41 protein-coding genes (1 of these 41 running past the window's edge) are annotated in these 57,671 nt (G+C 40.9%); 24 read left to right on the forward strand and 17 right to left on the reverse strand.

What is annotated here, in order from left to right; all coding sequences use genetic code 11:
* Positions 1-480: 480 nt before the first annotated feature.
* Positions 481-1,227, forward strand: a complete 747-nt coding sequence (gene gpmA, locus M2135_RS03270; protein ID WP_280747167.1) for a 2,3-diphosphoglycerate-dependent phosphoglycerate mutase — start codon at positions 481-483, stop codon at positions 1,225-1,227.
* An 83-nt stretch (positions 1,228-1,310) separates the two neighbouring features.
* Here gpmA and M2135_RS03275 read toward each other — a convergent pair whose 3' ends face one another.
* The 4 genes from M2135_RS03275 to M2135_RS03290 form a co-directional block, all read right to left on the reverse strand.
* The gene (locus M2135_RS03275) at positions 1,311-2,684 is read right to left on the reverse strand and encodes an FAD/NAD(P)-binding oxidoreductase (protein WP_280747168.1); all 1,374 of its coding nucleotides are present in this window, start codon (positions 2,682-2,684) and stop codon (positions 1,311-1,313) included.
* A 726-nt stretch (positions 2,685-3,410) separates the two neighbouring features.
* Positions 3,411-4,646 (reverse strand): sodium ion-translocating decarboxylase subunit beta, encoded by a 1,236-nt coding sequence (locus M2135_RS03280; protein WP_280747169.1) that lies wholly within the window; start codon positions 4,644-4,646, stop codon positions 3,411-3,413.
* Positions 4,646-6,547: a biotin/lipoyl-containing protein gene (locus M2135_RS03285; protein ID WP_280747170.1), complete on the reverse strand. Its 1,902-nt coding sequence runs from the start codon at positions 6,545-6,547 to the stop codon at positions 4,646-4,648. The genes M2135_RS03280 and M2135_RS03285 overlap by 1 nt, the downstream gene beginning before the upstream one ends.
* A gap of 27 nt (positions 6,548-6,574) precedes the next feature.
* Positions 6,575-6,850 carry an OadG family protein gene (locus M2135_RS03290; RefSeq protein WP_280747171.1) on the reverse strand — a complete coding sequence of 92 codons (276 nt, stop codon included), beginning with the start codon at positions 6,848-6,850 and terminating at the stop codon, positions 6,575-6,577.
* 671 nt (positions 6,851-7,521) lie between these two features.
* Here M2135_RS03290 and M2135_RS03295 point away from each other — a divergent pair.
* Both M2135_RS03295 and M2135_RS03300 read left to right on the forward strand, forming a co-directional pair.
* Entirely contained in the window at positions 7,522-10,734 is a 3,213-nt protein-coding gene (locus M2135_RS03295; protein WP_280747172.1) for a SusC/RagA family TonB-linked outer membrane protein, read from the forward strand.
* Between the two features lie 82 nt (positions 10,735-10,816).
* The gene (locus M2135_RS03300) at positions 10,817-12,277 is read left to right on the forward strand and encodes a SusD/RagB family nutrient-binding outer membrane lipoprotein (protein ID WP_280747173.1); all 1,461 of its coding nucleotides are present in this window, start codon (positions 10,817-10,819) and stop codon (positions 12,275-12,277) included.
* A gap of 225 nt (positions 12,278-12,502) precedes the next feature.
* Here the strand turns inward: M2135_RS03300 and M2135_RS03305 are convergent, their stop codons facing one another.
* The 10 genes from M2135_RS03305 to frr all read right to left on the reverse strand — a co-directional run bounded on the left by M2135_RS03305 (position 12,503) and on the right by frr (position 22,646).
* Positions 12,503-13,180 (reverse strand): M15 family metallopeptidase, encoded by a 678-nt coding sequence (locus M2135_RS03305; protein ID WP_280747174.1) that lies wholly within the window; start codon positions 13,178-13,180, stop codon positions 12,503-12,505.
* Positions 13,173-14,018 carry a glutamate racemase gene (gene murI / locus M2135_RS03310; RefSeq protein WP_280747175.1) on the reverse strand — a complete coding sequence of 282 codons (846 nt, stop codon included), beginning with the start codon at positions 14,016-14,018 and terminating at the stop codon, positions 13,173-13,175. The genes M2135_RS03305 and murI overlap by 8 nt, the downstream gene beginning before the upstream one ends.
* 61 nt (positions 14,019-14,079) lie before the next feature.
* Positions 14,080-14,577 carry an OmpH family outer membrane protein gene (locus tag M2135_RS03315; protein ID WP_348537102.1) on the reverse strand — a complete coding sequence of 166 codons (498 nt, stop codon included), beginning with the start codon at positions 14,575-14,577 and terminating at the stop codon, positions 14,080-14,082.
* A gap of 66 nt (positions 14,578-14,643) precedes the next feature.
* Positions 14,644-15,159 carry an OmpH family outer membrane protein gene (locus M2135_RS03320; RefSeq protein WP_280747177.1) on the reverse strand — a complete coding sequence of 172 codons (516 nt, stop codon included), beginning with the start codon at positions 15,157-15,159 and terminating at the stop codon, positions 14,644-14,646.
* A 78-nt stretch (positions 15,160-15,237) separates the two neighbouring features.
* A complete protein-coding gene (locus tag M2135_RS03325; RefSeq protein ID WP_280747178.1) occupies positions 15,238-17,937 on the reverse strand; it encodes a POTRA domain-containing protein in 2,700 nt (899 codons plus the stop codon).
* Positions 17,938-17,950: 13 nt separating this feature from the next.
* Positions 17,951-18,694, reverse strand: coding sequence for an isoprenyl transferase (locus M2135_RS03330; RefSeq protein ID WP_280747179.1), 744 nt, complete (start codon positions 18,692-18,694; stop codon positions 17,951-17,953).
* A gap of 11 nt (positions 18,695-18,705) precedes the next feature.
* On the reverse strand, positions 18,706-19,410 hold the full coding sequence (locus M2135_RS03335; RefSeq protein WP_348537103.1) for a DUF6089 family protein: 705 nt from the start codon (positions 19,408-19,410) through the stop codon (positions 18,706-18,708).
* Positions 19,411-19,504: 94 nt separating this feature from the next.
* On the reverse strand, positions 19,505-20,896 hold the full coding sequence (locus tag M2135_RS03340; protein ID WP_280747181.1) for a DUF6242 domain-containing protein: 1,392 nt from the start codon (positions 20,894-20,896) through the stop codon (positions 19,505-19,507).
* 163 nt (positions 20,897-21,059) lie between these two features.
* Positions 21,060-21,992 (reverse strand): ribosome small subunit-dependent GTPase A, encoded by a 933-nt coding sequence (gene rsgA / locus M2135_RS03345; protein ID WP_280747182.1) that lies wholly within the window; start codon positions 21,990-21,992, stop codon positions 21,060-21,062.
* Positions 21,993-22,085: 93 nt separating this feature from the next.
* Positions 22,086-22,646 (reverse strand): ribosome recycling factor, encoded by a 561-nt coding sequence (frr, locus tag M2135_RS03350; protein WP_280747183.1) that lies wholly within the window; start codon positions 22,644-22,646, stop codon positions 22,086-22,088.
* 732 nt (positions 22,647-23,378) lie between these two features.
* Here frr and M2135_RS03355 point away from each other — a divergent pair.
* From M2135_RS03355 to M2135_RS03410, 12 genes are all read left to right on the forward strand, one after another.
* Positions 23,379-24,647 carry a hypothetical protein gene (locus tag M2135_RS03355; RefSeq protein ID WP_280747184.1) on the forward strand — a complete coding sequence of 423 codons (1,269 nt, stop codon included), beginning with the start codon at positions 23,379-23,381 and terminating at the stop codon, positions 24,645-24,647.
* 254 nt (positions 24,648-24,901) lie between these two features.
* On the forward strand, positions 24,902-25,753 hold the full coding sequence (locus M2135_RS03360; protein ID WP_280747185.1) for a hypothetical protein: 852 nt from the start codon (positions 24,902-24,904) through the stop codon (positions 25,751-25,753).
* A gap of 206 nt (positions 25,754-25,959) precedes the next feature.
* Positions 25,960-27,174: a hypothetical protein gene (locus M2135_RS03365; protein ID WP_280747186.1), complete on the forward strand. Its 1,215-nt coding sequence runs from the start codon at positions 25,960-25,962 to the stop codon at positions 27,172-27,174.
* Complete coding sequence (locus M2135_RS03370) at positions 27,119-29,890, forward strand: TonB-dependent receptor (protein ID WP_280747187.1); 2,772 nt, start codon at positions 27,119-27,121, stop codon at positions 29,888-29,890. The genes M2135_RS03365 and M2135_RS03370 overlap by 56 nt, the downstream gene beginning before the upstream one ends.
* A 35-nt stretch (positions 29,891-29,925) precedes the next feature.
* Complete coding sequence (locus tag M2135_RS03375; protein WP_280747188.1) at positions 29,926-31,170, forward strand: hypothetical protein; 1,245 nt, start codon at positions 29,926-29,928, stop codon at positions 31,168-31,170.
* A 158-nt stretch (positions 31,171-31,328) separates the two neighbouring features.
* Complete coding sequence (locus tag M2135_RS03380; RefSeq protein ID WP_280747189.1) at positions 31,329-32,144, forward strand: PstS family phosphate ABC transporter substrate-binding protein; 816 nt, start codon at positions 31,329-31,331, stop codon at positions 32,142-32,144.
* A complete protein-coding gene (pstC, locus tag M2135_RS03385; protein WP_280747190.1) occupies positions 32,141-33,349 on the forward strand; it encodes a phosphate ABC transporter permease subunit PstC in 1,209 nt (402 codons plus the stop codon). The genes M2135_RS03380 and pstC overlap by 4 nt, the downstream gene beginning before the upstream one ends.
* 2 nt (positions 33,350-33,351) lie before the next feature.
* Complete coding sequence (pstA, locus tag M2135_RS03390; protein WP_280747191.1) at positions 33,352-34,206, forward strand: phosphate ABC transporter permease PstA; 855 nt, start codon at positions 33,352-33,354, stop codon at positions 34,204-34,206.
* A 1-nt stretch (position 34,207) separates the two neighbouring features.
* A complete protein-coding gene (gene pstB, locus M2135_RS03395) occupies positions 34,208-34,954 on the forward strand; it encodes a phosphate ABC transporter ATP-binding protein PstB (RefSeq protein ID WP_280747192.1) in 747 nt (248 codons plus the stop codon).
* A gap of 17 nt (positions 34,955-34,971) precedes the next feature.
* Positions 34,972-35,637 carry a phosphate signaling complex protein PhoU gene (phoU, locus tag M2135_RS03400; protein WP_280747193.1) on the forward strand — a complete coding sequence of 222 codons (666 nt, stop codon included), beginning with the start codon at positions 34,972-34,974 and terminating at the stop codon, positions 35,635-35,637.
* Between the two features lie 55 nt (positions 35,638-35,692).
* A complete protein-coding gene (locus M2135_RS03405; RefSeq protein ID WP_280747194.1) occupies positions 35,693-36,376 on the forward strand; it encodes a response regulator transcription factor in 684 nt (227 codons plus the stop codon).
* The gene (locus M2135_RS03410) at positions 36,373-38,100 is read left to right on the forward strand and encodes an ATP-binding protein (protein ID WP_280747195.1); all 1,728 of its coding nucleotides are present in this window, start codon (positions 36,373-36,375) and stop codon (positions 38,098-38,100) included. Before M2135_RS03405 ends, M2135_RS03410 begins: the two co-directional genes overlap by 4 nt.
* Before the next feature lie 22 nt (positions 38,101-38,122).
* On the opposite strand, the gene glmS is transcribed toward M2135_RS03410, so the two are convergent.
* Positions 38,123-39,967, reverse strand: coding sequence for a glutamine--fructose-6-phosphate transaminase (isomerizing) (gene glmS, locus M2135_RS03415; protein ID WP_280747196.1), 1,845 nt, complete (start codon positions 39,965-39,967; stop codon positions 38,123-38,125).
* A 418-nt stretch (positions 39,968-40,385) separates the two neighbouring features.
* Here glmS and dapF point away from each other — a divergent pair, with 418 nt between their 5' ends.
* The 8 genes from dapF to gltB all read left to right on the forward strand — a co-directional run bounded on the left by dapF (position 40,386) and on the right by gltB (position 52,966).
* The gene (gene dapF, locus M2135_RS03420) at positions 40,386-41,228 is read left to right on the forward strand and encodes a diaminopimelate epimerase (protein WP_280747197.1); all 843 of its coding nucleotides are present in this window, start codon (positions 40,386-40,388) and stop codon (positions 41,226-41,228) included.
* 12 nt (positions 41,229-41,240) lie between these two features.
* Positions 41,241-42,452: an LL-diaminopimelate aminotransferase gene (locus tag M2135_RS03425; protein WP_280747198.1), complete on the forward strand. Its 1,212-nt coding sequence runs from the start codon at positions 41,241-41,243 to the stop codon at positions 42,450-42,452.
* Between the two features lie 202 nt (positions 42,453-42,654).
* Positions 42,655-43,359: a hypothetical protein gene (locus M2135_RS03430; RefSeq protein WP_280747199.1), complete on the forward strand. Its 705-nt coding sequence runs from the start codon at positions 42,655-42,657 to the stop codon at positions 43,357-43,359.
* A 25-nt stretch (positions 43,360-43,384) separates the two neighbouring features.
* Positions 43,385-43,741, forward strand: coding sequence for a P-II family nitrogen regulator (locus M2135_RS03435; RefSeq protein WP_280747200.1), 357 nt, complete (start codon positions 43,385-43,387; stop codon positions 43,739-43,741).
* Between the two features lie 185 nt (positions 43,742-43,926).
* Complete coding sequence (locus tag M2135_RS03440; RefSeq protein WP_280747334.1) at positions 43,927-45,138, forward strand: ammonium transporter; 1,212 nt, start codon at positions 43,927-43,929, stop codon at positions 45,136-45,138.
* 17 nt (positions 45,139-45,155) lie between these two features.
* Entirely contained in the window at positions 45,156-46,190 is a 1,035-nt protein-coding gene (gene asnA, locus M2135_RS03445; RefSeq protein ID WP_280747201.1) for an aspartate--ammonia ligase, read from the forward strand.
* A gap of 73 nt (positions 46,191-46,263) precedes the next feature.
* Positions 46,264-48,453: a glutamine synthetase III gene (locus M2135_RS03450; protein WP_280747202.1), complete on the forward strand. Its 2,190-nt coding sequence runs from the start codon at positions 46,264-46,266 to the stop codon at positions 48,451-48,453.
* 40 nt (positions 48,454-48,493) lie between these two features.
* The gene (gene gltB / locus M2135_RS03455; protein WP_280747203.1) at positions 48,494-52,966 is read left to right on the forward strand and encodes a glutamate synthase large subunit; all 4,473 of its coding nucleotides are present in this window, start codon (positions 48,494-48,496) and stop codon (positions 52,964-52,966) included.
* A gap of 192 nt (positions 52,967-53,158) precedes the next feature.
* Here the strand turns inward: gltB and M2135_RS03460 are convergent, their stop codons facing one another.
* Positions 53,159-54,055 (reverse strand): PepSY-like domain-containing protein, encoded by an 897-nt coding sequence (locus M2135_RS03460; RefSeq protein ID WP_280747204.1) that lies wholly within the window; start codon positions 54,053-54,055, stop codon positions 53,159-53,161.
* 348 nt (positions 54,056-54,403) lie between these two features.
* Positions 54,404-56,095, reverse strand: a complete 1,692-nt coding sequence (locus M2135_RS03465) for a hypothetical protein (protein ID WP_280747205.1) — start codon at positions 56,093-56,095, stop codon at positions 54,404-54,406.
* A gap of 759 nt (positions 56,096-56,854) precedes the next feature.
* Here M2135_RS03465 and M2135_RS03470 point away from each other — a divergent pair.
* Positions 56,855-57,671, forward strand: partial view of a thiol protease/hemagglutinin PrtT gene (locus M2135_RS03470; protein ID WP_280747206.1) — the start only. 1,025 nt of this gene lie beyond the right edge of the window; 817 of the gene's 1,842 nt are visible here — the first part of the coding sequence; it begins with the start codon at positions 56,855-56,857; its stop codon lies off the right edge, out of view.

A 57,671-nucleotide genomic window follows, 5' to 3' on the forward strand; every position in this document is an offset into this window, starting at 1 on the left:
TCTTACCTGTTTTATTTCAGCCAGAACGACAAAAACAAAATTGCAACCGTGAAAGAAAATGGGGATTGTATTTCTATTCTGACGTATTAAAAAAATTGAATATCCTTAGATCATATATCAACAAAAAGAAAAAGTGTTGTTTTAAGATGTAAATCTTATTGAAAAGTGATGATCAGGCCGCTCCGCGAGGAGGGGCCTGGTTTTTTTGGTATGTATATGTCTCTTAAGTATTTTCGATTACTAGATAAAACACTCAAAAAGCAGATTACCGACAACTTATTGCTCTGAAATTTGTTATATGAATATAAATACAAAACCTCTATGAAATTTAAATGGGTAGAGATAAAGCTGATAAAAGGGTAATGATCGGGTTACCCTTTTTTCATTAAATACCTACAAATGGCTATTGATGTATGCCAACAAATAGGCTTACTTTATCCGTTGTTTCTATACGTGTATTATTCAATAAAATAATGACCTATGAAAAGAATTGTTTTGCTTCGACATGGCGAGAGTACCTGGAATAAAGAGAATCGTTTTACCGGCTGGACAGATGTGGATCTTACGGAAAAAGGGATCGAGGAGGCTATACGTGCCGGCGCATTGATGAAAAAAGAGGGGTTTGCGTTTAGTAAAGCATACACTTCTTATCTGAAACGGGCGGTTAAAACATTAGACAATGTGTTGGATCAGTTGGATCAGGACTGGATCCCGGTAGAAAAAAACTGGCGGCTGAATGAGAAACATTATGGCGACTTACAAGGATTGAATAAAAGCGAGACTGCCGAAAAATATGGAGATGAACAAGTATTGGTCTGGCGCCGGAGTTTTGATGTCGCACCCCATCCGTTGGGAGAAGAGGATCCGAGGAATCCCCGTTTTGAGGCCAGGTATGCGGAGGTTTCGGATCACGAACTACCACGTACTGAATCTTTGAAAGATACGATAGAGCGGATATTGCCCTACTGGAAAGAAGTTATCTTCCCGAATCTACAGACGGCAGATGAATTGTTGGTGGTTGCCCACGGAAATAGTTTGCGGGGAATCATTAAACATTTAAAACAGATCCCTGATCAGGATATTGTCCACTTGAATTTACCGACGGCAGTCCCTTATGTGTTTGAATTTGATGAACGTTTTAATCTGATAAAAGATTATTTCCTGGGTGACCCGGATGAGATTAAAAAATTAATGGAAGCTGTCGCCAACCAAGGAAAGAAGAAGTGACAGTTAATAGACTAAAAAGAAAACCCAGGTGCGAATAGCGACCTGGGTTTTCTTTTATCGGTATAATGTCGTTTCAGTCCGGCTTATGCTCTTCCCCGTAACATTCCGTAGAAATACATCGGTTTGAGTATATAGACCTTTAATAACCAGGCCAGCCACTGTTCTTTTGAGGTATCCAATATTTGGAAAGGGAATGAAGTGTCCGGCTCTTTATTGTAGTCGAATTCACACAGGATGACATGTCCGTAATCGGTCACGATCGGGCAAGCGGCATACCCGTTGTATTTTTCCTGTGGGGCTTTCCCTTCCATTAAGGCAATCAGGTTTTTTGCTGCAACAGGAACCTGCATACGTATAGCCGCTGAGGTTTTACTGGTAGGCACCCCGGCAACATCACCCAAAGAGATTATATTGGAGTAAGTGGGATGAACCAAAGTCTCTTTATCGACCATCACCCACCCATCAATAGCCAGGCTGCCTTCCTGCCAACTCAGACCCGATTCGAATACAAAGTCGGGAGCAGACATCGGTGGTGTAAAATGCAGAAAATCATACTCACGGCTGAATGGCTCGATAATGAGTTCATCCCCTTTCGTTTCCCGTTTTTCAAAATAAGCCCGTTTGGCCAAGGTATCTACCCCTTTCAACCGGACGTTTAAATGGATAGGCACATTCCGTTCTTCGTAGATTTCCAATAAACGGGGGGTATAATAAGGGACATCGTACAGCTGTTTGGATGCGGTAAAGAAATCGAGCGAGACCTTTTCGCGTGTTTTTTGTTTGCGGGTATAATCCTCCGTCAACAGACAGATCTTCTTAGGTGCTCCACCACATTTATGTTTGGTGTAGGTATCTGTATAAAGTCCTTGTCCGCCTGTTTCCGAAAAAGCCTGTATCGCTTTCCATGTTTTCTGTGCACCCTCAAAGTCATAGATACAATGTGCGTTCCCTTCTCCCAACCGGTTATAATCGATCCCTTCGACTTTATGCCAGTTGATCTGCAATCCGGGGGTGAGTACCAAAAAATCGTAAGGAACGATCGTATTGTCGGAAGTCACCACCTTGTTGGCGGCCGGATCAAGCGCCTTTACGGTATCTTTGATCCATTTAACCCCTTTAGGGATATACGTTTTCTGTTCTTTCCATACTTCATCCGGCTGATAAACGCCTGAAGCGATGAGCGTAAATCCCGGTTGATAATATTGGCGATCGGAGGGATCTATTAAAGTAATGTCGGGATCATCCAGCCAGCGATTCAAACGAGCAGCCATACTCAGACCGGCCGCTCCGCCCCCGATAATCACAATACGCCCTTTTGCTTTACTTGAAAATGCTTTTGCTTCGTGAACTCCTGTGAAAGAAAGAATGCCTGCTGCCGACATGAGTTTAAAGAATTGTCTCCGGTTAATTTCTCCTCGTTCTAATTTGTTTACATACTGTTTCAGTTGATTGATCATGTTCTTTTGTTTAGTCTAAAGATTTTTGTCGTTCTTATTTATTCGGATGACAAATTTACATAAAAATGGTGATTTATGGGTGTGCTTTAACAAAAAAATTGGGATAAGGGGCTTGATTACAAACTGTCAATTTGAGCAACTTGTCAATTTACCCCCTCCGAGAATCGTCTATTTGAATCATAGCGTGAAGCAGTCAGAAAAAACGACAAGGATTTGACGTTTATTTTTTAATGACCACTTGATTTTCATTCGCTAATGTCTATTTTAGTGAGATGAAAAAAATGGCCATTCCGGGAAAAATCAGCCGGTTTCCGATCCCTTTTTTCGACTGTTTTAGGCTCTTAAAATAATGATGCTGATGATTTGTTTGAACTATTTAGATGTCTCTTCAAGGTTATCTGCATCATTTAAAAAATTACCTGGATAAAATGGGCGGGTGAACCAGAACAAAATGTACAAAAATGCCTGTCTTTTGCCCAAAAAGCCCGGAAATACTCTCTGGTTGACTAAAAACAGCCAAAGTGTGCGTTAGCTAAAAATGTGATTTTAGCCGTTTATGTTACAATACGATTGTTTTATTGAACAAAATGACAAAACCGAAACTCCTCGAATTTTCCGGTTTATTCGGATGTTTTTCAGATCAGACTTCATGTTGGAACAATAAAAAAACCGGAATATACATTATGTGTACATTCCGGTTTTGTATGAAATACTTTTATTTCTGTTTTATCCTAAGAAAGAAATCAGTACCCCTGCAGCAACTGCCGAGCCGATAACTCCTGAGATGTTACTGGCCATACAGTATTGAAGGACATGGTTCTTCGGATCGTGTTTAAGTGCAATTTCGTTGGCAACACGTGAAGCCATAGGGACTGCACTGAGGCCCGTTGCGCCAATCAGCGGATTGATTTTCTTTTTGGTAAACAGGTTCACCAGTTTTACCATAAAGATTCCTCCGGAGATAGATAATGCAAAGGCCAGGAACCCCCCGACGATGATGCCTATTGTTGTCCAGTTCAGGAATGCCTCAGCTGTCATGGTTGCGCCTACGCATAATCCTAAGAATACGGTAGCCGTATTCATAATACTGTTTGAAATTGTGTCGAATAAACGGAAAACGGAAGAACCGACCTCTTTAATCAGGTTCCCGAACATCAACATACCAATCAAAGGAACAGCACTCGGAACGAACAATGCAACAACGATTGTGACAGCTATCGGGAAAATAATTTTAAGCACCGTCATGTTCTTGATTTCAGTGTCAGAGGGGAATTTCTTTTCCTGATCTTTCATATTAATCATCAACTCCTTTTTAGAGCAGAACAGATTAACCACTAAAGGAACAATGACCGGCACTAACGCCATATACGAATAAGCAGCAATCGCGATAGGTCCTAACAGATGAGGAGCCAGTTTGATCGTGGTGAATATAGCCGTTGGTCCGTCAGCACCTCCGATAATACCCAGTGAAGCAGCTTCTTGCGGGGTGAATCCCATTAGAATAGCAGCGAGCAATACCGTAAAGATTCCTAATTGTGCTGCGGCTCCGAAAATCGATAAGCGAAGGTTACGCAACATCGGTCCGAAATCGGTTAAGGCACCTACTCCCATAAAGATGACAGGTGGCAAAAATCCGGTCTTGATCAGCATATAATAGAGGAAGTTCATAATCCCCATCTCATGTGCAATATCATGCAGCGGCATTTCCCAGATATTCCGGGTCACTCCATGTATGTTGATCAACCCATTCTCATCGGCTTGAATTACTCCCATCTCGCCTCCCGGAAAATTCGCAAGTAAAACTCCGAAAGCAATGGGGATCAATAACAACGGTTCGTATTGTTTCTTTATACCCAGATAAAGCAACAGCAGGGCAAGCACATACATGATCAAGAACTGCGGTTCAGCAATAATATTGCTGAACGCAGTCATATCATATAGTTTGGCAAATATATCTCCCATTATTGTATGGTCATTAATACGTCATCTTCAGATACCGAGTCTCCGGAAGCGGGTAATATCGCCGTGATTGTTCCGCTAAATTCTGAACGTACAGCGTTGTAGGTCTTCATCGCTTCGATATAACAAAGCAAATCACCTTCTTTTACCACGTCGCCCACTTTCAATGGGGTCTCAGAGGCATTTTTCACCATAAAGAATTTCCCTTCGAGTGGAGATAAGACCTCTTGTCCGGCTCCGGGTGCCGCTGCTGGAGCCGCTGCCGGTTGAGCGGGGGCTTGGGCTGGTGAAGCCGGAGCAGTTGTTGCTGCATCACCAAAAGCAACAGTAACACGATACGGTTGACCGTTTACATCTACATTCATCACCTGTGGCGTTGTCGGTAAGCCAATAACCGCAGGAGCAGAAGCAGCTTCTTGAACCGGCTGGCCGGCTTTCGCTTTTTCGGCTTTACGGGTGGCCACATCTGCAACGAATTCTACTTTTGCTTTTCCCGAACGATACGCTTCGTATTGAGCCGGGTGCATTGCATATTCAAACAGTTCTTCATCATCTTCACCTGTTTCCCACTGTTTTTCATTCATCAACTTGCGATATTTATCCAGTGCATCCGGATAGTTATCCTGTGGGTTACCTGTAAAGAATTCGCGACCTTCTGCTTTGGCCTTTTCAATAATTTCAGGGGCCAATGGGCCGGGCAGTCTTCCTGCTTTTCCTAATATCATATCCCAGATATCATCAGCAATCATACTCCAGCGCGCTTTTCCTTTTTCCATTTGCATCACATTCATTAAAGCCAGATTTTTCACATACTGACTGAATGGAGTAACCAATGGGGGATAACCAATGCGTGGCCATACATAAGCTACTTCGTCGAACAACTTGATCAATAATTGATCTTGCGACATCAACGGCTTATTATTTTTTATGTTATTTTTATTGATAGTCTCCAGATTCTTTTCCAAATCGGCCATCAAACTTCCCATCATACCGCCAGGTAGTCCCGGACCAATAAGCAAGGAGTTCATCAAACGATTTTTCGGACTGATATACAAGCCTAAGAAATCATCCATATCTTCCTGGATCATGGAACGTACCTTCATATAGGCTTCCATATTGATCTCCGGAACTTTATAACCAGCGTCTTTCAACATGGCCTGTACGGTGAGCAGGTCGGCATGACCGGTTCCCCAGGATAACGGTTCCATACCCACATCGATATAGTCGCAACCGGCATTACATACTTCCAGAATAGAAGCTACGTTGAAACCCGGTCCGGCATGACTGTGATATTGGATAGGTATCTCAGGATGTTTTTCTTTGATGTTTTTAACAATCTGACCCAATGAATACGGACGTCCGATACCTGCCATATCTTTGATACAGATTTCGTCGGCACCGAGTTCAATTAATTCCAAGGCCATCTTAGTATAATACTCTACTGTATGGATCGGAGAGTGGGTAATACTCAAGGCGCATTGCGAAATCATTCCTGCCGCCTTGGCATATTTGATCGACGGAGCAATGTTGCGGATATCATTCAATCCACAGAATGTACGTGCGATATCTGTTCCTTGTGCTTTTTTTACTTTATAGAATAATTGACGAACATCGTCGGGCACCGGACTCATGCGTAATCCATTGAGTGCACGGTCTAACATATGTGTTTGTATGCCTGCTTCGTGGAAAGGTTTTGTCCATTCGCGAACAGCTTTATTGGGATTTTCTCCAAAAAGTAAATTTACTTGCTCAAATCCCCCGCCGTTTGTCTCAACGCGAGCAAAACAACCCATCTCTATAATTGCGGGAGCAACCCTGGTTAGTTGGTCTACGCGTGGAACATATTTTCCGGCAGATTGCCACATGTCTCTATAGACCAAACTGAATTTGATTTCTCTTTTCATGTTATTAAATTAAATATATCTAATTGTTTATTTCTTTTCAATCTTTGTTACTTTCCCTTGTCCTCCTGTCAGAAAACTTACAGCAGAAATAATAGCGGCTGCCTCCTGGTGGGGTACTGTTCCGGCTGGCGCAATCGTTTTGGCTTGAACCGGCGCCTGTTTCTTCACAACAGCCTCTTCCGGTGCATATTTATTTACTGCAACAATAAGTCCTTTCCCAAGGTAAATAACTATTAAAAGAATTGCAAATACAGTAGTCATACCGACTACCATGAGTAAAAGTCCTGTCTCGATGTTTTCCATATATTACTTCAATTGTGAGGAGCTAAAACAGAATATACGTTTGAATTGGTACAATTTTAGCCAAATTAAAAACAGTCGCAAACTTACTTATTTCTACCTATTCATCCTAATGACTAGCTATTAAAAAAATAAAAAAAACGAAGAAGTTGTTAACAAAATATTTTTGTTTGAAAGGGAAAGACGGTGTTTTATGACAAATCTCAATCAAAAGCATCTGCAAAACAAAAAACTATCATATTTGCAGTTTTTTAACCCATTTTTTACTAATAAAGGCATTATCTTAAGTCGAATCACTCCGAAAATTGACCCGTTGCTTACACAATGTCACGTCTTATCAAGAAAACACTTTGCACAAATCAAGGCGTAAAAAAGAGCATTTTTCAAGGGAAGAAGTCGTAAAAGTGAAAAATATGTTTCAAAAATACATTGTTATATAAATTTTTCATTATTTTTGCAAACAAACAACAAATACTAAGTGATAAGACAAGCCGCATGAATTGTTGAAGTTGATCAGTGTAAATCTCAATTAACGCATTATTCTAAATCTTTTTCGCCACCTATATATAATAATGTCTGACTTAATTGAAACGGAGCCAAATTCGAAGCGTCATCACTTACTTCAAAGCTTAATATTAGTATTGTATAATTATTGTAAAACAAAAAATGTGTCTATGAAAAGGTTGACTTATCTTTTATTATGCTTTTTTATAAGCATAGGAGTCGCAACAGCCCAGACGACAAAAGTGACAGGTAGTGTTACTTCTGCCGATGATGGGGAACCTGTTATTGGAGCATCTATTGTAGTGAAAGGCACTACGGTAGGTACAGTTACAACATTCGATGGAACATTCTCTCTGGATGTCCCACAAAATGCCAGCACGTTAGTGATTTCCTATATCGGAATGATCGCGCAAGAATTGCCCGTCAGTCCGAATATGCGTGTCGTGTTACGTTCGGATACACAAGCGCTGGACGAAGTGGTGGTGACTGCTATGGGAATTTCCCGCGAAAAGAAATCATTAGGATATGCTTTGCAGGAAGTTAAATCAGACGAGATAACAAAGGCCGGACAAATGAATGTGGCAACATCTTTGTCGGGGAAAGTAGCCGGACTTCAAATCACCTCTCAAGGAGGTCAAGTTGGAGCTTCTGCAAATATAGTTATTCGTGGTAACTCTTCTTTTGGAAATAATGAACCTTTAATTGTTGTAGATGGAGTTCCTATTATCAATGATAATCCAACTGGAGCTACTGCAAACTTAGGATCTGGATTGAATGATATCAACCCGAACGATATCGAATCTATTTCTGTGTTGAAAGGGGGGTCAGCTGCCCTTTATGGTATGCGTGCTGGTAATGGAGTTATCTTGATCACAACAAAACAAGGAAGAAAGGACAAAGGAGTAGTTGTTTCTTATGATGGAGATTTTACCTTTGATAAAGTATATGGTCTGCCTAAGTTTCAAGATAAATATGGACAGGGATATTATGGTTCAGAATTTGATTGGAAAAATGGACGATATAGCGACTTAAGCTATCAAGATTTCGCATCACAACATGGTTATGGCTATGTGGATGGAAAAGGGAGTGGTGTAAATGATAATGCAGATGAATCATGGGGACCACGGTTAGATATTGGTTTGCAATTGCCTCAATTCAATAGTCCAGTTGTTGATGGAGTACGTCAAGCAACTCCATGGGTATCTAACCCGAACAATATCAAAGACTTTTTTGAAACAGGACATTCAACAAGTCATACTATAGGTGTTTCTTCTACATCTGAAAATGCAGTAACTCGTGCTTCTATTTCTTACCGAAATCAAGAAGGAACGACTCCAAATACTGATCAAACAAGATATGGAGCATCTATTAATTCGCAGTTTAAAATAAATAAGTATTTTGATTTTGATGTGTCTGCTAATTATATCCGTACAACCAGTGATAATTTACCTGGTACAGGATATAATGCCACCAACGCTCTTCAGTCACTGATGCAGTGGTTTGGTCGCCAGGTTAACATGAAAGACCTAAAAAGCAACTGGGATCAGAGAGATGCTTCTGGACAATATACACATTATAATTGGCAGGGAGAATATGCCTCAAATCCGTATTGGATTTTGAATAAAAACACAACTCAACTGAAACGCGATCGTGTATATGGAAAAGCATCTTTGTGGTATAAACCAACCGATTGGTTAAAATTTGAAGGACGTTTAGGTCTTGATCATAATAATAACAATCAGCTTTCAGTTAGATCATGGGATACTGACTATCCTCAAGGATATTTCCGTGATTTTAATCGTCGCACGACAGAGATTAATGCAGACTTCATTGCTTATTTTAATAAACAAGTAGAAGATTTCAACATCAACGCATTGGCTGGAGCTAATTACCGTGATTATGATTATCAAATCAGTGGAATAGGAGGAGATAATTTAACAGTTCCTGAATTATATACGGTTGCAAATGTTATTGGTATGCCATATACACATATGGATCATCAACTTCGCCGTTCTAATTCAGTTTATGCAAATGCCTCTATTGGTTGGAAAAATCAATTGTATGTTGACGTTAGTGTTCGTAATGACTGGGATTCAACTATTGAAGATTCGTTCTTCTATCCATCATTTAGTGGTAGCTGGATTCTTACTGAAACATTACCAAGCATAACCGATAGCGGTTGGTTAAATTTCATGAAAATACGTGGAGGTTGGGCGAAAATTGGTTCTGCCACAGTGCCTTACAGAAGCGGAAATTATTATGAGACTGAGACTTCTCCTAAATCTATGTTTGGAACAACGCTTTACAGAAATCCTACAGTTTATCCTCCTACAGGCTTACGTCCTGAAATGGTGAAAACTTGGGAAGTTGGTGTGGAAGCAAGCTTTATTCAAAACCGTTTGCGTTTAGATGCTGCTTACTACCAAAAAACAACTACTGATCAGATTATGGAAGCAAATATTGCCTCTCCAACAGGGTATACTTCAATGGTAATTAATGCTGGAGAAATCAGCAATAAAGGGCTGGAAGTTCAATTGACTGCAGACATATTCAAAAACCCGAAAGGATTTAATTGGACAGCGACATTGAACTGGTCGAAAGACAAGAGCAAAATTATAGAACTTTATACTGATCCTGTTACTGGACAGTCTTTGGAAGCGTATAGATTCTATTTCAATGGATTTAATGCCAGTACATATGCAATGAAAGGTGAAACTTGGGGAAGTATTGTAGGAACAGGTTATACCTATAATGATGATGGTTCTATTTTAGTTAAAGATGGTATGCCTGTCGCAAAATCATCACAGGTAGTAGGTGATGTGACTCCTGACTGGTTAGCTGGTTTGCATAATGAATTTACTTATAAAGAGTGGACAGTTGGTTTCTTACTTGACTTCCGTAAAGGAGGTGATATTTATTCACTCTCTCAAGGATTTGGTTCTTACACAGGTATTTATGATTATACTGCTGCAGGCGATATTCGTGAAAATGGTGTGATTGTAGGTAAAAATGTATTAACAGATAAAGTCTTTAAAGATGCAGATGGAAATATCAATGATGTAGTAGTAAATGCTGAAGACTTTTTCGGTAATTACTATTCAATTGTTGAAATGGCTGTTATGGACGGTTCTTACTTAAAATTGCGTGAAGCATATATTACATATACTTTCCCAAAATCTCTTTTGGCTAAGACTAAATATATTAGCGGAGCTCGTGTTTCTTTGATTGGAACAAATTTAGCTTTGTTGTGGACGCATAAGTCTAATCTGATCAATTTGGATCCGGAATCAACTCGTGCTTCAGGTAATGATGGTGTTGGTATGGAATCAAATTCCTATCCTCCTTCTCGTAGTATCGGACTTAAGGTAGGTCTTACATTCTAACTAATGTCTAATGATAAAGAAAGTATTACATATGAAAAAATATATATTTAAAGCAGTTGTAGCACTGACTATATGTACATCCGTGCTAATTTCAGGCTGTACCGATTCTTTTGATGATATCAACAAAGATCCGGACAGGCCTGCTGAAGTTCCGACTGAGAACTTGTTTGCTTGGTGCCTATGGCACATCTCTTACCGTTTTTATGATCGTTGGTATATGCTGGATGAGCCTGCCAGTTTTGCAGGTTATGTCGCTAAAATGAGTTATATCGACGAAGCAAGGTATCAATTCCGTCCAAATATCCAAGACAATAGTATTAACTATACATACCGTGCTTTAAATAACTTGCGAAACGTTCAACGGGATGGAGAAGAAAACAGTCTTAGCAATTTTACTTATGCTGCAAAAATCTTGGAAGTGAAGGTTATGCAAATGGCAACAGATCGCTGGCGTGACATCCCTTATTCTGATGCAGTTAAACTGCCGGAGGGGGTAGTTGCTCCGACATATGACAAGCAAGAAGATATCTATCCAGCTTTACTTGCACTTGCAAAAGAAGTTGCTGATGGTTTAGCTGAAGGTGGCGAAGGTGATATTAGTTCCGGAGATCTTTTATTTCATGGCGACATGAAAAAATGGCAAAAATTCTGTAACTCATTACGTCTGCGTATGGCTATTCGTATCTCAGAGGTTAGTCCGGCATTAGCTAAACAAACCGTAGAAGAGATTTTGGGTAACCCGGGTAAATATCCGGTTATGGAAACGAATAGTGACAATGCGTTTTTCTGGTGGGATGGAGATGACTCTAATGTATATGAACCTATAGGAAATGCTTACCGTACTCGTAAAACGGAATTTTGTGCACCTGATTTATTAGTTGATCATATGTTGGATCGTGAAGACCCACGTATTAGTGTCTATTTTACACCTACTCCAAGTAGTTCTATTGAAGGTGACCCAGATTATAATGATGGGAAACCTTTATATAGAGGATATATCATTGGTGCAGGATCGAATCCAGCTGCAAAGAATTATTCTGTTTGGGGATATAGATATGGTCAAGACTTAGGAGGTTTTTCTCCTTATATGCGTGCCGCTGAAGTTTACTTCCATATAGCAGAAGCTGCTATGTTAGGTTATAACACAGGAGGTATTTCTGCAGAGGATGCTTATACAAAAGCTCTCTCTCTTTCTTTAGAGGAAAATGAAGTTGATGCTGCTGATGCTGCGGCTTACATTGCTGGAGCAGGTAAATTTGCAGGAACAAAACAGCAGATCTGGTATGAGGAATGGGTAGCATTGTTTAAACAAGGTATGGAAGGTTGGTCATTATATCGTCGTACAGGCGTTCCAGAAAACCATTATATCGCTCCTGGACGTGCCACTAAATATTCCGAACACAATGTACCTCCTTTCCGTTCACCTTATCCGGATACAGAACGGAATTTGAACGGTGCAAACAATGCCCCATTTAATGCAGAAGTTGTAGATGATTTTTGGGGTAAACAAATGTGGTGGGATACTCGTACAGGCGTTTATTGATTGATTAGTCAAATAAAAGTATAAACAAGTACTGTATTACTTCTGAAACATTGAGGGTGTGTCAATATCTTAATCTTAGTATTGACGCACCCTCTTTTTATATTCGCCTATCTCGCAAACGATATTCGCCTCAATGAGGATTGATCAATAAAGATCTCATCCAACTAAATTGAGGTCTTAAATCAAAATATACGCAGCTTTATCAAGCGGCCTACTAGAATCAAACTATTCTATGACCGGATATTTCCGCTTGGCTTCTGCGCGTGAACAGGCATTAAAATGCCACCATTCATAGAGTATCGTTGTGAAACCAGCCTGTCGCATGATTTGACGAAGAAACCGGCGGTTATCATATTCGTGGGAGGTTATTTGGCCTGATTGCAGAAGTTCTTCTTCTTTATTGATATGTGCCTCGGGACCAAAATGATCGATAGCCGAACCCATAGGTAAAGCAACGCCATCTTTATCTACAATGGAGACATCGACAGCCATACCGTAATTATGAAGTCCCCCTCCGTTTGCTGGGTTACTGACATAATTCGTTTTACTGGTTCCTTTGACCAAATTCCACATCTGCTGTTGTACCGACATGGGGCGGGCAGCGTCATAGACAATAATTGAGTGATCAGGGAATTTTTCTTTTAATAGTTTTTGCGCTTTTAGAAGTTTTTCTGCTGCTTCCGGCCGCAGCCAGATCTTTGTTAAACCGGTATAAACCGCTTTTCCGAAGATATTATCCGGATAGGCATACATCATATGTAGGTGAATGGTCGGATCTTTCTGCAACACATCCACATATCCTCTCTCCTCTAAAATACGATCCCATTGTTGCCCGTACAGCTGATGTGAGAAAAGGAGAACTAAAACAACTAAACAATACCGCAATCGATTCATATTACGCATCAATGGTTATTTGTTCTACATGAATTGGCTCATCAAGAAAAACTGAAGCGGCATCCGAGAACTTCTCGGCTGATTCAGTCGTCAGAAAACGGCAACTGCCTGTATGGGTCAACCTGTTTTCCATTTCCGGGTGACGTAACAGATAATCTTTTAAACGATCTGCCACATATTCACCTTGTGATATTAATTTGACCTGTTCAGGTATATATTTTTTTATTTTATCCAGCAGTAAGGGGTAATGGGTACAAGCTAAAATCAAGGTGTCGATATCAGCATCTTGCGTAAAAAGCCGATCCAGGTGTTTACGGATAAAATAATCGGCGCCGGGTGAGTCGTATTCCCGGTTTTCCACTAATGGCACCCACATCGGACAAGCTTCCTCTGTCACCTGTATGTGCGGAAACATTTTTGCCACCTCAATGGTATACGATTCCGACGAAATCGTTCCGCTCGTTCCTAACACACCTATATGTTTGGATCGGCTGAGTTGATCCAATACTTCCACGGTCGGACGGATGACCCCCAAAACCCGGTTGAATGGATTGAGATGGGGGAGATCTCTCATTTGTATCGTGCGCAGCGCTTTGGCAGAAGCCGTATTACAGGCCAGGATTACTAACGGACATCCCTCTTGGAAAAGATGAAAAACGGCTTGTCGTGTAAATTTATAAACAACCTCAAACGAGCGATTCCCATATGGAGAACGAGCATTATCACCCAGATAGATATAATCGTATGCAGGCATTTGTTCACGAATTTTTTCAAAAACGGTTAATCCGCCATATCCCGAATCAAAGATACCGATAGGTGCCACTTTATGTTTGTTTCGCTTATCCATATATATAACAAAGGATGTCTTTATCTAAAGACATCCTTACATTTTATATATTTACTTTCGATTAAATACCAAGTTTTGTTTTTACAAATGAGGTTGCGTCAATTGCACTGCTAGGGTTGACATAAAGGAAAACTTGCGGATCAAAAATGTAAGTATATCCTTTTTCTTCACCTACCTGCTTGATGGCATTCATCACCTTCTGCTGAATCGGCTGCAATAATTCCTGTTGTTTTTTAGGAACTTCCTGTTGAGCTTGCTGATATAGATTCTGGATACGAGTTTCGATATCCTGCACTTCCTGCATTCTTCTCAAACGGATGTTTTCTGTCAAAGAATCCTGTTGAGCAATGAAGTCGGAATATTTCTTATTATACTCTTCCTGCATTCTTTCGAGTTCTTTCCGGTATTCTTCATTAAAATCCGTTAACTTTTTCTCCACTTCGTCCATTTCAGGCATCGCATTGTAGAGCTCAGAGACATTTACATATGCAAGCTTGATATCCTGAGCAAAAAGCCCTAATGGCAACATTGCAACCAATAAAATAATCAGTTTCTTCATCATTTATCTATTATTTGTTATAAAATTCGTTTTACTTTTCTGTCAAAAGTGCACAAATGTAAACAATTATTTTGAATATCCCAGTTTTGTAAGCACTTCATTACTAATGTCTATCCGGGGAGATGCAAAAATAATACTCATTGCCGAAGCGCGATCCAAGATCAATTGATACCCTTTATCGTCGGAAATCTCTTTGACAGCATTATAAATCTCATCCTGAATTGGCTTCATCAGACTTTCACGACGTTTATATAATTCTCCTTCCGGACCAAAGTATTGGCGCTTTACATCCTGCGCTTCCTGTTCTTTTTTGATGATCTCCTCTTCCCGTTTCGATTTCATCTCTGCAGACAAAAACACCAAGTCGCTTTGATAACTTTTATACATGGTCTGAGCCTCCTGTTGAATCGCCTCTACCTCATTTTGCCATCTTTGCGACAATTGGCTGAGTTGTTCATTGGTCATTTCATAAGCCGGAATATTTTTTAAAATATATTCCATGTCTATCAATGCAAACTTTTGCGCTGTTCCTGCAAAAGTGCATAATACCATCAGACTGCATAATGTGATAAATCTTTTCATACGCTTTATGTTTAAATTCTATCTTATGACTACAAATATAAGTCAGGGTTTAGTAGTATGACTCTAATTTACGTTAATTTAGAACTCCTGACCGATAATAAAGTGGAACTGACTACCGTGCCGTTTACCAGCGGTATAATCCGTTCCATAATTCGGCACATCGAAACCATAGGCCCAGTCAATCCCCATCAACCCGATCATCGGGAGGAATATACGTACACCGACACCAGCCGAACGTTTCAGGTCGAACGGATTGAATTCATTGACATTCTTCCAGGCGTTTCCGGCTTCAACAAAGGCTAAACCATATATTGTAGAAGAAGGTTCAAGTAAGAATGGGTAGCGCAACTCCATACTCAACCGTGAATAGGCATATCCATACGAACTGTATCCGCCATTACCTGCTATCGTTCCATTTTCATATCCTCTTAACCCGATTGTTTCGGTAGCATAGGTGCTGGAATATCCACTCATCCCGTCACCTCCCATATAGAAGGTTTCAAATGGAGAACGTTTATGTTGGTTATATGTACCCAGGAAACCATATTCCACACGGGTCATTAATACCGGAGTCCGTTTAACAGTCAATGGCGCCAACGGAGAGAATATCTTCGCTTTAAATTTCCATTTATGGTATTCGATCATCTTAAACTTCGCCGGATCCTGATCGCTCATAGAGGCGTAATCTTTTCCGTCCCATAACGAATAAGGAGGTGTAGCCGATACAGATACGGAGAATTGCGATCCACGACGCGTATACAACGGATTATCTACAGAATTACGTTGCAGCAACAACTCAAGGTTTATATTGTGTGACGTACCATTGCTCACCAAGAAGTAATCCCAGTCCTTCATATTGTACAACTGATAATTCAACGTAGCCATAAACTGGAAATAATCATCGGGCCAGTTCAATCGTTTTCCGTAACCGATAGCTACACCAAACATATTGATGTATTTATCCGGGTCGTAGGCTGCCTCATAGTTATAATACCCTCCGCCATAACTAGAGCCATAACCGGAGCCATAGCCGTAACCATAGCTACTGCCGTATGGATAACCTCCATATCCATAATAGCTGTTCCCGTAACCGGTATTACTCAAATAATTACCACTAATATCCGTTTGCCGGGAGAAATAAGCTGTTACCGATAATGTATTCGGTCGTTTTCCTCCAAACCAGGGATCCATGAATGAAATACTATATGCCTGATAGTAACGCCCATTGGTCTGTCCGCTTAATGTAAGCGTCTGTCCTTCTCCCTGTGGGATAATTCCTTTGTACGACTTCGGATTCAGGAAATTTTTCATTGAGAAGTTCGTAAACCGCAGACTTAATTTCCCAATCACTCCGGTTTGTCCCCAACCTGCCGAGAATTCAATCTGGTCGTTCGCTTTCGACGTGAGATTATAATGGATATCTACCGTTCCGCTTTCTGGATCAGGAATAGGTTGCGGTTCCATATTCTCAGGGTCGAAATGTCCCATCTGAGCAATTTCACGTATGGAACGGATCAGGTCTTCCCGGCTGAAGAGCATACCCGGTTTTGTGCGTAATTCCCGGCGAACCACATCTTCATACAGACGGTCATTCCCATTGATTACAACCTTATTAATTGTCGCTTGAGGGCCTTCCTGAATACGAATTTCCAGTGATATGGAGTCGTTTTCTACTTCTACCTCTACCGGATCAGCTCCAAAGAAGAGATATCCGTTATTGAAATAAAGATTGGATACCGATTCATCATCCGTACTCAACCGCTCGTTCAGTTTTTTCTGATTATAGATTTCTCCCGGTTTGATACTCAGAAGTGATTCCAACAATTCTGTCGGATACTTTGTGTTTCCGACAAAACGAATATCTTTCAGGTAATATTGTTCACCTTCATCTACTTTCAGAAAGATCTCAACCTTTTTCTCATTAAAATTAGCGACACTATCGAATACAAGCACAGCATCCCTGTAACCATATTCGTTATATTTACTGATAATATTTTGTAAGTCGTTTTCATATTCTTCAGTCGTAAACTTTTTTGTACTGAACATCTCCAGAATACTGGTCTTAAAGTCTCTTTTTAAACTAAATTTTTCATTGGTTTTTTTCATCGCTTTCTTAAGCGTCTGATCAGTTAAGGCTTCATTCCCATCAAAATGGATCTGATGGATCTTTGTCTTTTGGTTCTTATTGATATTGATATCGAGGATCACCTCGCCTTCATTGGTCAGATCGTCTTTTTCAACGATATCCACCTGTACGTTCTTAAATCCTTTTCCATCAAAATAACGTTGGATCACCTGTTTGGTTCGATCCTTCACATTCGGGGTTATCTGATAACCTTTCCGCAGGTTTAGTTTTGCGGTCAGATCTTCTCTTTCACCCTTTTTGACACCAAAATAGTTTACCTGAGAAATACGAGGGCGCTGTTTCAATTGAAACTCCAGCCAGACATCGTTTCCTTCTATTTTTGTAGCAAGTATTTTTACATCAGAAAACAATCCGTGTTTCCAGAATCGTTTAACTGCCGATGTGATTTCATCGCCCGGTATAGACACTTCGTCGCCTACCGACAGGCCGGAAAAACCAATCAACGTAAAATCTTCATAACTCTTATCAATGCCAGTTACCTTTATATCTGCAATTTTATATTTTTTGGGTAACGAATAAGATATGACCGGTACTTCAGCCGGTGTTTCAACATGTGTAGTGTCGTTCTCCTGTGCAAATACACCAATCGTATGAGCCAGAAGAAAAATAAACAGCACTATTTTTTTGTACATATAACAGCTATGTTTATAAAATTAATTGCTCGCTTGTCTTACCAAAACGGCGCTCCCGTTGCTGATAATACAATATAGCCTTATATAACTCCTCATCTCTAAAATCCGGCCAATAGGTATCGGTAAAATACAGTTCGGCATACGATAGTTGCCAAAGCAGGAAGTTACTGATACGCTTTTCTCCTCCTGTCCGGATCAACAGATCAGGATCAGGAAAACCTGTGGTCGTCAGGTGGTCCGAAACCATAGCTTCGGTTATATCGTTGGGGTTTAATTTTTTCTCTGTTAGTTCAACAGCTAAGGTTTTGATAGCTTCCACAATCTCCCAGCGCGACGAATAACTAAGCGCTAAAATCAGTGTAGTACCCGTATTGGCTGAAGTCTCATGGATACAGGCCATTAATGCCTGATAGGCGCTTTCCGGCAAACGGGATAGATCACCGATCGCTTTCAGACGCACATTTTTTTTCATCAGGTCAGGGGTTTCTCCCTGAATAGCCGTAACCAATAAGGTCATTAAGGCCTCTATCTCCTCTTCGGGACGTTTCCAGTTTTCCAGCGAGAAGGTATACATGGTCAAATACTTCAAGCCGATAACCGACGCCGCGTTAATGACTTTACGAACAGCGGCAACGCCTTCCTGATGACCATAACTTCGATCCTTCCCCTGGGATTTTGCCCAACGTCCGTTTCCATCCATGATCACTGCAACATGTTGCGGTAAGCGGTCTTTGTCTATCTGTTCTTCTAAAGTCATAGTATATAACTCTAATATCCTGTTATACTATTAATATTATTACATGCTTTGTTACAAGGGCCGAAATCCCAGGTAACAGAAAACATCAAACAGGAATACCAGTCATTATTCTTAAATGCATTTGTTCCGATCTCATAAGGGTCTTTCAATCGTTCATCGCCTTCCAGACCGTCTCCCAACAGCTTTCGAAACGAGAATTCACATCCCAGATTCAATCGGTTTTTAATTTTATATTTTACACCTGCCCCTATCGACAAATGTGGACTAACGAAAGAATCTCCACTTCCTGTTGCCATAGAAACTCCTGCTCCTAACAGCGCATAAGGGGTTATTCTTTTGCTTCCCATATATGAAAACTGGTCGCTATAAGGGAAAAAATTGAATTCACCTTGTGCGCCTATTTCTATCACGTTACGATCGAATGATACCTGTGCGTTCTCTGGGAATACATTGGTTAAGCCATCTGTATTGCCCGATACTTTTGCCCACATCAAGTCGGCTTTCAGCGCCCACCGAAGATTGGCATTATAACGAAAAACACCTCCAAGTGCCGGATTAAGCCCTTTAAACGGAGTCCCTTTATTCAGATCCCCCATATAAAAAGCGCCACCGCCCATTCCACCTATTTCATATTTATATTCCTGTGCTCGCAGCGCAGGAGTTATACCTACAATTAGGACGATAAAAAGTAAACGTTGAAAAAAAGTTGAAGTCATTTTCATATTGTTATTATGCGACACCTCTTTTTCTAACGTCAAAATCCTCATAAAATTATATCATTTCCTCCTCAATTCGTTCAGGAGGAAGTGTTTATTCTTCATTATCCGATTTAAATCCCAATCGATTAATTCGTCCGCGCCAGATCTCATTCAGTTCATCTGCTTCCCGACCGGTTTTACCACCAAAGATCATCAAATACTGGTCTTTATCTACCAGTAAAGACGAAAATCCTCTTGCCTGATAGGATTCCGGTAGCACAACTAACGTATCGACCACATCCCAAGTGACTCCACGATCGATCGAGGTATGGATTTCTTTTGTCGGTTTATTTTTATCGTTTATACCTCCGATCATAAATAGTTTATCATCGTAGGAGGTTAGCATTACACCCTCTTTTGTTTCAAAATAAGTTATCCTGTCGTCCGTGAGTTTTGCCCAGGAAACACCATCCATGGTGCTCCATGCGCTGTTGAGCAAACGTTCGTTTTGATCCCGTCCGGCTATAACCATCAGATAGTTATAATACATGGCCGAATAACCCTCTGACCCGAATCCGGTCAATGGAAAATCCGACGGTATCTCTTCACCGATCGTCCATTCCATAGATTTATTCATGGATGCAAAATAGAAGTGATCCGTATCTTCGACAATGGTTGCTAAAACAGCTGGTTGCCGCACTCCCTCTTTTACAGTACCCAACAGATATTTTACGCCAGGAGCACTTTCTACAACATCCCAATCCTGACCGTTCGCCGAACGATACAATATCCCGTCTGTAGAAGAGAGGTAATAAAACCCTTCATATTCCCTCAATTGGTTCAATACCAAACCTTCAGTAGGCAATCCGGTAAGCGGTAGTTCTTCCCATTTCGAAAGATCGGCAGCAGACGCCCAATGCAACTGGTATTGATCCGTACTCACCGGATCGATATACATGAAATAACCATCCGTTTCATTATAGGTACGCGAAACGACTTGTTGTTCTTTAAATGAAACACCATTTACAATCCCCTCAGCTTCCAAACGCCATTCCATAGAATCAGGAACAACCGTATGGATATTGACCCACGCCTTGTAGGTTTTAGAAGAGACACCGTCAAAAGCACGCATGTTAATTTTCAATGGCTTAGAAATGTCGATCGTATCGGTCGAACTGGTCCAGTAAACCGTATCTCCGTCTGCTTGAATGATTTCAACATTCTGAACCGCATACTTATTGAACGTTATCTCAGCAAAAAGATTACCTATTTTTGTTCCATACGGCAACGAGTCTTTGTTGTAGATCTCCCCGTACAACTGGTCAATGTAGAATTTAACAGAGTCTAATGAAGGACTGATTAATACAGAATCACTTTTTAGTACAAAAGCTGTAATCTGGCAATTTTTGGGAACCTCATATTCAACAATCTCGTCGCTCCCCAGACAAGATGATAAAAAGAATGCGATACATCCGCCAACAAATAATAATAATTTATTTCTCATCACATCACATAAGTTTGTCGCATATTAACGCACAAAAGTAGAAACATTTTTGGCTTTATCCCTAATTACAAGCAATATTTATAATATTTTAGGGTGATTAACAGCTTCATTTTCGCTGTTTTCGAGAAATACAACAAGAACAAATGATCATGATCCGGGCGGATCAATACTCTTCCCGGTATTTGCCCCCTGCTTTATCCTGCAGGATATTCAGATAACTTTTATAGCGGGATTCATTGATAACACCTTCCTGTACGGCTGTCTGCACGGCACATCCCGGCTCGCGACAATGGGTGCAATTATTAAAACGGCAATTGGAAGAGACCCGGAATATTTCCGGGAAATAGTGTGCAATTTCTGCGCCTTCCATCTCTATCGTACCGAAACCTTTGATTCCGGGAGTATCAATAATATAACCCCCGTCAGGCAATTCGATCATTTCAGAAAAGGTGGTCGTATGCATCCCTTTATTGTGATACTCTGAGATCAGGCCTGTTTTCAGATCAAGACCCGGAACCAATTGATTAATGATTGTTGATTTTCCAACTCCGGAATGGCCGGATAACAGGGTGATACGATCTTTTAATTCACTTCTCAGTGCGTCTAAACCCTCGCCTGTACGCGCACATAGATTTGAACAGGGATAACCGATCGATGTGTATAGTTTGGTTAATACATTCAGGCGTTCTTTATCTTTATCGTTATACCGGTCTGTCTTATTAAAAATAATTTTTACCGGAACCTGATACGCTTCTGCTGTGGCCAGGAAGCGATCGATAAAAATAGTCGTTGTAATAGGATAGTTAACCGTTATGATCAACATCGCCTGATCCAGGTTTGCAGCAATGATGTGCGACTGCTTGGAGAGGTTGGACGCACGACGGATAATGTAATTCTTACGTTCTTCTATCTCTGAAATAAAAGCTGTTCCTTCTTTGTTTAAATCGATAAGAACCCGGTCTCCAACAGCTACCGGATTGGTACTCCGAATATCCCTTAACCGGAAATTTCCTTTTATTTTACTTTCGACAAGCTGTCCGTCGTCTGTGCGGACAGTATACCAGCTTCCGGTATTTTTAACAACAAGACCCCTCATATAAAATTGATAATGGACAATGAACAATGGATAATGCAAGACTATACTACAGTCTATTCATTCTCCATTCTCCATTGTCAATTATCCATTGATTTAAACTGTCATTATCTCTTTCTCTTTAGCCGCATACAGTTCATCGATCTTTTTGATGTACTTATCGTGAATTTTCTGCACTTCAGCCTCAGCATCTTTCTCTACATCTTCCGGAACACCCTCTTTGATACTTTTTTTCAGTACCTCAATCGCTTCCCTGCGGGCATTTCGTACACTGATCTTGGCATTCTCTGCCTCTTGTTTGGATTGTTTGGCTAATTGCCGACGACGATCTTCGGTCAACGGAGGGATCCCTAACCGGATAATCTCTCCGTTATTTTCGGGCGTAATACCGACATCTGAATCTAATATCGCCTTTTCAATATCCTTGATCAACGGTTTTTCCCAAGGAGTGATAATGATGGTTTTCGCATCCGGCGTATTGATTGATGCCACATTGGTCAACGGTGTCATACTGCCGTAATAGGAGACTTTAATCCCGTCAAGAATTTTCGGATTTGCTTTTCCTGCACGGATACGCGATAATTGTTCGTCTAAATACTCAATCGCGTATGCCATTTTCTCTTCCGCAGTTTTTATAAACTGTTTCGTATCAACCATATAATTCGCTTTTTGTGTTGTTCTCTATTGATTAACAAAAGTAATAAAGTTTTTGAACAAAGCAAATTGTGAATTGATCTCGGCAAATCATTAAAATACAGGGCGATCAATTTACGGCCAATTAGTCCTGACATTTTAATATTAAAATAGAATTATTTATGACATAAATAAATGAAATAACACTTTCTGCTAACTCGCATTTTGTCTATTTTTAGTCAACCAGAGTGCTATTTTCAGCTTTTTAGACAAAAAACGGGGTGTTTTTGAGGAGATATACCGGGTGTTCCGGAAATTTATTTGCATGACAGCTACAAGTTATGCAGATAACATAGGAGAGTTATGCAGAAGATTTAAAAAATCATTACGATGAGTCTTAGAGGTGATCGAGAACATTTAAGAAGAGCGGTGTCGAAACCTGTTTTTTTCTCTAGAACCGTCATTTTTGCATACCGAAAAAACAGAGTATAAAACATGATATTCAAAGTATCATTCAAAAATAAGCCCTAAATCCGTGCGTTTTTTTCGAACAGACCTGTATGATCTCCCAAATAGATGAATGTCGAAGGGGGTAAAATGACAATTTGCTTTATTCTGCTGTCGGTTTACAAAATGATATTTTGAATTAAATGTACGCGTTGGAGTTTTTAATGCCTTTATAAAATATTTTACTAACTTTGTTTTATTGTTAATCTGTAACTCCATAATTTCTATAATTTTACCAATAGAACAAATATGAATACAACCATTCTACGATTCGCATGTTTTCTTTTTTTTATTTGCGGCCTTTGTGCCTCCTGTAGTAATAGTGACGATCCAGCGGTGGAGACTCCTAACGGAGGTGAAATCATCAATATCGAGGATAACCTAATGGTTTATGCCGATAACACTGTGACAACCTTACGATTCGAAGCCACCGGTAATTGGGAATTAGAACTCTTAAAAAACACCGATGGGGCGTTGCCCGACTGGGTGACGGTTGATAAAAAAAGAGGAGCAGCAGGTATGCACACGATCACATTTACACTTGCCCTCAATTACACGGGAAGAGATCGTTCTGCCCGGATGCAGCTTACTGCTGTGAACTCCCTGTATGAGACTTCACTATTACAAATGGGAAAAACAAAAGAAGGTATTGTTTTACAAGATCCAAACGAAGAGGACAATGAAGACAATGAGGACATTTTGCCCTTTATTACAGATAAAGGATTCCGACAATATTTATTAAGTACAGCTTATGTAAAAGATGGTCAGTTAACGCGGGCTAACGCAAAGAGGATCACGTCTATTAATTTAAACAACAATAAGTATCTTGAATCATTGGACGATATAATCTATTTCCCGAATCTGGAACTTCTCTTTTGCGCATATACCAATCTATCCTCCATTGATTTAAGCGGTTTAAGTAAACTTGAAAAATTAAGAATAGGGAACACAAAAATCACCGAATTAAATGTCAGTCATTTAACACAACTTCAAACCCTTTATTGCGACAATACGTCTATTTCGGAGTTAGATGTCAAGGGGTTGACGAATCTGGAATTGATTGATATTACTGACACTCAGGTTTCAATATTAGAGGTTGGAAATCTGACTAAACTACAAACATTGATGTGTTCCAATACCCCTATTTCCGAATTGGATGTAGCCCAGGCAGTGGATTTAACACTGTTGACCTGTTCAAATACGAATGTATCCAGGTTAGCGGTTGATCAGTTGTCTTATCTGCAATATTTTGAATGTGGCAATACACTTATTTCCGAATTGAATGTGAATAAACTGACCAAGTTGAAGCGACTTTTTTGCAATAATACTGCCGTGCAGGAACTGAACATTAGTAACTGTCGGGATCTGGAGCATTTTGACGCAACCGATTGTCCGAATCTAAAACAGGTGTATGTCTGGTGGGATGGAGGAACAACTAATATCCCGGTGCAATTCTATGACGATTGGGTCGGTTGCTTGTTCCGTGTTCCATCTACGACCCAGGTGATAAAGAAATAAAAATTGATCGTTTTTGCTTTGAAAAAGGCTGTGTCAAAATGTAAAATGATACAGCCTTTTTGGATGTGTTTTACTAACCATACAATCTCAAAACTCAAAAACATAATCATGCATTAAATTAATAATCAATCATATAGATAGTATAAGTTTTACAAATGTTTTTTTACAAAAGATTTCGCATCTATTTCTGTTGTTAATTGTTATATCTTTGCGTACCGTTTTTATTCAAATTATTTACTATTAAAATTCAAGTCATGAAGAAAAATTTTAGAGTTTTATTAATGCTTTTAGCGATCATTCCTTTCTTTACAAATTGCTCCGATAAAGATGAAGATGAAGTACGAATTGGCGCCGCAACAATCACATTTGATAATCCGACAATGACTATTACCGACGGAGAGTTGCCAGGTGCTATCACCGGTTCTATTACAGCTCCTTCAGGTGCAGAGATCGAGTCGATCCTTGTGACATCTGTTTATGTCAAAGATAATCAAACAAACAGCGCAGAAATTGCGACTGAAAAAAAATTAACTGAAGTAAGCGGATCAAAAAAAGGAAAGTATACCTTCCATTTCGACCAAACGACTGCTGGTATCAAAGAATACATCAATGAATTACAGTCGATAAAAATCGTAGCTGTTGTCAAAAATGGCGATACAGCAAGTAAAGAGATGACATTTAAACATGAAATAACAGAGCCAGAACCAGAAGTTGAGTATCTGTCTGAAGCTGAAGATTTCGAATGGAAAAGAATTGGTGGGGCTAATGCAACCGGATTGGAGCAATTTGGTTTGGCATGGACCTCTAATACGGCTACAGCGGCTATCATCAAAACAGACAACGAAACTAAGCTGGTTAAATTAAGTGCTGAAGACTGGAGTGAAATCGAAACAAAAGAACAACTGAAAGATGCCGTAGACAACGGGACGGATATCGAACAGTATTCTGGTGTCTCTGCTATTGATGCTTCAAAGACTTACGATGAAGTATTGGCTGTAGATGTAAAAGGTGAAGGTGTTTACTACCTGATCCATATCACGAAAAGTACTGTCGCATTAGAACTTTCAGGTACTACAATCACTATTACAGGAGAGTCTAAAAACTGATTCCTGAACAATTAAGAACAGGCAAGAAGGCATCTTTAAACGGATGCCTTCTTTTTTTTGACACTTATCTTAGAAACTGTTTTGAATTTTATCAAATAGTTTATTCTTACTTATTGTTGGGCTTCTTATTTTTTTCGTAACAAAATGGTTGGTATCTTGTAATTTCATGAAAATACTTTTGCATCGGAATCCTAAGAAAACGATGAATGAAGAAAAGTATTATTGCAGTATTAAGTTGGCTATGTTTATTAAGCCATGGAATCGCGCAAGAGCAACCTGAATCAATACAAAAGCTTCAACGGCTTAAAGTGTCCGGCTACATTCAAACCCAATATCAGAGGGGAGAAGAGCATGCATCGCTTAAAGTCGGATCGGCAAACGAAAATCTCAACGAATCATTTAACCGTATCGGTATTCGTCGTGGGCGCATCAAATTTGTTTATGAAAAAGGCATTACCTCTGGCGTTTTTCAGTTAGATCTAACAGAAAAAGGTCTCGGGTTCAAAGATGTTTATCTGAATATTAAGGATCCCTGGTTGAAGTCAAATTCACTCAAAGCTGGAGTCTTCGATCGTCCGTTCGGATATGAGATCGGTTATTCTTCTTCGCGCCGCGAATCGCCCGAACGTTCTACGATCTTTCAAACGCTTTTCCCTGATGAACGTGACTTGGGAGCGATGATCGCACTACAAGCGGGGAAAGATTCTCCATTAAACTTCATCAAGCTGGAAGCCGGATTATTTGCCGGAAACGGAATTAAACAGGAAATCGATAGCCGAAAAGATTTTATCGGGCACTTATCTGCCGATAAAAAGTGGAATAATCTGCAATTGAGCGGCGGCCTGTCTTACTATAACGGAAGTGTGTATCAGGGAACGGAGAATGTTTATTCCATGAACGGAAATTCCTTTATTCTTATTAATAGTGCCGATAATGTAGGGAAATTTGCTAAACGCGAATATATAGGCTTTGACCTGCAGTTTGATATAGAAAGTATATGGGGCATAACAGCAATAAGAACCGAATATCTTTTTGGCACACAACCCGGCAAAGATTCAGGAAGTAAAAGCCCTAATAGTTCTTCATTACCCAGATATGATACTTATATCCGTGATTTTGCCGGTGGGTATGTGATACTCATACAAGACTTAGGCAGACTGCCATTTACCGCAGTTTTGAAATACGATTGGTATGATCCCAACACAAAAATAGTAGACCATGAAATCGGACTTAACCATACGACAAAAGGTGATATCGCACAGAATACGCTTGGACTTGGGATGCTTTGGAATATAAATGCAAACCTTCGTTTACAGGCATACTATGAAATAAATAAAAATGAAAAAACGAAAAACATTTCAGGTTATGAAAAGGATCGAAAAGACGATGTGTTCACACTTAGGTTACAGTATAAATTTTAAGAAGACCCTTCTTTTATTATTCATTTTTCTATTCGCTTCTCAGAATGTTCTTTGGGCTCAAAATGGGATCTTGCAAGGAAAAACCATTGATGCACGAACACAGGAGACACTGATAGGGGTAACTGTGATGATAAAGGAAATTCCCAATAAAGGGACTACCAGCGACTTAGACGGAAATTATAATATGTCTTTGCCGGTGGGAGTATATACGGTGGTCGCTTCTTATATTTCGTATGCAACAATAGAAGTTACAAAAGTCGAAATTAAGGAAGGTGTTCCCGCCATACTTGATATAGATATGAAAGAGTCGGCGCAGGAACTTCAGGAGGTTATGGTTGTCGCACGAAAAGATATGGAAGCGGAGAAGACATTAATGGTAGAACGCCAGCAGGCAACTGTAGCCGTCGAAAATCTGGGTGCCAAGGAGATGTCTGTCAAAGGACTCTCCACAGTCGCTGATGGGATAAAAAAAGTAACAGGAATATCTATGGAAGGTAACAGCAAAGTCTATGTCCGAGGACTGGGCGACCGATACAGTATGACCTCACTCAATGGATTTCCTATTGCATCGCCCAATCCGGATAATAAACTGATTCCACTGACTTTATTCCCTACTTCAATCGTCAAGAATATATCCGTCAGTAAAGTATATCAGGCTTCTGTATCCGGTGACTATTCGGGTGCACATATCAATGTAGATACTAAAGAAAATATTGGTAAAGATTATTTTACATTCAGTATTTCGGCTGGAGGAAAGACAAATACTCTGTTCACTGATTTCTATTCCTCCGATAAAACAGGGGCAAGCATTCCGTTTTTAGGAATAAGCAATGGGCTCAGTTTAGACAGAAACATAAAAAATATGACTGCCGATGAATTTGAGAATTGGCAACGCACGAACAATCCTTTTCAGACCGGTTTTTCTATCGACAAAGGTAAGATCTATCCTTCCCTTGGATTGGATTTGGGTATAGGCAAAACATGGAATATTAGGAATCAGAAACTGAGTCTATTGCTAGCTGTAGGTTTCAAGAATGATTATACCTGGTATAAAGACGCTTATATCTCTACTGTCAACGCTCAGGGAATTATCCGTGATCAATACGACTACAATAAATATACGTATGAAACAACAACAACCCTATTAGGACAAATCGGGTATACACTCCGAAGAACTGACCGTTTATCTTATAACATTATGCTCATTAACAATACGGAAGACAGCTATACGCGTCGGGAAGGAACCGATGCGGAAGGGATTGATCTGGTTGGAAGCAATAGTGTGTATCATGCTTATTTTCTTTTTAATAACCAATTGACGGGGAAGCATGAACTGCTTCGCGATAAATTGTTTACCGACTGGCAGACATCCTATGGACATACCACAAGCCAGGAACCGGATCGCCGCCAGGTGATGTTCACTCGCAACGAGAACGGTTCTCTTTCTCTTTTCAAACTTAATCAGCAGGAAACGATGCGTTACTTTGGTGAGTTGTCTGAAGACGAGTGGAATGCAGACTTGAAACTGAAATACATGTTACCGGGTAGCGAAAAACGTCCCAATTTTGTACGTGTGGGTGCTGCCATACGAAATAAATCACGTGACTTCTATTCTACCAACTTCTATTACAATCTGAAAAATATCTCTCCCCAGATAAAAGACATATATGATACGGACAGTTATCTTAATTACGAGAATATCTCCAACGCAATGATAACCGTCAGCAAAAACTCTCTGCCGCGGAATAAATATTATGCGGGATCGGATGTCTATGCCGCTTTTGTTGATATGGAATATTATCCGGTTTCGAAGCTGCTGGTTTCTTTGGGTTTGCGTTATGAACACTTCAATCAGTGGGTCAGGTACTGGACAGATGCAGCCGAAGAGAAACGGGCAGAACTGACAACAAATGATTTATTCCCTGCATTGAACCTCAAATATAATATCAGGCCAAACAGCAATTTTCGTGTAGGAGCTTCCCGCACGGTTACCCGTCCCTCTTTTCTTGAAATGGCTCCTTTCGAATATAAGGAATCATACGGTGGGGCAGCTATCCGGGGATATGAAGAGATAAAAAACGGATATAACTATAATTTCGATCTCCGGTATGAACTTTTTCACGGATTCGGTGATATGTATTCTTTGGGCGTTTACTACAAACACCTTGAAACACCCATTGAGCGCGTTCAGCAATACTCCGGTTCACTCATTCAAAGTTTCCGGAATGTGGATAAAGGAACGGTGTTCGGGGCTGAGATGGAAGTGCGTAAGCAGTTGACAAAGAATCTGAAAGTCGATTTTAATGCTTCTTACATTTATACTCAGATTTCTTTACCTGAAAAGGGACTGTATACAGATAAAACAAGACAATTGCAGGGAGCTTCGCCCTATTTATTGAATCTCGATCTGAATTATTCACCCAAATTCAGTGAAGACCGGACATTGTCTCTTTCCGGTATTTACAACTTGCAAGGTTCTCGCATCAGTTCGGTGGGCATCAACGGGGTGAGTAACGTAATGGAAGAAACAGTACATTCTCTCGATTTTGTTGCTTCTTATCATTTTTCCGATGGGATGAAATTGCAATTACAAGCGAAGAATCTATTGAATCCGGAACACAAATTTACACAAAAGATAAAAGATGGTAAAAAAGAAACGATAGAGTATTACCGTAAAGGAATAGATGTCGGTATCAGCTTTTCCATCGATTTTTAATAATAGAAAAAAATCCATTTTTAAAGAGTATGATTATGAACAAGTATTTTAAGAGAATCAGTTATGCACTGATTATGACAAGTATGTTGAATGTGTTTGCCGCTTGCGATGATGACAATGAATCGGACGATATAACCGATCCGCAAGAATTCATGTTGAAAGGTGAACTAACTAGTGAGAAAATCTTGAAAAGCGGTAAGACCTATGAACTTATTGGTGGTTATCAGGTAAAAGCCGGTGGTGATCTTATCATCGAACCGGGTGTAACGATTAATGCAACCCGCAGTATCGACGGACAACCCGATTACATCATCATTGAACAAGGTGGGAAAATACACGCTGAAGGGACAAAAGAAAAACCGATTGTAATGACATCTACCCGCCAACAATCTGGCTCGTGGGGAGGTGTTCATATTTGTGGTAATGCTCCGATTAATCTCTCAGGAGGAACTGGTAAATCCGAAATCGGAGATGCAACCTTTGGAGGTGCAAACCCAACCGATAACTCCGGTATCATGCGTTATGTTCGTTTGGAATATACCGGTTTTGCATTTAGTGAAACCAAAGAGTCCAACGGATTGACCATGTATGGAGTCGGAAGTGGTACGAACATCGAGTATGTTCAAGTATATAAAGGATCCGACGATGGTTTCGAATGGTTTGGAGGAACTGTAAACGGAAAATACTTGGTTTCTACCCACAGTGAAGACGATTCTTTTGACTGGACAGACGGCTGGGTAGGGAAAGGACAATTCTGGGTTGCTATACAAGATCAGACTGCTCCGGGAGAAGATGGTACGGCAAATGGCGACTGCCTGATAGAAGCAGACAATCGTGAAGATAATTTTGGAAATACACCCCAATCATGTCCTACACTCGCAAACCTGACATTGGTGGGCAACAACGACAGCAATAAGCAAAAAAGAGGTATCCGTCTGCGTGCCGGAACTGCCGTAAATATCTATAATACGTTAGTTGTTGGCAAACCAAGCCCCGTAACTGTGGCCACAGCCGAAACCGAACAAAGTTTCCTGAACGGAACTTCTTCTATAGAATATCTATGGACCAACAAGACATTTTCTTATGAAAGCATATCCGACCTGGCATTAGATAGCAAAACAGGAAATGGTATCAATCAAACGATCAATTTCTCCAGTGGCTATCTAGGAACGGTAGAAGGTGGAAAAGATTTATCGGCCGACAAATTCTTTACCAAAGCGGAATATAAAGGAGCCGTTCCGGCAAATAATGACTGGACTGCGGGTTGGACAAGAAAATAAACAGTAGAATCTAATATGCTTTCATCATGTTGCTTCATATCGTATAGGGAGCACATGATGAAGCAAAATCTTAACAGAATCGTAACAATATAGTCGGTTGCCCGTAATTTTACCACCATACATTTGTTGTGTAATTCATTAGAAATCAAACTAGAAAAATGAAAAAGATAATTTTAACAACAGTTATTTTAATCGCTGCTTTATTCAGCGCGCAAGCGCAACGTATCAAAGGCTCTGACACTATGCTCCCCTTGTCGCAAAAAGCAGCTGAAGAGTTCATGAAAGTAATGCCGTCTTATGCGGTTACCGTAACCGGTGGCGGAAGCGGTGTCGGTATAACTGCTCTACTTGAAGGCACAACAGAGTTGGCTCAACTCTCCCGAAAAATCAAATTCGATGAAAAAAATAAACTGAAAGGAAAAGGGAAAACAGTAAAAGAAGTCATTGCCGCTTATGATGCGCTGGCTATAGTCGTACACCCCTCTAACAAAGTAACCAACCTCACCCGTGAACAATTGGAAAGCATATTTACCGGAAAAATTAAGAATTGGAAAGAAGTCGGAGGTGCTGATATGCCTATTGTCTCCTATTCTCGTGAAACCTCTTCCGGGACATATGAATTTTTCAAGGAAAGCGTGTTAAAAAAGAAGAACTACATGACCGGTATTATGAGTATGCTCGCAACGGGAGCCATTATCCAGTCAATAAGCCAGACGAAAGGCGCTATCGGTTATGTTGGATTGGCCTACCTGAATAAAGATGTGAAAGCAATTCATGTATCGTATGATGGAGGTAAAACATATATTGCACCAACAGTTGCTAATGCAAAGAACGAAACTTATCCGATTGTTCGCCCTTTGTACTACTATTACGATACAGCAACAGAAGGTAGAGTAAAACCTTTTATTGATTTTATACTATCCAGTAAAGGACAGAACATTGTTTCCGAAATAGGATTTATTACCGTAAAATGAAGCAGTTCAGACTTCTCATAGAGTGCATGGTGAAGGTAATGCTTACCTTTAGTGGAAGCATTACCAGCCTTGCTATTTTACTTATTATTATCTTTTTGTTCAAAGAAGGTTTGGGTTTATTTCATAGTCCTTCTGTGGAAAAAGGATATGTCCTTTGTGTTCAAGCATCCAATCCTATTGAAATACTGATTCCCGAACAAATCAAGAAAATATTCGATGGTGAAATAACAACATGGAATGAAGTGGGAGGCAGCGAAAAGGAAATCTCAGTATTTCGTTTCGATGATATATTTTCTATGTATCCGGAAGAAGAGTTCGGGAAAGATTATGAACTTCTTCCTGAAAAATTAGGCGAAGTCATTGCCCAAAATCCGGATATCATTGCTTATATACCGGAACAATATCTACCGATGGGAAACACTGCGGTTAAAATATTAATACCGGGAAATATCCGTATGACCGATTTTTTCAAAGGCAAGGAATGGTTGCCGACAGCTACGCCTTCTCCTCTATTTGGTGTATGCCCCCTTATTATGGGTACATTATGGGTGAGTTTCTTTGCAATACTGATTGCATTACCTTTAGGACTGGGGGTTGCTATCTATTTATCGGAACTGGCAGGAACACGTATGCGCAAATTACTTAAACCCACCATTGAACTATTGGCAGGGATTCCGTCGGTGGTATATGGATTCTTCGGATTGGTTGTATTGGTTCCCCTTATTCAGAAAACACTTCATCTTCCTGTAGGAGAAACGGCTTTTGCCGGTAGTCTGATACTGGCTATTATGGCATTACCAACGATCATTACCATTGCCGAAGATGCTATGAGACGAACGCCTAGAGCAATGCGCGAATCTAGTTTGGCACTGGGAGCTACCCATTGGCAAACGATATACAGGGTTATTGTTCCTTATGCTTCTTCCGGAATTATGGCAGCAGTAGTGTTGGGTATAGGAAGAGCTATTGGAGAAACAATGGCAGTATTGATGGTTACCGGAAATGCAGCTGTGATACCTCATTCCCTTTTTCAGCCTGTGAGAACCATTCCGGCAACTATTGCCGCCGAATTGGGCGAAGCACCAGCTGGTGGGGCACATTATCAATCATTATTCCTATTGGGATGTATTCTGTTCGTCATAACGATGCTCATCAGCGCATCGGCAGAAATTATTTCAAAGCGTCAACATAATAAAGGAATCTGATTATGAACAAAAAGACGAAGCAAAAAATAGCATTTATTATTTTCCGTATATTGGGATTGCTGGTTGTTATTATTCTTTTCTGGATACTCGGATTTATTTTATACAATGGTATTGGTGTTATTAACTGGGAATTTCTGACAACAGTTCCCAAAGAAGGAATGACAGCAGGTGGAATTTTTCCGGCTATCGTAGGGACTCTGTGTCTGATCGTCGGAAGCGTTATATTTGCTTTCCCTATTGGGGTGATGTCGGCCATTTTCATGAATGAATATGCCGGAAACGGCTGGATTGTTCGTTTTATCCGCATTATGACTAATAATCTGGGAAGTATTCCTTCTATTGTATTTGGTTTATTCGGTATGGTTTTGTTTGTAAATACACTGAAATTCGGAGATTCCATTCTGGCCGGTTCGTGTACACTCGGATTATTGGTTTTACCCCTGATCATTCGTACTACGGAAGAGGCATTGAAAGCCATACCCGACTCTTATCGGACAGGGAGTCTGGCTTTAGGAGCAAGCAAACTGCAAACAATCCATAGGGTGATATTACCAATGGCCTTCCCCAATATCATAACCGGACTGATTCTTTCCATCGGCAGGGTTTCAGGAGAAACTGCACCAATCCTGTTTACGGTAGCTGCTTATTTTCTACCCAAACTCCCTAATAGTATATTCGATCAGGTAATGGCTTTACCATACCACCTATACGTGATTGCAACAAGCGGAACAGATATAGAGGCTTCCCGTCCGATTGCTTACGGAACCGCTTTAGTGTTGATAGCCATTGTTTTGTTAATGAATTTACTTGCTACGGCTCTGAGGAGGTATTTCGGACAAAAAGTAAAAACAAACTAATATGATACAAGCAAAAGACATAAATTTTTATTACGGTGATTTCTATGCCTTAAAGAATATCAACATGGAAATTGAGGCAAACACGGTAACGGCTTTTATCGGCCCGTCAGGTTGTGGAAAATCTACATTCCTGCGCCTGTTTAACCGCATGAATGAGTTGATAGACGATACTCGGCTTACGGGTGAATGTCTGATTGACGGGCAAAACATTTACCATAAGTCAATACAAGTAGATGAACTGCGGAAAAAAGTCGGTATGGTATTTCAAAAACCCAATCCTTTTCCGAAATCCATTTTTGAAAACGTAGCTTATGGCTTGCGGGTAAATGATATCCGGGATAAATCATATATCACCCAGCGGGTAGAAGAATCACTAAAGGCTGCCGCCCTTTGGGACGAGGTGAAAGATAAACTGAAAAAATCAGCTTTTGAACTCTCCGGGGGACAACAGCAACGGCTTTGTATTGCGCGGGCGCTGGCTATATCTCCGTCTGTCCTATTGATGGATGAGCCTGCTTCGGCTCTCGATCCTATATCCACTTCCAAGATAGAGGAACTGATACATTCCCTTAAAAACGAGTATACAATTGTTATTGTTACCCATAATATGCAACAAGCAGCCCGTGTGAGTGATAAAACAGGCTTTTTTATGCTTGGCGAACTGATTGAATACGATGATACCAAGAAAATATTCTTAAAACCGGAAAAAGAGCAAACCCAAAACTATATTACCGGTAGATTCGGTTAATATTAAAATAAACAGAGATGAAACATACTGAAAAAGAGTTGCAAGAATTAAAAGAGGAAATAAGCCAAATGTGGAGGTTGGTTCTTTCACAACTGGAAAAAGCAAAACAATCTTTCCTGAATGGCGATATCGAACTGGCAAGGGAAATTGCCAGCCGTGAAAAGCGCGTCGATGCTTTTGAACTGAAAATAGACAGTGATTGTGAAAACTACATTGCTTTGTATAGTCCGGTAGCTATTGACCTGCGATTGGTACTTTCACTGATAAAAATCAGCAGTACCCTTGAACGTATCGGCGACTTTGCTGAAGGAGTTGCCCGGCATGTCATTGATGATGGCTGCAGCAAAATAAACCCGCAGATAATAGAAGAACTACAGTTGGAGAAGATGTTTGAAACCTTAATTTCCATGCTATCCGATAGTTTTGTCGCTCTTGAATCGGAAAACACAAAAGTTTCCGGTAAAATCCTTGCCAAAGATGATGAGATAGACACTTTATACCATAACTCTCTTGATATATTGACAAACTATTTAGAATCCGAACCTTCATTTATCCGTTGCGGATTGAAATTGATGCTTCTAATCCGCAAATTAGAACGTATAGGGGATCATTGCAGCAATATCGTAGAAGAAATTGTATTTTATGTGGATGCCAAGGTTTTAAAGCATGGGATAAAGAAATAAAGTATTTGCAATCCAAGTCATTTCGAATGATTATTTTTGTAAAAAATAAAGGCGTATGGAAAAACAAAAAATACTTGTTGTTGACGATGAAGCCAATATCTGCGAAATCTTATTTTATACACTCACAAACGATGGTTATGAAGTTGTTTGTGCTTGTTCCGCAGAGGAAGCTTTCGAGAAGCTTACGTCGGAATATTCGCTTATTCTTTTGGATGTGATGATGGGTGGAATGTCAGGGTACAAAATGGCAGAAACATTGCGTAATAATGGCAATCTAATACCGATTATTTTCCTTACGGCAAAAAATACAGAAAATGATATGCTAACAGGTTTCTCTGTTGGTGGAGATGACTATATTTCAAAACCTTTTTCACTCAAAGAAGTTTCAGCCCGTGTAAAAGCTATGCTGAAAAGGCAAATTACCGAAGTCAAGTCCATAAGCCGGTTTATCTATAAAGATTTTATAATTGATTTTGATACAAAAGATGTATTTGTCGGAGAAAAACTCGTTTCGCTGACGAGAACAGAGTTTGAGATTCTTGAATTTCTAGTCAAACATCAGGAACGTATCTTCTCCCGTGAAGAAATTATAGATCATATTTGGGAGAAAACTCCTTATGTCACTGAAAGAACAGTAGATGTTCATATTACACGTTTACGGAAAAAATTAGGTGACTATTCATCATTCATCTCTAATCGTTCGGGTTATGGATACCGGTTTAATATCTCCAATATATGAAAATAACCTATAAGCAAAGACTATCATTATACTTCTTCCTCATATTCGCATTGTTTACTATTGGGATAATTGTATTTGAACAATCACGCGAAACAAAATTTCGGACAGAAGCCTTGGAAGAGAAATTAGATGCCTATACCGGAATAATTCAGGCATCATTGGAAAAGTATGCCGACTCTCCACGACAAGCGATAGATAGCATATCCGCCCTTTTGCCTAAAAATCTTCGTATGACACTAATTGACCGACAGGGAATTGTGGTTTATGATAATGCAGTAGAAAACGATCTGTTATCTGAAAACCATGCCGAACGTCCTGAAATTGTTCAAGCAAAAGCCTACGTGAAAGGCTCTCATATCCGGACATCGGCTACGAACAATCAAAAGTATCTGTACTATGCCAAACGAAATAACAACTATTTCATTCGTGTGGCATTTCCCTATGACATTCATATCCAAAACCTCTTGAAGTCTGATAATTCATTTCTATACTATATACTCGTTTTATTTGTAATCACACTACTTCTCATTAATTATGTAGCTGACCGTTTTGGTAAGTCGATTAAAAAACTAAAGGAATTTGCTTTAAAGGGAAATGAACCCGAGAAGATACAAATTGAGTTCCCGGAAGATGAATTGGGCGAGGTCGGAAGAAAAATCATTGATAATTACAAGCAAATAAAGGAAAGAAAAAAAGAAATAACCCTTGAACGGGAGAAGCTACTGCAGCATGTTCATAGTTCGGGAGAAGGTTTATGCTTCTTCTCTTCCGATAAAAAGGTGAGTTTTTATAATGGACTATTTATACAATACCTGAATATCATTACAGATGAATCTGTATCAGACCCTGCAATCTTATTTGCAGATCCTTCGTTTGTAGACGTTTCAGAGTTCTTGTCAGGAATAGGACTAGATGATAATTATTATGAGACACAAATTAATAAGCAAGGAAAACAGTTCAATATACGGGTTAATATTTTTGAAGATCGCAGCTTTGAAATCATGATCAATGACATTACCAAACAAGAAAAAACACGTTTGTTAAAACAGGAAATGACTTCTAATATTGCACATGAGTTACGCACTCCTGTAACCTGTATTCGCGGCTATCTTGAAATCGCATTGGGACAACCCTTAGATGAGGGAAAAATACATAATTTCCTGACTAAAGCGCATGAGCAAACCATCGTACTTTCCGAATTAATTCAAGATATGAGCCTAATCACAAAGATAGAAGAAGCTCCGTCAACCTTTAAGCAGGAAGAAATTCATCTAGAAGAACTGCTTCATAGTTTAAAAGAAGATTTGAATGAACTTTTGTGTGAAAAAAATATTGATTTCCAATGGATGAATATGGCTAATGTAACTATTCAGGGAAATCGCAATCTGCTCTATTCCATATTTCGCAACCTTACGGATAATGCCATACGTTATGCGGGAAGAGATATTACGATCACAGTAAATAGGTACAACGAAGATAAAAACTGCTATCACTTCTCTTATTCTGATACCGGTATTGGCATTAGCGATGAACGCCATTTGAATCGTCTCTTCGAGCGTTTCTACAGAGTAAATGAAGGACGTACACGTGACACCGGAGGCTCCGGACTTGGACTATCCATCGTAAAAAATGCCATATTGTTTCATAAAGGAACTATTGTTGTAAAGAATAGAGCTGAAGGAGGATTGGAATTCTTGTTTAAGCTTTCTAAAACAGATATATAAGAGGGCTCATCAATTTCTCTTCTTATTCCACCGTAACTGATTTGGCCAAATTTCTTGGCATATCCACATCCCGACCCTTTTTTACGGCAATATGATAGGATAGCAATTGTAAAGGAATTATGGATAGTAGAGGGCTCAGGCATTCTGCTGTATTAGGGATTTCAATCACATAATCAGCTATATTTTTTACCTTATTATCCGATTGATTTACAATAGCCAGAATCCTTCCGTTACGCGCTTTGATTTCTTGAATATTACTGATCATTTTTTCATACGTACCATCGTGTGTGGCTATGACTATTACAGGCATATCCTGATCAATCAGGGCAATCGGCCCATGTTTCATTTCGGCAGCCGGATAACCCTCAGCGTGGATATATGATATTTCCTTCAGTTTCAAAGCTCCTTCCATCGCAATCGGGTAGGAATAACCTCGTCCCATATAAATGAAGTTATGGGCATAGGTGAATGTTTTTGATAAATCCTCTATGATAATATTCTGTTCTAGAATGGCTTCTATCTTTTCCGGAATTTGGTTCAACTCGGATAAAATGTGTTCATATTGTTCGTTTGGAATCGTATTTTTTTCTTTCCCTATGTTTATAGCCATCATGATCAGTACTAAAACCTGAGCTGTGAACGCTTTGGTGGATGCTACTCCGATTTCCACCCCTACGTGTGTATAAGATCCCGAATTCGTATTACGGGGAATGGAAGAACCAACCACATTACATATGCCATAAACAAAAGCACCGGCTTTCTTTGCCAATTCAATAGCAGCCAAAGTATCAGCAGTCTCTCCCGATTGGGAAATCGCTATTACGATATCATCCGGATAGATGACGGGATTCCGGTAACGGAATTCGGAAGAATATTCTACTTCTACTGGAATACGGCAAAACTCTTCCAGTAAATATTCGCCTATCAGTCCGGCGTGCCAGGAAGTTCCACAAGCAAGAATAATAATACGACGTGCTTTGAGAAAACGCTCTTTGTGATCAATAATGCCCGAAAGAGTCAGGTTGTTACAATCGATATTGACACGTCCACGCATACAATCGCGTAAAGTTTGGGGTTGTTCGAATATCTCTTTGAGCATGAAATGAGGATATTCGCCTTTCTCTAATTCACTTAAACTTACTTCCAACTGAATGGTTTGCGGCGTTTTCTCCACATTTGCCAGACTTAAAACTTGTGGTGCTTTATCTCGATGTATAACCGCAATCTCTTCATCTTCCAGATAAATAACCTTATCGGTGTGGTCGATAATGGGAGAGGCATCAGATGCGATAAAAAATTCGTCTTTACCGATTCCGACAACTAACGGACTGCTTTTCCGAGCTACGATGATAAATTCGGGATTTTGCCTTTCTATAATAGCAATAGCATAAGCGCCTACTACTTGTTTCAAAGCTAACCGAACCGCTGTTATTATATCAACGTTATTGCCGGTCTTTATGTATTCAATCAGTTGAACGAGTACTTCCGTATCGGTTTCGCTTTGAAACGTGTAGCCTTTTTGCATTAATCCTGTTTTTAGAACTGTATAGTTCTCGATGATTCCATTGTGAATTAGAGCCAGGCTTTCGGATTGTGAATAATGCGGATGCGCATTGGCCTGATTGGGTTCGCCGTGCGTTGCCCACCGGGTGTGGGCAATACCCGCATGCCCGGAAATATCTTTGCCTTCACAAAACAGTTCCAAGTCTGAAACTCGACCTTTGACCTTATAAATGTTTAATTCATTTTCTTGATTAAGCAGTGCGACGCCCGCACTGTCATATCCTCTATATTCCAAACGATGCAAACCTTTTGTCAAAATGGGAAATGCATTTTGTCTCCCGATATATCCTACAATTCCACACATGTTTTAAATTTTTATTTATACTCATCCCTGTTTTTAATCAGAATTTTATGCTTCCAATAGTAGAGATGTTTTTTTAGATTGTGTTGACCTGACTTTTTCTTTTTCCTTATTATAAGAGGATACAAATGTGGTAACAAAAATCTATAAATACAACATTGAAAACATTATTATGTCTTTTTTATGGCATAGAAAGTGTTATTTAGATGGGTTTGTGGCGGATTAAATGACATAATATTATAATCAACATCTTCCAAAGAGGCGATATGTTAAAAGGATATCAAATCGCAGATAGATCAGACATTATAACACTATATTTGTTAAATAATAATCTTTATGTCTTTTTTTCTTGTATATATAAAATATTATGCTCAATTTTGCGGCGGTATTAGTTTCTTTTTGACACAAAGGTTATTTAAAGATGAAATTTACGAAAATGCACGGTATCGGAAACGATTATGTTTACATCAATTGTTTCGAAGAAAGGGTTGATTTTCCAGAAAAACTAGCTGTTTTAGTTAGCGATCGCCACAAAGGAATTGGCTCCGATGGGTTAGTATTGATTATGGCGTCTGATGTAGCTGATTTTCAAATGCGGATGTTTAATCCAGACGGATCGGAGTCGCAGATGTGTGGGAATGCTTCCCGTTGTGTAGGGAAATATGTGTTTGACAAAGGCCTGACTCAGAAAACAGATATATTGCTTGAAACAAAAGCCGGAATCAAACAACTTCACTTATATCCCACAAACGAAAAAATCAAACAGGTTTGTGTAGATATGGGAGAGCCCATCCTTCGCCCCGCGGATATTCCGGTATTGTCTTCCGGAGAAAGAATCGTGAATAAAACAATAGATTTCAATCCCGAACAATATAAAATAACGTGTGTGTCTATGGGTAATCCGCATACCATTATTTTTTGTTCTAAGATAAATGGATTGATATTAGAAAATATAGGTAAAAAAATTGAATCATCAGGCATGTTTCCGGAACGCACGAATGTGGAATTTGTCGAGATTAGATCCCCTCAAGAGGCATATGTGCGGGTTTGGGAACGAGGAACCGGTGAAACACAGGCCTGTGGAACTGGTGCATGTGCGGTATTGGTCGCAGGCGTACTTACCGGTTGTTTAGAACGAAAAGCAACCATTGCACTTCCCGGTGGAGAGTTGCAAATTGAATGGAATGAGAAAGACAATCATGTATATATGACAGGTGAAGCAGTGATCGTATTCGAAGGAGAACTCTTAACTTATCAGTCTTAAAACGATTAAAAAATGGCATTAATAAACGATCATTTTTTGAAATTATCCGAAAGTTATCTGTTTTCGGAAATAGCGAAAAAAGTTACTGATTATAAAACAACGTATCCGGATGCAAAAGTCATAAGCCTGGGTATAGGTGATATAACCCGTCCATTGGCTCCGGCAGTTCTCCAGGCGATGCACAAAGCCGTTGAAGAGATGGCCGTTGCCTCTACGATGCGGGGATATGCTCCTGAATGCGGATACTCCTTTCTGATTGATGCCATTGTTAAAAATGACTTCAATGCGCGAGGTATTCAACTGGATAACGACGAAATTTTTGTAAGTGACGGTGCAAAAAGTGATACCGGAAATATCGGTGATATATTAGATATAGAGAATAGGGTAGTCATTACTGATCCGGTCTATCCGGTTTATCAGGACACCAACCAAATGGCAGGGCGCAACATACTCTACCTGCCGGCTGTATGTGAAAACGGATTTGTTCCTGAGATCCCTGCCGGGAAGGTGGATATCATCTACCTCTGCTATCCGAACAATCCGACCGGGACGACACTGACAAGAGAGCAATTAAAACAATGGGTTGACTATGCGTTGGAGAATAAGGCACTGATTTTGTTCGACGCGGCTTATGAATCCTTTATCACAGAAGAGGATGTGCCTCACAGCATTTATGAAATAGAAGGGGCGAAACAAGTGGCGATCGAATTCCGGAGTTTCTCGAAAACAGCCGGATTCACAGGCGTGCGCTGCGGATATACTGTTGTCCCCAAGGATCTGATAGGGTTTGATAGGAACGGCGAGGCACATTCGCTGAATAAGCTATGGCGTAGGCGACAATCGACCAAGTTCAATGGAACGGCCTATATCGTACAACGCGGAGCCGAGGCGGTTTATTCTCCCGAAGGAAAACAACAAATTCGCCAGGCGATTGATTATTATATGGAAAATGCCCAAATCATAAAAAACAGCTTACAGGCTTTAGGTTATGAGACTTATGGAGGAATAAATGCGCCCTACATTTGGGTAAAAACGCCTGGAGGAATATCTTCCTGGGACTTTTTTGATACGTTATTATATGAATGCCAAATCGTTTGTACTCCCGGTGTCGGATTCGGTATAAATGGAGAAGGTTTCGTGCGCATGACAGCTTTCGGTACAAGAGAAAATACCATCGAAGCAATAGAAAGATGGAAGATTAATCTCAAATCCACTACATTATGATGTTGTACTTCTATTTGTATCCCCGCATACAAAATCCCCGCTAAGGGGAAATCGATAAAAAGAGAAAAGGATTGAAATAACGAAAAACGTCATTTCATCCATACGAGCCGGAAGGGTAATCCTTCCGGACAGGGAGAGGTACAGCCTTTTTCTAACACAAAGACAATGGTTTAAGTATTTAACATTCAAAAGAATAATCAAAATGAAAAGAATATATTTTATCGCCTGTTTATTTCTTCTTCCCGTCTGCATGCAAGCGCAAGAAGAAAAAGAAAGTAAAGTCTCTTTCGACCTGGGAGCCGATTTAGTAAGCTCTTACGTATGGCGTGGAGCCTATCAGACAAGTGCCGCTATCCAACCTTCCATGGGTTTGACGGTTGGAGGATTTTCCCTATCGGCATGGGGTAGCGTCCCCTTTTCCGGGACAGCCAAAGAAGTCGATTTTACCCTTGGTTATGAAACGGGTGGATTCTCAGTAGCAATCACTGATTACTGGTGGGCGGGTGAAGGTGCCTATAAATACTTTAAATACAGCGCCCATCAAACGGCACATCACTTTGAAGCTTCTTTAAGCTACTCGTTACCGATAGAGAAATTCCCGCTCTCTCTTTCCTGGAACACCATGTTTGCCGGTGAGGACTACTACAAGGCAGACGGCAAAAGGGCTTATTCTACTTATATCTCAATGGGCTATCCCTTTAATATAAAAGAAGTTAACCTGGAAGCCGAAGTTGGGCTTACTCCTTGGGAAGGGATGTATGCGGGCGATTTTGCCGTTGTCAACATCGGACTGAAAGCTTCAAAAGAAATGCGTATTACAGACGGGTTCTCATTACCTGTATTCGCACAAGTCCTGACAAACCCGGAAGCAGAGGATATATTTCTCGTATTTGGACTTAGTTTTTAAGTATTCATTTGAAACAACAGAAAAGATGAAAAAGATTGAAGCAATTATTCGTAAAACCAAATTCGATGATGTCAAAGAAGCATTAGATACCGTCAATATCGAATGGTTCTCTTACTATGATGTAAGAGGTGTTGGGAAAGCCCGTCAAGGACGTATTTACCGTGGTGTCATTTACGATACAAGTAGTATTGAGCGAATTTTGGTAAGCATCATTGTTCGAGATAAGAATGTACAAAAGACGATAGATGCCATACAGGAAGCTGCGCAAACAGGTGAAATTGGGGACGGACGAATCTTTGTCATTCCGGTAGAAAATGCTGTACGTATCCGAACCGGTGAGCAAGGTGATATTGCTCTGTACAATGCAGAGCATGAAGAATAACAGGGCTATTAACATAACAAAGACAACAAAACATGAAACGAATATTATTTATATCCATTTTATTTTTCTCGATCTTCGCGGCATTCGCAAAGACTACCGAAACTGTGGTAGAAGTCACAGCTATAGAAGAGACTGCCGCATTCGACAGTATTGCTGATCTTGCCTTATCCCTCGACACCGTTTGGATGTTGTTGGCTGCCATGCTCGTATTTTTTATGCAACCGGGGTTTGCATTGGTCGAGGCCGGTTTTACCCGTACCAAAAGTACAGCAAATATTCTGATGAAGAACTTTGTCGATTTTACATTGGGATCGATTCTGTTCTTTGCTGTAGGTTTTGGCTTGATGTTTGGATCCGGAACATTTGCCGGTATGCCGAATTTCTTTCAAATAGATTTTCTGGAAACAGAACTGCCTGTTGAAGGCTTTTTGATATTCCAGACTGTATTCTGTGCTACAGCTGCTACTATTGTTTCGGGAGCAATGGCCGAACGGACTAAATTCCATATGTACCTGATTTACACCATTTGTATTAGCGTATTGATCTATCCAATCTCAGGCCACTGGACCTGGGGCGGTGGCTGGCTGATGAACAGCGAGGAAGGCAGTTTCATGATGAACCTCTTCGGAACGACTTTCCATGATTTTGCCGGATCAACCATTGTACACTCCGTCGGTGGCTGGATAGCATTGGTCGGAGCCTGGATTGTCGGCCCGCGTATGGGTAAGTATGGAAAAGACGGGAAGTCGAAAGCTATTCCGGGACATAACTTAACGATTGGCGCATTGGGTGTTTTCATTCTCTGGTTCGGATGGTTCGGTTTTAACCCCGGCTCCCAATTAGCCGCTTCGGGTGAGGAAAACCGTGTAGCTATCTCACATGTATTTCTGACAACCAACTTAGCAGCCTGTGGAGGTGGATTTGCTTCTCTTATAACAGCCTGGTGGCGCTATAAAAAGCCCTCTTTGTCACTGACGCTGAACGGTATATTAGCCGGATTGGTGGCTATCACAGCCGGATGTGATATGGTTTCTCCCGTAGGTGCTTTAATCATTGGTATCCTTGCCGGTATCCTGATGGTGTTCTCCGTAGAGTTTATCGATCGCATTCTTAAAATCGACGATCCTGTCGGTGCTTCTACCGTACATGGTGTTTGCGGTGTATTCGGAACGTTGATGATCGGACTATTCTCCACCAGCGAAGGCTTATTCTACGGACAGGGTTGGAGCTTCCTCGGGGCACAGGTCTTCGGAGCTGCCGTTGTCGGAATATGGGCACTCGGAATGGGCTTCATCATTTTCAAATCATTGGATAAGCTCTTTGGACTCCGTGTTTCTAAACGCGTGGAAGAAGAAGGCTTGGATATATACGAACATGGCGAAACCGCTTATAACTAATTTTCAACTTTCAATTTATGAAAACAACAATTCCCAAAGGCTATAAGCCTACTCTGGTTCCGGAAGAAATGGAACAAGCAATAAAAGCGATAAAGGTTAAGTTTCAGGATGAACTGTCGCAAGCATTAGACCTGAGACGAGTGACTGCACCCTTATTTGTCCTTGCAGGAACCGGCATTAATGATAATCTCAACGGGGTAGAGCGCCCTGTTTCGTTCGAGATTCCGGCTGTCGGAGGTAAGAAGGCAGAAATCGTTCATTCATTGGCGAAATGGAAACGGATGAAACTTGGAACTTACGGCATTGAGCCAGGCAAAGGGCTTTATACCGACATGAACGCTATCCGTGCCGATGAAGAACTGGATAACCTCCATTCACTCTATGTCGACCAATGGGACTGGGAACGCACCATTACCGCTTCCGACCGGAACCTGGATTTCCTGAAAGCTATGGTCAAAAAGATTTATCAGGCACTCAAGAATACAGAGCAATATGTATTCCGGCAATATCCGAATATAACACCTACACTGCCTGAAGATATTGTCTTTATCCATACGGAAGATCTACAAAAGGAATATCCCTCCCTTTCGCCAAAAGAACGTGAAAACAAAGCTGCTAAAAAATACGGAGCCATCTTCCTGATCGGTATCGGTGGAGAGCTTCCCGATGGAAAGATACACGATGGACGTTCACCCGACTACGACGACTGGAGCACACCGACCCGGGATGGCTATAAAGGCTTGAACGGTGATATCATTGTTTGGAACACAATCTTGGAGCAAGCATTCGAGATATCTTCTATGGGTATACGTGTCGATAAAGCCGCGCTGTTGTTACAACTCCGGATAAGAGGTTGCGAAGAGCGCAAGGAATTGCAATTCCACAAAAGCCTGTTGGAAAATAAGATCCCTTTGTCTATAGGAGGAGGAATCGGGCAGTCGCGCCTCTGCATGTTCCTATTGCATTGCGCCCATATCGGTGAAGTGCAAGCCAGCATCTGGCCGGAGGAAATGATAGATGAGTGTTTGGTAAATAATATAATACTTAAATAATTGAAAATTGAAAGTTGAAAATGGATTGGCTTTCACTTTCAACCTTCATTTTCAACTTTCAACTCTATAAACTATGGCAAATTTAAGATTTAGTGCAGTAAAACAAGCTTCCGGACGGGAAGCGGTAGAAGTATCGGCACCGGCTCCTAAGGCTTCCGAATACTTCGGTAAGTATGTATTCGACAGAAATAATATGCGTAAATACCTGTCGAAAGAGACTTTGAAATTGGTATTGGATGCTATTGACAAAGGCGAACCATTGGACAGACAAGTGGCCAACCATGTAGCTGCCGGTATGCGTATGTGGGCGATGGAAATGGGGGCAACACATTATACCCACTGGTTTCATCCCTTGACCGATGGTACGGCTGAAAAGCATGATGCCTTTATTGACTTCGACGGACAGGGTGGAGTGATCGAGGAATTCTCGGGGAAACTGTTGGCACAACAGGAGCCGGATGCTTCGAGCTTCCCTTCTGGCGGTATCCGCAATACGTTTGAAGCGCGCGGATACACCGCCTGGGATCCTTCTTCTCCTGCTTTTATCGTAAAAGATACACTTTGTATTCCTACCATTTTTATCTCCTATACGGGTGAAGCGCTGGACTACAAGACACCTCTGCTCAAATCGATCGCCGCTGTGGATAAGGCAGCAACCGATGTTTGTCGTTACTTCGACAAAAACGTTAAAAAGGTCTTCTCTTATCTGGGCTGGGAACAGGAATATTTCCTGGTAGATAGATCCTTGTATAATGCCCGTCCTGATTTGGCGCTTACGGGTCGTACTCTAATGGGACATGAAAGTGCAAAAAACCAACAGTTGGAAGATCATTATTTCGGTTCCATACCGACACGAGTATGCGCTTTTATGCGTGATCTGGAATACGAATGCTATAAGTTGAGTATTCCCGTAAAGACCCGCCACAACGAAGTGGCTCCCAATCAGTTCGAAGTAGCACCGATCTTCGAAGAATGTAATCTGGCGGTCGATCACAACCTCTTATTGATGTCTACCATGGATGTCGTTGCCGAACGTCATAACTTCAAGGTGCTTCTCCATGAAAAGCCGTTTAAGGGGATAAACGGTTCGGGGAAGCATAACAACTGGTCATTGGGCACAGATACGGGCATTAACCTCTTGGGAGCAGGTAAAAACGCGAAGGAGAACCTGCAATTTATCACCTTTGTTGCTAATGTGTTAATGGCGGTTTACAAGAATAACGCTTTACTGAAAGCCAGCATCTCTTCGGCTACCAATGCGCACCGTCTGGGAGCTAACGAGGCACCGCCAGCTATCATTTCCGTCTTTATGGGATCACAGATCTCAGCTTTACTCGACGAAATAGAATCGAGCAAGGGGATCAAAGACATTGAACTCAGCGAAAAGACAGGTAAGCGTTTGTCATTGAATTATATTCCGGAGATTATGGTCGATAATACCGACCGTAACCGTACTTCGCCGTTTGCCTTTACCGGCAACCGTTTCGAATTCCGTGCCGTGGGTTCGTCGGCTAACTGTGCCGCTGCCATGCTTGCTTTAAATACGGCTGTTGCCGGACAGTTGAAACAGTTCAAAGCGGAAACCGATGCTTTGATCGCTTTTGGTAAATCAGAAGAAGAAGCCGTGTTCCAGATGATTCGGATGTATATCCGGGACTCGAAAGCGATTCGTTTCGATGGTAACGGATACAGTGACGAATGGAAAGTCGAAGCGGCAAAGCGCGGATTAGACTGCGAAACACGAGTGCCTGTTATTTACGATGCCTATACCATCTCGCAAACGATCGACCTTTTTGCAAAGACAGGCGTCTTGAATGAGCGGGAATTACATGCCCGCAACGAAGTGAAGTGGGAGCAATATACCAAAAAGATTCAGATCGAAGCCCGTGTACTGGGTGATTTGGCGATGAATCATATCATTCCCGTTGCCACCCGCTACCAAGGTCTGCTGTTGGATAATGTGTCCAAGATATTTACTTTATATGATAAGGAGAAGGCGGCAAAGATTGCTTCGCAAGATTTATTGATTATTGAAGACATTGCCGATCACCTGAACTTTATCAAGAAGAAGGTTGATGAGATGGTGGAAGCACGTAAGCAAGCAAATAAGATAGAAAATGAACGCGAAAAGGCCTTGGTGTATTGTGAGAAAATAGCGCCTTACTTCGATGAAATCCGCTATCATATCGACAAGCTTGAACTTACGGTAGATAATGAAATGTGGACATTACCGAAATACAGGGAACTATTGTTCATTAGATGACAATAAACATGAAAATGTCGCTCTATTTACTTTATAAAAAATGGAACAAAACAATTTATATAATCCCGAGTTCGAACACGATGCCTGCGGTGTCGGACTGGTAATTGATATCCACGGAAACAAATCGCATGATATAGTCGAAAAAAGTTTGCAAGTACTGGAGAATATGCTCCATCGTGGAGCTGAGAGTGCAGACAATAAGACGGGCGATGGGGCTGGTATTATGCTTCAGATTCCGCACGAGTTTATTCTATTGCAGGGAATACCTGTTCCCGAAAGAGGAAAATACGGAACCGGTTTGGTTTTTCTGCCTCAGGATGAAGAACAAGCCAAGCTTTGCATGGATACATTGAAGAATGTATTGACGCAGGAAGGTTTGGATTTACTGGCTGTACGTGATCTGCCTGTCAATAGTGATATTCTGGGCGAGATATCCCGGAATAACGAGCCGTTGATCAGGCAGATCTTTGTGGTCGATCAGGATCTTTCGGGTGATCACTTGGAGCAAAGGCTGTATGTCGCCCGTAAAAAAATTGAGAAAAATATTTTGCAATCAGCCTTACAGGACAAGCGGAGTTTCTATATCGTTAGCCTCTCTACACAGCGGATTGTGTACAAAGGCATGTTTACATCCACTCAATTGCGCGAGTATTTCCCGGATCTGACTAATCCGTATTTCACGAGCGGATTGGCGTTGGTGCATTCACGTTTCAGTACGAATACGTTTCCGACCTGGGATTTAGCCCAGCCGTTTCGCCTATTGGGGCATAACGGTGAAATCAACACCATTCGCGGTAACCGGTATTGGATGGAAGCCCGTGAAAATCTCTTGGGAAATTTTCAACTTTCAACTTTCAACTTTCCAATAATCCAACAAGGGATGAGCGATAGTGCTTCGTTGGATAATGTATTGGAATTTCTGATTATGTCGGGTAAAACACTTCCGCACGCTTTAGCTATGCTTGTGCCTGAAAGCTGGAACGACAAGAATCCGATCCCGCCTGAACTCAAAGCGTTTTATGAATACCATAGTATTATTATGGAGCCATGGGACGGTCCGGCTACGCTGTTGTTTACCGACGGGCGGTATGCCGGTGGTATGCTCGACCGCAACGGACTGCGCCCTGCGCGTTATCTCGTCACGAAAAATGACATCATGGTGATAGCGTCTGAAGCCGGAGTACTGCCTTTCGAAGCTTCGGAAATCAGAGAAAAGGGGCGGCTTCAACCGGGTAAAATGCTGATGGTTGACACCTTAAAAGGTGAAGTCCAGTATGATGCCCAGTTAAAAGAAACCCTGTCTAAAGCCTATCCTTACGAAGAATGGCTATCGAAAAACCGTATTATTCTCTCTGATATTCATTCGGGAAGAACGGTAAAACATAAGGTAGAGAATCAGTCGCAACTGTTGCGAGCCTTCGGGTATTCCAAAGAAGATATAGAACGGATTATTCTGCCGATGACTACCGACTGCAAGGAACCGATCGGTTCGATGGGGAATGATACGCCTTTGGCGGTACTTTCTGAAAAGCCGCAGCGCTTGTTCAATTACTTCCGGCAGTTGTTCGCACAGGTAACCAATCCGCCCATCGACCCTATCCGTGAAGAATTGGTGATGTCGCTTTCGCTTTATATCGGTACGCAGGAGGGCAATCTGCTTGAACCTTCTCCCGAATTGTGTAAAATGGTGAAATTGCAGACACCCGTTATCAATAACCGGGATTTGGATATCCTACGGCATTTAGGATACAAAGGATTCCGCACATTAACTATTCCTATATTGTTTGATATAGACGGCCATGCGGAGGATAATCTGGAGAAAGCCATCCGCACGATTTGCGCCCAAACCGAACAGGCAGTAAACGAAGGATACAATTATGTCATTCTGAGCGACAAAGGCATAAATGCGAAGCAGGCAGCTATTCCTTCTTTACTTGCCGTTTCGGCGGTGCACCACCATTTAATCAATAAAAAGAAGCGGATGCAAATCGCCATTGTGGTGGAGACCGCCGAAGTGCGTGAAGTGATGCATTTCGCTCTATTGCTTGGTTTTGGGGCAACGGCAATCAATCCCTATATGGTGTTTTCTATCTTGGAGCATGCGGTCGATTCGCATGAGATCCAACTGGATTACCACACTGCCGAGAAGAATTACATCAAAGCGGTCAACAAAGGACTATTGAAGGTTCTTTCTAAGATGGGGATCTCGACCTTGAGAAGTTATCGTGGTGCACAGATATTCGAGGCGGTCGGTATTAGCCAGAAACTGTTGGACAACTATTTCCGTGGGATGGTCTCGCGTATTGGAGGGATTGAGTTGGACGATATTGTCAAAGATACATTATACGACCATTTCTCTGCGTTTTATAACCCAAATGGAACAGATGCCTTGTTGCAAAACATGGGCTTTTACACCTATCGGAAAAACGGAGAGTACCACGCTTGGAATCCGGAGACAATTAATAAATTGCAGATCGCGACCCGCCTGGGTGATTATGAGAAATACAAAGAGTACACGCATATTGTAGACGAAAAAACAGATCCTGTTTTCCTTCGTGATTTTTTCACTTACAAACGTAACCCCATCGATATCTCGGAAGTAGAACCGGTCGAGTCAATCGCCCGGTATTTTGTTACCGGTGCCATGTCTTTCGGCTCTATCAGCAAAGAGGCGCATGAAGCAATCGCTATTGCACTCAACAAGATACATGGACGCAGTAATACGGGTGAGGGCGGAGAAGAACCTACCCGTTTCCGAACCTGTGAAGACGGGCTGAACCGCCGGAGCGCTATTAAACAAATCGCTTCGGGACGTTTTGGGGTCACAGCCGAGTATTTGGTGAATGCCGACGAGCTTCAAATTAAGGTCGCACAGGGGGCAAAACCAGGCGAAGGCGGTCAACTGCCGGGATTCAAAGTGGATAAAGTCATTGCGAAAACGCGGCATTCCATCCCGGGCATTACCTTGATTTCACCTCCACCGCATCACGATATTTATTCGATTGAAGATTTGGCACAGTTGATTTTTGATTTGAAGAACATTAATCCGACGGCTGAGATTAGTGTGAAGCTGGTCGCCGAAAGCGGTGTTGGAACGATTGCCGCCGGTGTAGCCAAAGCCAAAGCCGACCGGATCATTATCAGTGGGGCGGAAGGTGGCACGGGAGCCAGTCCGATTAGTTCGGTGAAACATGCCGGTATTCCAGGTGAACTGGGGCTTGCCGAAACACAACAGACCTTGGTGATGAATAACCTGCGTGGATTTGTTCGTTTGCAAACCGATGGACAATTGAAAACAGGTAAAGACATTATTGTCTCGGCATTGCTCGGAGCCGAAGAGTTTGGTTTTGCTACAAGCGTGTTGATTGTGCTTGGTTGTGTGATGGATCGCAAATGTCATCAGAATACCTGTCCGGTTGGGATTGCTACACAAGACGAAAAACTACGGGCAGGTTTCAAAGGGAAACATGAATATGTCATTCATTTCATGACATTCCTGGCGCAGGAAGTACGTGAACATCTGGCACAAATGGGATTCCGTAGTATGGATGAAATTGTCGGACGAAGCGACTTGCTTGCACTCAAACCGCTGGCGTTAAGCGGAAAAATAGGGAAGTTAGATTTAAAGAAGTTGATGTACTTCGCCGGTGATGGGAATGCTATTCGCTATACCAAAAGCCAGGAGCATAAAATCGATAAGGTTATTGACCATGAACTTATTCGCAAAGCACAACCGGCTATCAAGACCGCTTTGGCAGTCGAGATAAAACAAATCATAACCAATACCGATCGCTCCGTAGGTGCAATGCTTTCGGGTGAGATCGCAAAATGTTATGGAGGTGCCGGTTTGCCTGATAACACCATTGGCGTAAAATTCAACGGTTCGGCAGGGCAGAGTTTCGGTGCATTTCTTTCACCGGGAATCACCTTCCGCCTGGAAGGTGAATCGAACGATTATTTAGGAAAAGGTTTGTCGGGAGGAAAAATTATTCTGGTTCCACCGGCTCATTCCGATTTCGTGCCCGAGAAGAATATCATTGCGGGAAATACGTTACTGTATGGCGCTACTTCAGGCGAAGTGTATATCAACGGGAAAGTCGGCGAACGGTTTTGTGTACGAAACAGTGGAGCTATTGCGGTAGTGGAAGGCGTAGGCGACCATTGTTGTGAATACATGACCGGCGGACGTACCGTAGTACTCGGCTCTACAGGCAAAAATTTTGCTGCGGGGATGAGTGGCGGATTAGCTTACGTATTGGATATGGACGGCGATTTCGATTCAAATTGTAACATGGAAATGGTCGAATTATCATTGATAGAAGATCAATCGGACAACCGTGAACTTTTTCAACTCATTTCCAATCATGCCCAACATACGCAAAGTCCTCTTGCAAAAAGGATATTGAACGATTGGGCAACCTACTTGAAATATTTCATCAAAGTAACTCCGATTGAGTACAAAAAAGTATTACAGGAAGAAAAGATGGAGGTTGTCAATCGCAAAATTGCATAAGTAAAGTTGCACAGATAAAAATCACGTCTACCAGTTTAGTTTTACTCTCTATAGGATTTGTAGATCGTTCTAAAACAAAGAAGGCCGCTCCTCCCGGAGCAGCCTTCCCAACCACTTTTTTTCAATAAGATTTACATCTTAAAACAACACTTTTTCTTTTTGTTTATATATATAGATATTGTGGATTAGTCATTAATACGTCAGAATTGAAATACAATCCCCATTTTCTTTGACTGTTGCAATTTTGTTTTTGTCGTTCTGGCTGAAATAAAACAGGTAAGAGACCTCTTCACCGTTATCCATCACGCGGATGTCGCTAACCGCTGCATGGCCATAAGAAGAGGCTTTGAATTTATTCATCACTTGAACTGGTACTACTTCCTCGTCAACGACCCAGAATGTAGAGATCCAGTTGTAATTCTGATCCAGTGCAACCAGTTTGAACACATTGTTGCTGTCGATCACACCCACCTTTGCACTCAAAGAATCATCCCAGTAATCCAATACCTGGAAATCATTGAACATCCCGTTAATGGTACGGTTAACTTCCGAAGGGATAACAACCGGAGCTTCCGATTCAGTGGCTGTACTGTTTTTTGTACGGATCAGATCGCCCGATAAAGAGAGGTATACGTTCAACACTTCTGTGTTGTTGCTTATTTTAACCATATAGATGTCTGCAGTGTTTGTTCTTTCCAGGATGTTGGCGCTCAATAGGCTGTAATCCGCATATGCGCTTGTGGCCAATGTTCTTTTTACCGATTGGCTCAATGCCTGGTAAGCAACAGCCGTCTGTGTAGCTTCCCAGTTTCCTTTCTGGCTGAACCATGCTTTTACAACAGAGGAGTTTTCAGAGAAGCTGGCTGTGTAATAGCCGTTTTCGATAGTCCATTTAACGCTTTTAGCGTTTGGGAACTGAATATCCATCGCTCTTAATACGTTCTCGTTAGGAGTCATTGCCGATGGAGTGGAAGAAGCTGTCTGGTTGGTTAGTGGTAAGCTTTCGAAATGTTCGTCAGAAGAACAGCTTGTAATAAATAATGTAACGATAGCTAAAACGAATAATTTAAAAAATACCTTAGTTGCCATGATGTAATAAATTTGAAAAATTAGTGGTTGTTGTTTTACTCATTCGTGCCTTAACACGATGCAAATATAGGGGGGGGACGGGAGGTGAGAAATTCTGGAAAAGGAAAAATAGGTTACAAATCGTAATTTGTCGAAATCTACCAAAAACGGCCTGAAAATGAATAGAATCTACAACTCATTCAAGTTGTAAATCCTAACTTTTACAAGTTGTGATTACAATTTTCAAGTAATGGGAAGGGAGGGAAGGGGGGAGAAGATTATCTGTTAGGAAACTGAAAAAGGAGGTTGTTAGGCATAAAAAAAGGACTGCCTTGTCAGACAGTCCTTCTTTATATTTCTTTTAATTGCTTATCTCAGTAAGCTTGTGAAATCTGCATTTGCAACATATTTTGCAAATTCAAGATCAAGAGCAGCTTCTTTTTTCAATGAGCTGTCTTTTGATATCGCTGATCTCAAGTTGCTGATTACGCCACCTGAGTTGTTTGTACGAGCTGCAACAACTGCTTTCAGGTAGTCAGTCACTGCATCAGCTTTAGCAACACCATCTAATGTTTGTTGCGCTTTGCTGTAATCTTTAGCCATAATCTGAGCCAATGCAGCATTGTTGCTCTTGATTGAACCAAAAGAATTAACAGCTTTTGCGTATTCACCTTGTTCCAGATAAAGAACACCTAACGCTTCGCTTAATTCAGCTACGCCGGATGCGCTTCCCAACAGTTGTTCAGCTTTTGATTTATCCCCTTTCGTCAAAGCGATCAATCCTAAGTTCATGTTTGCTTCCGGATTAGATTTTACTGAATTTGCTTTGTTGAACATCTCTTCTGCTTTTGCCAGGTCACCTGCACGGAAACGCATCATACCGATGTTGTTCCATGAGCGATAGTCATTTGCAAATTGCTGGCTGGCTTTTGTATAGATCTGTTCTTTTTCAGAGGCATTATTGGTCAATGTAGCAGCATAAAGAAGTTCTTCTACATTCAATGCGCTTGGATTGCTTTTTGCCAATGCACTGATTTCGTCGTCAGACTTACCAATGATTTCGATGTTTGCAGTCAAACGAGAACGACGAAGCTGAGGCAGAATTTCATCTGCTAATGTGCTAAATACAGAAGAGATATTTTTGATTTCCTGCTCACGTTGTTCTGGATCGTTATACATAGAAAGAACACGTAAAACAAGATCTTTATCCTGAATGCTGGATTTAGAAACCAATTCACGGAAACCATCCCAGTCCTGAGCAGTATAACGGGCATCAACCGGCACGTCTACTTTCTCTTTTTTCAATTCTCTTCCCAGATAAGTAGAGGTATTTTTTTCACGTCTTTCAGCTAAACCTGTGTTCAGTTTCACACCACCATCAGGAGATGCATAAGCTGAAATTTCTATGGCTACATTTTGGTTCGGTGCTTCATCTGCATTTTTAACCAAATTTTTCCAGTCCGAAATTTCTTGTTTTCTCAACTCGTTTGAACGAAGTTCAGCCTGTTGGATCAAGAACATGATATTTGCATCATGTGCTTCACGGATGATACGTTGGAATTTATCCGCACCAATAGCCGCATTTGCTGTACCGGCATCTGCTAAAGCAGAGGTAGCAATAACTCCTTCACCGATTTTTATCTCAGGTAATTTGACTGTTTTGTTTTTAATCTTTGCGTCAAAGGTCAGATAAAGTTCCGATTTTTTCATCTCAGGTTTGTACGCAAAAGAAGATCTCATAGTTACATTCGCACCGGCTGCTTGAGGAATAACTTGGTTGTTGCCCGATACTTTCTCGCCTTGGTAAGTGTAGGATGTACCCCAAGCCTCTCCGCCTGCATAACGCAATACCGGAGTTACAGTTACTACAGCTTTCTTGTTGAACCATTTTGCAGGGAAAGTGGCATTGATTGTCACTGGCACCTGTCCACCGATGGCCTCCAACGGCTGCGGTTCAGCTTTGATGTACTGTTCGGATAATGGTTTCAACTTGTTCGAACAAGAAGAAAGGGTTAAAATCGCTGCCATCACAAAAAACGGCAATAATAACTTTTTGTTCATAATTTGTTATAAGTTTAAAGTGTTACTATGTTATATATTCACTGATTTTTTGGCTGATTTTTTCATGCTTACTCCTCAATATGCAAATCTAAACCATTTTTTTGTTATGAGGAGCAAAGAAGCCATAAAATGTTTTCAATTAATACTTATTAAAGAAATAATGTTACATCTGATCTTCTTTGGTTCAAAACCGCTACAACTCTGGAATAGCTCTATATATTCAGCGATGAAATGACCCAGTTATAGGCTGTATTAGTTCTAAAAAAAATAAAGAGGACAACATAAGGACTTTCCCTTTTGCAGTATTATACAGTAAACGAACCCAAGCAAAAACCGTCGCGTCGCTGTCGGTTTATTTGAGACTCCGAAACACTTTTTTGTTAGAGGTACCTCTAAATTATTTTACACGTACCTCTAAACGGATTTAGACGTACCTCTAAATTGTTTTAGACGTACCTCTAACAAAAAACAGACCTACGTGTAACAAAAAAGTAGACAGCACGCTATAGAAAAACAGTCAAGATCATGCTTTTATTTCCATAAGATGATGTGGAAAAAGGCATATAAACATTTCGAAAACCGAATGAAGGGGCAGACAGGATAGTCCAAATTGCCCACCTCCGCTCTCCCCTACAAATGGGGTAATTTAGTCATTACATGTGAATTATTCGTTTTTTAGGTCAAGTAATAGAAATGAAAAGTTATCTTTGTTTTCAAATAAATTTAGTCTGAATCAAAGCATATCAAACAACAATTCATATGAAAAGAATTTTTACCCTCTTTACCCTTTTGTTTCTGTCTGTTGTCTATACATCGGCCAAACAAGTTGAACAAAGTACGGCATTACGTCTTGCTACAAATTTTGTGTCCGGATACTCTGCTTTGCGCAGTACGCCACAACTAAAGTTGGTTTATGCGGCAGACGCAAAATCATCCGGCCATTTAAAAGCGGGAAGTCAGCCTTTGTATTATATATATAATGTATCAGACAATAATGGGTTTGTGATTATTTCCGGTGAAGATAATATTACACCGATATTGGGTTATTCCGATAACGGGGCATTTATGACTGAAAATATACCTGATAATCTGAAATCATGGTTGGAATTGTATGAAAACGAGATCAGCTGGATGATTGAAGAGGGACATGAAGCGTCGGACGAGATCAAGCAAAAATGGGAAGAGTTGTCGAACGGGAAAGGTTCGCTTGCTGCACAAAGTGTTCTTCTCCCTACAGCCAATTGGGACCAGAGCGGCCCGTATAATAATCTGTGTCCGATGGATGGCAATAAACGATCCGTTTCCGGATGTGTAGCGACCGCTATGGCGATTATTATGAAGTATCACCAATGGCCATTGCAAGGTAGCGGAAGTAATAGTTATACGACTGAAACAAAAAAGCTTCGTGTTTCTGCAGATTTCGATACAACGTATGATTGGAGTAATATGTTGGATACCTACGATGAAGGCAACCGGTCGTGGACCAAAGCGCAGGGAGATGCTGTAGCTACATTGGTCTACCACAGTGGGGCAGCAGTCCATATGGATTATACCAACGAAGAGAGCGGTGCATATA

Source organism: Parabacteroides sp. PF5-9 (assembly GCF_029893105.1).
In the GTDB taxonomy this organism is placed as follows: domain Bacteria; phylum Bacteroidota; class Bacteroidia; order Bacteroidales; family Tannerellaceae; genus JARXWG01.

Bases quoted from the DNA above. Each gene is read 5' to 3' on its own strand.
- gpmA (WP_280747167.1), top strand. From the start codon at position 481: ATGAAAAGAATTGTTTTGCTTCGACATGGCGAGAGTACCTGGAATAAA.
- M2135_RS03275 (WP_280747168.1), bottom strand. From the start codon at position 2,684: ATGATCAATCAACTGAAACAGTATGTAAACAAATTAGAACGAGGAGAA.
- M2135_RS03280 (WP_280747169.1), bottom strand. From the start codon at position 4,646: ATGGGAGATATATTTGCCAAACTATATGATATGACTGCGTTCAGCAAT.
- M2135_RS03285 (WP_280747170.1), bottom strand. From the start codon at position 6,547: ATGAAAAGAGAAATCAAATTCAGTTTGGTCTATAGAGACATGTGGCAA.
- M2135_RS03290 (WP_280747171.1), bottom strand. From the start codon at position 6,850: ATGGAAAACATCGAGACAGGACTTTTACTCATGGTAGTCGGTATGACT.
- M2135_RS03295 (WP_280747172.1), top strand. From the start codon at position 7,522: ATGAAAAGGTTGACTTATCTTTTATTATGCTTTTTTATAAGCATAGGA.
- M2135_RS03305 (WP_280747174.1), bottom strand. From the start codon at position 13,180: ATGCGTAATATGAATCGATTGCGGTATTGTTTAGTTGTTTTAGTTCTC.
- murI (WP_280747175.1), bottom strand. From the start codon at position 14,018: ATGGATAAGCGAAACAAACATAAAGTGGCACCTATCGGTATCTTTGAT.
- M2135_RS03315 (WP_348537102.1), bottom strand. From the start codon at position 14,577: ATGAAGAAACTGATTATTTTATTGGTTGCAATGTTGCCATTAGGGCTT.
- M2135_RS03320 (WP_280747177.1), bottom strand. From the start codon at position 15,159: ATGAAAAGATTTATCACATTATGCAGTCTGATGGTATTATGCACTTTT.
- M2135_RS03325 (WP_280747178.1), bottom strand. From the start codon at position 17,937: ATGTACAAAAAAATAGTGCTGTTTATTTTTCTTCTGGCTCATACGATT.
- M2135_RS03330 (WP_280747179.1), bottom strand. From the start codon at position 18,694: ATGACTTTAGAAGAACAGATAGACAAAGACCGCTTACCGCAACATGTT.
- M2135_RS03335 (WP_348537103.1), bottom strand. From the start codon at position 19,410: ATGACTTCAACTTTTTTTCAACGTTTACTTTTTATCGTCCTAATTGTA.
- M2135_RS03340 (WP_280747181.1), bottom strand. From the start codon at position 20,896: ATGAGAAATAAATTATTATTATTTGTTGGCGGATGTATCGCATTCTTT.
- rsgA (WP_280747182.1), bottom strand. From the start codon at position 21,992: ATGAGGGGTCTTGTTGTTAAAAATACCGGAAGCTGGTATACTGTCCGC.
- frr (WP_280747183.1), bottom strand. From the start codon at position 22,646: ATGGTTGATACGAAACAGTTTATAAAAACTGCGGAAGAGAAAATGGCA.
- M2135_RS03355 (WP_280747184.1), top strand. From the start codon at position 23,379: ATGAATACAACCATTCTACGATTCGCATGTTTTCTTTTTTTTATTTGC.
- M2135_RS03360 (WP_280747185.1), top strand. From the start codon at position 24,902: ATGAAGAAAAATTTTAGAGTTTTATTAATGCTTTTAGCGATCATTCCT.
- M2135_RS03365 (WP_280747186.1), top strand. From the start codon at position 25,960: ATGAAGAAAAGTATTATTGCAGTATTAAGTTGGCTATGTTTATTAAGC.
- M2135_RS03370 (WP_280747187.1), top strand. From the start codon at position 27,119: ATGAAAAGGATCGAAAAGACGATGTGTTCACACTTAGGTTACAGTATA.
- M2135_RS03375 (WP_280747188.1), top strand. From the start codon at position 29,926: ATGAACAAGTATTTTAAGAGAATCAGTTATGCACTGATTATGACAAGT.
- M2135_RS03380 (WP_280747189.1), top strand. From the start codon at position 31,329: ATGAAAAAGATAATTTTAACAACAGTTATTTTAATCGCTGCTTTATTC.
- pstC (WP_280747190.1), top strand. From the start codon at position 32,141: ATGAAGCAGTTCAGACTTCTCATAGAGTGCATGGTGAAGGTAATGCTT.
- pstA (WP_280747191.1), top strand. From the start codon at position 33,352: ATGAACAAAAAGACGAAGCAAAAAATAGCATTTATTATTTTCCGTATA.
- pstB (WP_280747192.1), top strand. From the start codon at position 34,208: ATGATACAAGCAAAAGACATAAATTTTTATTACGGTGATTTCTATGCC.
- phoU (WP_280747193.1), top strand. From the start codon at position 34,972: ATGAAACATACTGAAAAAGAGTTGCAAGAATTAAAAGAGGAAATAAGC.
- M2135_RS03405 (WP_280747194.1), top strand. From the start codon at position 35,693: ATGGAAAAACAAAAAATACTTGTTGTTGACGATGAAGCCAATATCTGC.
- M2135_RS03410 (WP_280747195.1), top strand. From the start codon at position 36,373: ATGAAAATAACCTATAAGCAAAGACTATCATTATACTTCTTCCTCATA.
- glmS (WP_280747196.1), bottom strand. From the start codon at position 39,967: ATGTGTGGAATTGTAGGATATATCGGGAGACAAAATGCATTTCCCATT.
- dapF (WP_280747197.1), top strand. From the start codon at position 40,386: ATGAAATTTACGAAAATGCACGGTATCGGAAACGATTATGTTTACATC.
- M2135_RS03425 (WP_280747198.1), top strand. From the start codon at position 41,241: ATGGCATTAATAAACGATCATTTTTTGAAATTATCCGAAAGTTATCTG.
- M2135_RS03430 (WP_280747199.1), top strand. From the start codon at position 42,655: ATGAAAAGAATATATTTTATCGCCTGTTTATTTCTTCTTCCCGTCTGC.
- M2135_RS03435 (WP_280747200.1), top strand. From the start codon at position 43,385: ATGAAAAAGATTGAAGCAATTATTCGTAAAACCAAATTCGATGATGTC.
- M2135_RS03440 (WP_280747334.1), top strand. From the start codon at position 43,927: ATGTTGTTGGCTGCCATGCTCGTATTTTTTATGCAACCGGGGTTTGCA.
- asnA (WP_280747201.1), top strand. From the start codon at position 45,156: ATGAAAACAACAATTCCCAAAGGCTATAAGCCTACTCTGGTTCCGGAA.
- M2135_RS03450 (WP_280747202.1), top strand. From the start codon at position 46,264: ATGGCAAATTTAAGATTTAGTGCAGTAAAACAAGCTTCCGGACGGGAA.
- gltB (WP_280747203.1), top strand. From the start codon at position 48,494: ATGGAACAAAACAATTTATATAATCCCGAGTTCGAACACGATGCCTGC.
- M2135_RS03460 (WP_280747204.1), bottom strand. From the start codon at position 54,055: ATGGCAACTAAGGTATTTTTTAAATTATTCGTTTTAGCTATCGTTACA.
- M2135_RS03465 (WP_280747205.1), bottom strand. From the start codon at position 56,095: ATGAACAAAAAGTTATTATTGCCGTTTTTTGTGATGGCAGCGATTTTA.